The 40,645-nt window shown below is 44.8% G+C and carries 34 protein-coding genes and 1 pseudogene (1 of these 35 running past the window's edge); 16 read left to right on the top strand and 19 right to left on the bottom strand.

Going from position 1 to position 40,645, the window contains the following annotated elements; translation table 11 throughout:
* Nucleotides 1-624: Lcl domain-containing protein (locus tag MD535_RS01960; protein ID WP_265673233.1), on the top strand; the 624-nt coding region annotated here is incomplete at its 5' end.
* 530 nt (nt 625-1,154) lie between these two features.
* Here MD535_RS01960 and MD535_RS01955 read toward each other — a convergent pair.
* Nucleotides 1,155-1,485 (bottom strand): annotated as a pseudogene (locus MD535_RS01955) (tRNA-binding protein).
* Between the two features lie 265 nt (nt 1,486-1,750).
* On the opposite strand from MD535_RS01955, the gene ebgR reads away from it, so the two are divergent.
* The 5 genes from ebgR to ygjK all read left to right on the top strand — a co-directional run bounded on the left by ebgR (nt 1,751) and on the right by ygjK (nt 10,688).
* A complete protein-coding gene (gene ebgR / locus MD535_RS01950) occupies nt 1,751-2,734 on the top strand; it encodes a transcriptional regulator EbgR (protein WP_265673232.1) in 984 nt (327 codons plus the stop codon).
* A gap of 424 nt (nt 2,735-3,158) precedes the next feature.
* Complete coding sequence (gene ebgA / locus MD535_RS01945) at nt 3,159-6,245, top strand: beta-galactosidase subunit alpha (RefSeq protein WP_390902876.1); 3,087 nt, start codon at nt 3,159-3,161, stop codon at nt 6,243-6,245.
* A gap of 3 nt (nt 6,246-6,248) precedes the next feature.
* A complete protein-coding gene (locus tag MD535_RS01940; protein WP_265673230.1) occupies nt 6,249-6,701 on the top strand; it encodes a beta-galactosidase subunit beta in 453 nt (150 codons plus the stop codon).
* A 99-nt stretch (nt 6,702-6,800) separates the two neighbouring features.
* Nucleotides 6,801-8,231 (top strand): amino acid permease, encoded by a 1,431-nt coding sequence (locus tag MD535_RS01935; RefSeq protein ID WP_265673229.1) that lies wholly within the window; start codon nt 6,801-6,803, stop codon nt 8,229-8,231.
* Nucleotides 8,232-8,306: 75 nt separating this feature from the next.
* A complete protein-coding gene (gene ygjK, locus MD535_RS01930; RefSeq protein WP_265673228.1) occupies nt 8,307-10,688 on the top strand; it encodes an alpha-glucosidase in 2,382 nt (793 codons plus the stop codon).
* 100 nt (nt 10,689-10,788) lie between these two features.
* Here ygjK and MD535_RS01925 read toward each other — a convergent pair whose 3' ends face one another.
* The 5 genes from MD535_RS01925 to MD535_RS01905 all read right to left on the bottom strand — a co-directional run bounded on the left by MD535_RS01925 (nt 10,789) and on the right by MD535_RS01905 (nt 14,379).
* Nucleotides 10,789-11,361: a nucleoside triphosphate pyrophosphohydrolase family protein gene (locus MD535_RS01925; protein WP_265673227.1), complete on the bottom strand. Its 573-nt coding sequence runs from the start codon at nt 11,359-11,361 to the stop codon at nt 10,789-10,791.
* A gap of 434 nt (nt 11,362-11,795) precedes the next feature.
* A complete protein-coding gene (locus MD535_RS01920) occupies nt 11,796-12,059 on the bottom strand; it encodes a hypothetical protein (protein WP_265673226.1) in 264 nt (87 codons plus the stop codon).
* A gap of 173 nt (nt 12,060-12,232) precedes the next feature.
* Nucleotides 12,233-12,361 (bottom strand): hypothetical protein, encoded by a 129-nt coding sequence (locus MD535_RS01915; RefSeq protein WP_265673225.1) that lies wholly within the window; start codon nt 12,359-12,361, stop codon nt 12,233-12,235.
* A gap of 172 nt (nt 12,362-12,533) precedes the next feature.
* Entirely contained in the window at nt 12,534-13,097 is a 564-nt protein-coding gene (locus MD535_RS01910; RefSeq protein ID WP_265673224.1) for a DUF1415 domain-containing protein, read from the bottom strand.
* A 79-nt stretch (nt 13,098-13,176) separates the two neighbouring features.
* Nucleotides 13,177-14,379: an MFS transporter gene (locus tag MD535_RS01905; RefSeq protein WP_265673222.1), complete on the bottom strand. Its 1,203-nt coding sequence runs from the start codon at nt 14,377-14,379 to the stop codon at nt 13,177-13,179.
* 117 nt (nt 14,380-14,496) lie between these two features.
* Between MD535_RS01905 and MD535_RS01900 the strand changes: the two genes are divergently transcribed.
* A complete protein-coding gene (locus tag MD535_RS01900) occupies nt 14,497-15,366 on the top strand; it encodes a LysR family transcriptional regulator (RefSeq protein ID WP_265673221.1) in 870 nt (289 codons plus the stop codon).
* Between the two features lie 75 nt (nt 15,367-15,441).
* Here the strand turns inward: MD535_RS01900 and MD535_RS01895 are convergent, their stop codons facing one another.
* The 9 genes from MD535_RS01895 to MD535_RS01855 form a co-directional block, all read right to left on the bottom strand.
* Complete coding sequence (locus MD535_RS01895; protein ID WP_265673220.1) at nt 15,442-15,795, bottom strand: DMT family transporter; 354 nt, start codon at nt 15,793-15,795, stop codon at nt 15,442-15,444.
* A 246-nt stretch (nt 15,796-16,041) separates the two neighbouring features.
* Entirely contained in the window at nt 16,042-16,527 is a 486-nt protein-coding gene (locus MD535_RS01890) for a nitrous oxide reductase accessory protein NosL (RefSeq protein WP_265673219.1), read from the bottom strand.
* Nucleotides 16,528-16,631: 104 nt separating this feature from the next.
* A complete protein-coding gene (locus MD535_RS01885) occupies nt 16,632-17,450 on the bottom strand; it encodes an ABC transporter permease (RefSeq protein WP_265673218.1) in 819 nt (272 codons plus the stop codon).
* The gene (locus MD535_RS01880) at nt 17,447-18,385 is read right to left on the bottom strand and encodes an ABC transporter ATP-binding protein (protein WP_265673217.1); all 939 of its coding nucleotides are present in this window, start codon (nt 18,383-18,385) and stop codon (nt 17,447-17,449) included. The genes MD535_RS01885 and MD535_RS01880 overlap by 4 nt, the downstream gene beginning before the upstream one ends.
* Nucleotides 18,382-19,716 carry a nitrous oxide reductase family maturation protein NosD gene (locus MD535_RS01875; protein WP_265673216.1) on the bottom strand — a complete coding sequence of 445 codons (1,335 nt, stop codon included), beginning with the start codon at nt 19,714-19,716 and terminating at the stop codon, nt 18,382-18,384. Before MD535_RS01875 ends, MD535_RS01880 begins: the two co-directional genes overlap by 4 nt.
* A gap of 63 nt (nt 19,717-19,779) precedes the next feature.
* The gene (nosZ, locus tag MD535_RS01870; RefSeq protein WP_265673215.1) at nt 19,780-21,672 is read right to left on the bottom strand and encodes a TAT-dependent nitrous-oxide reductase; all 1,893 of its coding nucleotides are present in this window, start codon (nt 21,670-21,672) and stop codon (nt 19,780-19,782) included.
* Between the two features lie 74 nt (nt 21,673-21,746).
* Nucleotides 21,747-23,864, bottom strand: coding sequence for a transcriptional regulator NosR (nosR, locus tag MD535_RS01865; protein WP_265673214.1), 2,118 nt, complete (start codon nt 23,862-23,864; stop codon nt 21,747-21,749).
* A gap of 350 nt (nt 23,865-24,214) precedes the next feature.
* Nucleotides 24,215-24,445, bottom strand: a complete 231-nt coding sequence (locus tag MD535_RS01860) for a glutaredoxin family protein (protein WP_265673213.1) — start codon at nt 24,443-24,445, stop codon at nt 24,215-24,217.
* 158 nt (nt 24,446-24,603) lie between these two features.
* Nucleotides 24,604-25,536 carry a 2-dehydropantoate 2-reductase gene (locus MD535_RS01855; protein WP_265673212.1) on the bottom strand — a complete coding sequence of 311 codons (933 nt, stop codon included), beginning with the start codon at nt 25,534-25,536 and terminating at the stop codon, nt 24,604-24,606.
* A 258-nt stretch (nt 25,537-25,794) separates the two neighbouring features.
* Between MD535_RS01855 and MD535_RS01850 the strand changes: the two genes are divergently transcribed.
* A complete protein-coding gene (locus tag MD535_RS01850) occupies nt 25,795-26,139 on the top strand; it encodes a RidA family protein (RefSeq protein WP_265673211.1) in 345 nt (114 codons plus the stop codon).
* 95 nt (nt 26,140-26,234) lie between these two features.
* On the opposite strand, the gene MD535_RS01845 is transcribed toward MD535_RS01850, so the two are convergent.
* Entirely contained in the window at nt 26,235-27,719 is a 1,485-nt protein-coding gene (locus tag MD535_RS01845; protein WP_265673210.1) for a DUF3131 domain-containing protein, read from the bottom strand.
* A 232-nt stretch (nt 27,720-27,951) separates the two neighbouring features.
* Between MD535_RS01845 and MD535_RS01840 the strand changes: the two genes are divergently transcribed.
* From MD535_RS01840 to MD535_RS01820, 5 genes are all read left to right on the top strand, one after another.
* Complete coding sequence (locus MD535_RS01840) at nt 27,952-28,584, top strand: hypothetical protein (protein WP_265673209.1); 633 nt, start codon at nt 27,952-27,954, stop codon at nt 28,582-28,584.
* Nucleotides 28,585-28,704: 120 nt separating this feature from the next.
* Nucleotides 28,705-30,405 (top strand): type I secretion system permease/ATPase, encoded by a 1,701-nt coding sequence (locus MD535_RS01835; protein WP_265673208.1) that lies wholly within the window; start codon nt 28,705-28,707, stop codon nt 30,403-30,405.
* An 8-nt stretch (nt 30,406-30,413) separates the two neighbouring features.
* Nucleotides 30,414-31,718: an HlyD family type I secretion periplasmic adaptor subunit gene (locus MD535_RS01830; protein WP_265673207.1), complete on the top strand. Its 1,305-nt coding sequence runs from the start codon at nt 30,414-30,416 to the stop codon at nt 31,716-31,718.
* A gap of 3 nt (nt 31,719-31,721) precedes the next feature.
* Entirely contained in the window at nt 31,722-31,982 is a 261-nt protein-coding gene (locus tag MD535_RS01825) for a hypothetical protein (protein ID WP_265673206.1), read from the top strand.
* A gap of 203 nt (nt 31,983-32,185) precedes the next feature.
* Nucleotides 32,186-32,431, top strand: coding sequence for a YfgJ family double zinc ribbon protein (locus MD535_RS01820; RefSeq protein ID WP_265673205.1), 246 nt, complete (start codon nt 32,186-32,188; stop codon nt 32,429-32,431).
* A 163-nt stretch (nt 32,432-32,594) separates the two neighbouring features.
* Here the strand turns inward: MD535_RS01820 and MD535_RS01815 are convergent, their stop codons facing one another.
* From MD535_RS01815 to MD535_RS01805, 3 genes are all read right to left on the bottom strand, one after another.
* Nucleotides 32,595-37,034: a beta strand repeat-containing protein gene (locus MD535_RS01815; protein ID WP_265673204.1), complete on the bottom strand. Its 4,440-nt coding sequence runs from the start codon at nt 37,032-37,034 to the stop codon at nt 32,595-32,597.
* 294 nt (nt 37,035-37,328) lie between these two features.
* Entirely contained in the window at nt 37,329-37,640 is a 312-nt protein-coding gene (locus MD535_RS01810; protein ID WP_265673203.1) for a hypothetical protein, read from the bottom strand.
* A 433-nt stretch (nt 37,641-38,073) separates the two neighbouring features.
* A complete protein-coding gene (locus MD535_RS01805) occupies nt 38,074-38,367 on the bottom strand; it encodes a hypothetical protein (protein WP_265673202.1) in 294 nt (97 codons plus the stop codon).
* A 52-nt stretch (nt 38,368-38,419) separates the two neighbouring features.
* Between MD535_RS01805 and MD535_RS01800 the strand changes: the two genes are divergently transcribed.
* The 3 genes from MD535_RS01800 to MD535_RS01790 all read left to right on the top strand — a co-directional run.
* Nucleotides 38,420-39,643, top strand: a complete 1,224-nt coding sequence (locus tag MD535_RS01800; protein WP_265673201.1) for a SpoIIE family protein phosphatase — start codon at nt 38,420-38,422, stop codon at nt 39,641-39,643.
* A 12-nt stretch (nt 39,644-39,655) separates the two neighbouring features.
* Complete coding sequence (locus MD535_RS01795; protein ID WP_265673200.1) at nt 39,656-39,988, top strand: STAS domain-containing protein; 333 nt, start codon at nt 39,656-39,658, stop codon at nt 39,986-39,988.
* Between the two features lie 79 nt (nt 39,989-40,067).
* On the top strand, nt 40,068-40,645 hold the 5' portion of the coding sequence (locus MD535_RS01790; RefSeq protein WP_265673199.1) for an NDP-sugar synthase. 547 nt of this gene lie beyond the right edge of the window; 578 of the gene's 1,125 nt are visible here — the first part of the coding sequence; it begins with the start codon at nt 40,068-40,070; its stop codon lies beyond the right edge, outside the window.

Genomic DNA, 40,645 nt, shown 5'->3' with positions numbered 1-40,645 from the left:
ACGTACAGTGATAGCACATCCTCAGATGTCACGACGTCTGTCACTTGGACACCGGATGATACGGCTACAGCCACGGTGACTTCTGGTGGTTTATTGTCAGGGGTGGATGTGAGTAATACAACACTGACGGCAAGGAAGGACGGGATTACCAGTAATACCGTAAATGTGACAGTATGTATCGACTTATCCGGTCCTTGTATTGATATCTTCAATGTGGGAGGTGGTAAGCTGTTTACCAACTCACCATCAACCGCTTATCTAGACAGCGTTGGAGTAAGTGATGCAGATAATAACTATAGTGAAAACGGAACTTATGGGCCTTCCGGTAGTTTCTACCGATTTAACTGGTTCAATGCAAATACATTGTGCGATTTCTACAATGCTCAGAATCTCGGAGGGCGTACTAACTGGCGCTTAGCGACGCGAGATGAGCTAGAAGTGGAGTTATACGATACGTTTAGTAACATGTTTACCGCGCGCGCTTGGCCTACTAGTTCCTACTACTGGTCGGTGACGGCTAATGGTTCGGTTTATTATGGTGTGAACCTCAACGATGGTAGTGTCTTCGGTCTTAAACCAGGTTATACGCTCTACGCTTCTTGCGTTTCAACACCTAATCTTTAACTTTTTAATCTTAATCTTAATCTTAATCTTAATTATAAGTCAAATGCTGAATCTTAGAATATAATTACGTTTTAATAACTTTAAATTCATGAGTCTTCAGGCGGACGTTTCTTTTGAAATCGATGTATTATGGCTGTTTGAAAATAATCGACTAGGAATTGGGTGACCAAATGGTATATGTTATTCAAGCAGAAGATGAAGGCTCAGTGATTTCGGTTTTTTTGATCTGGAAAAATGAGGTCGATACTTTCACTTGATAGTTCATAAGGGTTAAATTTTTCAGAACCAAAGAGTTGTAGGTGTAGTAATGCGCCAATTGAGAATGCAGTACGTCACCTATTGAATAATAACAAAACTATTTCTCTGAAGTCGGGAATAGCGATATTTCCGTGTTATTAGTCATTCAGAATATGCTGCGTGCGCTGTTTGTAGCTTAAATTTTAAAATCAGTAGTACCAAATATAACTCTCAATGAACCATAACACCCAAGGCTTAGTTTTTTGTTAGTGATAACTTCCAATCAAGCTTATTTAAACTATCTGAACGCCATTTCCCATTAGTCGCTCTGGTGTTAATAGGACACTTTCTGATTCATCATCCGTTTCAGCGCAAAGTAGCATGCATTCAGAGACTTCACCGCGCATCTTCATTTTTTCTAGGTTATAGCACGACAACCGATTTCCCAGTTAACTCTTCTTCGTCGTAATAGGGCACAAGACTCGTTACCGTTTGTAGCGTTTTGCTGCCGACATCGACTTGGACGATGTACAATTTATCGGCGTTCGAGTGGCATTTTACGTCCATTATTGTCCCAGTTTTAATATCCAGTTTTGAGAAATCTGAGAATTTAATCGTGTTCATAGTTATTCCTATATATTTTAGTAAAGTTTTACTTGCGTTATCAGTTTGTCTAAATATTGCAAGTTGCACATGAGGGTGAGGTTTGTGGTCGGTCGCCGTTCAAATGGCTGGCGGATGAGATCTTCGAAGCAGTGGCTCGATAGCTTCATTACTGGTGAAATCAAATTTTACTAAAAATACGTACATTTCTTGTCGATTTGATTACAATAATGAAAGTCAAATAGTCGCCCACAAAATAGTGAGCCTTGCCAAAAGGTATTAAGGAATGGCAACGTTAAAAGAAATCGCTAATGAAGCGAATGTGTCTTTAGCTACCGTATCACGTGTTCTTAACGATGATCCCACGTTGAGTGTGAAAGAAGAGACCAAGCTTCGCATACTGGAAATCGCAGAAAAGTTAGAATACAAAACCAGTAGCTCAAAAAAATCGGTGTTAAGCAAAAAACAGCAGCATCATTTTTTAGCGGTCTACAATTACAAGCAAGAAGCAGAAGTGAATGATCCTTACTATCTCTCGATTCGTCATGGGATCGAGATGCAATGTAACAAGCTGGGGATAGAGCTAACAAACTGTTATAACAATAAATTACCGACTGAAAATATGAAGGTGACAGGTGTACTTGTTGTCGGTCGTAATAGTGCAGCATTGTTGGATAAGGTAACAAAGTATACCGACAATATTTGTTTTGTAGATTTTAGTGACTCGAGTGTTCCTTACGACTCTGTAGATATCGATCTGACGCGAATTAGTAAAGAAATTGCGGACTACTTCATTGAACAGGGTTACAAGCGAATTGGCTTTATTGGTGGGCAAGACCAACCAAATACCGCGGATATTCGTGAAAAGGCCTTTGCTGAATACGGCTGTTTAAAGGGAGTGGTTTCGCCGGATGACATCTATCGCGGCGATTTTTCTAGTGCTTCAGGGTATAAGCTTGCAAAGGATATGTTAGCCAAACCGTCTTGTCCGAGTGCGTTGTTTATTGCATCCGATTCTATTGCTATTGGGGTTTTAAGAGCAATACATGAACATGGTTTAACCATCCCAGATGACATCGCACTCATTAGTATTAATGATATTCCAACAGCAAGATTTACTTTTCCATCACTATCGACGGTGCGAATTCATTCAGAGATGATGGGGATTCAAGGGACTAACCTTTTGCTGGAGAGGGCCAGAGATGGTCGAACCCTTCCTTTACAAGTGTATGTGCCAAGTAAACTGAAGCTGCGTAATACCACGAAATAGTCGTATCTTCGTCTATGGCGAGTTATTTACGATATCTTTATAGCGAATCAATTTGCCAATAAAGATATCGTATCCCTGGTAGATAGTACTGTTAGTCTACCTCTACCTCTACCTCTACCTCTACCTCTACCTCTACCTCTGAACCTACATTCCTGTTTTTCTACCATTCCATGTTTTACTAAAATTCTGCCATCTAACTCACAGAATTGATGCAATCATCAACAAAAATGTGATCGGGTTAATGCTGGGTGGTTTTACTGGTTATGTTTTACTAAAACTTTTACTAATATCCGTGTCAGGTTACATGATTAAGTCAGAGCGCATCAAATCGGCTCTTTTTAGATTAATGAAAGCACGGTCGTTTTAGACCCGGAGGTTAGACGTGAATAACTGGGAGAATTTCCTTCACTTACATGAGAATCGTATGGCGCCGCGCGCATACTTCTTCTCTTATGATTCAGTTAATAAGGCGCAAACGTTCCAGCGTGAACTGAGCAGCCATTTCATGATGCTCAGCGGCCAGTGGCACTTTAACTACTTTACTAACCCGTTGCTTGTACCGGATGATTTTTACACCACGCCAATGTCTGCGTGGCCACACGTTACGGTTCCTAGCATGTGGCAAATGGAAGGCTATGGTGAACTGCAATATACCGATGAAGGGTTCCCATTCCCAATTGACGTGCCTTTTGTTCCTACTGATAACCCTACGGGGGCGTACCAACGTACTTTTACGCTGGGGAGCAACTGGCAAGATAAGCAAACCATCATCAAATTTGATGGTGTGGAAACCTATTTTGAAGTCTATATCAATGGGCAGTATGTGGGTTTTAACAAAGGCAGCCGTTTAACCGCAGAATTTGATGTTTCCAGCTATGTTCAGCAAGGCGAAAACTTATTGGCTGTGAGAGTCATGCAATGGGCGGACTCAACTTATATTGAAGATCAAGATATGTGGTGGACGGCGGGTATTTTCCGAGACGTCTACTTAGTGGGGAAATCGCCGGTTCATATCCAAGATGTTACGGTTCGTACGGATTTTTCTGACGATTATCAAAATGCGACGGTCACCTGTCATGTTGATATGGAAAACTTACCTTCTATTGATACAACAAACCCCTCCATCGACACGGCCAACTATTCACTGGATTATGCATTGTACGATGGCGACGACCTTGTATCTCAAGGGGCTTTAACGCATTTAAACATTGAGTCTTCGTTATGCTCTACAGTGTCTATCCCGTTGAGTTCTCCGATTCCATGGACAGCAGAAAATCCGCACCTTTATCAACTCATGCTGACGCTAAAAGATGGCGCAGGCAACATTGTCGAGGTTGTTCCTCAGCGTGTTGGTATTCGAGACATTAAAGTTCGCGATGGACTTTTCTATATCAACAACCGTTATGTCATGCTCCATGGCGTGAATCGTCATGATAATGACCATATTAAAGGCCGGGCAGTGGGGTTGGATCGTGTAGAGAAAGATCTGATTTTGATGAAGCAACATAACATCAACTCTGTTCGTACGGCGCATTACCCCAACGACCCTCGATTTTATGAACTATGTGATATTTATGGCTTGTTTGTGATGGCTGAAACCGATGTAGAAACTCATGGTTTTGCGAATGTCGGCGATCTAAGCCGTATTACTAATGACCCTGCATGGGAAGCGGTGTTTGTTGACCGTGCGGTTCGCCATGTTCACGCACAGAAGAATCACCCATCTATCATTATGTGGTCGCTAGGAAACGAATCTGGTTACGGGTGTAATATCCGCGCTATGTACGACGCTACGAAGTCCATTGATGATACGCGTTTAGTTCATTATGAAGAAGACCGAGATGCAGAAGTCGTTGATATCATTTCGACCATGTATTCGCGCGTTCAGCAGATGAATGCCTTTGGTGAATACCCTCATGAAAAGCCACGTATTATTTGTGAATACGCGCATGCAATGGGCAATGGCCCTGGTGGGCTCAGTGAATATCAAAATGTGTTTTATCAACATGACCACATTCAAGGACATTATGTGTGGGAGTGGTGTGATCACGGTATTTTGGCAAAAGACGAGAATGGCACGGAGTTTCTGAAGTACGGCGGTGACTATGGTGACTACCCAAACAACTATAATTTCTGCATGGATGGACTCCTCTACTCAGATCAAACACCGGGACCGGGCCTAAAAGAGTATAAACAGGTCATTGCGCCAATCAAAATCCGTGAAGTGGATACACAGAATGGCGTGTTTGTGGTGGAAAATAAACTGTGGTTCTCCGATATGGACGACTACACCATCACTGCCGATATTCGAGCAGAAGGCGACACGTTGGCAACATTACCAATTAAGGTGATGGAGCTTGCAGCGAATTCAGAAAGGCAGATTGAAATCGCGTTGCCGCCGTTAGATTCACGTGAAATCTTTATTACTTTCACCGTACGTAAAGATTCTCGAACGTCCTACAGTGAAGCGCATCATGTCATTGCTCACTATCAGTTTAAACTGAAAGACAGTACTGAAGAACTGCCAGCATTTACCAGTAACAATGCCACCGCACTTAATGTGGAACAGAGTCAATTAGCGTACCGAATTGTGGGGCAGAACTTTGCTCTGGTTTTCTCGAAGCTCAATGGCAAGTTAGCTTCTTGGGTGGTCGATGGGAAAGAGCTGATTGTCTCAGAGCCTAAGCTTAACTTCTTCAAGCCTATGATTGATAACCATAAGCAAGAGCACGACGGTCTGTGGGAACCTGCTCATTTAGCGATTATGCAAGAGCACTTTCGTTCACTCGACGTGGTAGAAGCGTCGGGAAGTGTTGCTATCACAACAACGAGTATTATTGCGCCACCGGTGTTTGATTTTGGTATGCGTTGTACTTATCGCTATCAAGTTGACGCCAATGGACAACTGAACATTGAACTTAGCGGCGAGCGATATGGTGATTACCCCCATGTTATTCCTACGATTGGTTTTGAACTTGGCATTGATAATAATTTTGAGCAAGTGAACTACTACGGTCGTGGCCCAGAAGAGAACTACCAAGATAGTCAGCAAGCCAACCTAATTGATGTTTATCGAACAACCGTTGAGGAGATGTTTGAAAACTATCCATTCCCACAAAATAACGGCAACCGTCAGCATGTTCGCTGGGCGGCGTTCACTGACCGAAGTGGCGCAGGTTTACTCATTAAGCCTCAAGATGAAGTAAATGTGAGTGCTTGGCATTACACCAATGAAAACATTCACCACGCGCAGCATACTAATGAGTTGGAAAAAAGCGGTCATATTACGCTTAACATCGACCATAAACTCATGGGGCTAGGGTCCAACTCCTGGGGAAGTGAGGTGCTCGATTCCTATCGTGTTTACATGGAAACATTCTGTTATGGCTTTACGTTGTTGCCAATCCACGCGGGCAACTGCGATGCACAAACGTTAGCAAAGCATCACTTCAGCCATGATTTTTTCAGCAATGATAGCGTCTTCACGACAAACCCAGAATTGGAGGCATAGAGCATGATCGTATTGGATAACTTGACGCAATTTAAAAGCGTTTATCGTGATGGCCGTAAATGGAATCGATGTGTAGAAGCGATTGAAAACATTGATTCGATTAAAGATGGCGTGATGCATTCCATTGGTGACTCTCTCGTCTACATGATTGTAGATGGTATCCCTAAAGCGCAAGCAGCGTTACAAGGGCATCGCCGCTATCTTGATGTGCACTACTATTTGCAAGGTACTGAAACGATAGAGTTTGCAAGTAAGTCGGCGTTAACGCCGCACCAGCCATATAGTGATGAAACGGATCGTGAATACTTGCTTGGACAAGGAGATAAACGTGACGTGCATGAAGGGCAGGTTGTGATATTTGATAACAATGAAGCGTATCGCTTCATTGGCAGCACACAGGTTCGAAAAGTCATCATTAGAGTGACGATTGAAGATGGTTATTTCTTAAATAAATAACTCATTAATTATTAAAGGTCAGGCAAAAGTATCTGGCCTTCACCCTACTCAATGCCAAATGAATTGGCCTATAACGACGTGATTTCCTTGGAGGATAAAATGTCTGAATCAGTACGTGGCACCATTGGCAAGTTTGCCTTGTTGTCTATGACATTAGCTGCGGTATTTAACGTTCGAAATATCGTTAACAATAACATTGAGCTTGGTTTAAGCTCTGCGCCTATCTTTTTACTTGCGACAATTGTCTATTTTATTCCATTCGTATTTATTATTGCCGAATTTGTATCAGCGAATAAGGATTCGGAGTCGGGAATGTATGATTGGTTGAAAAAACCATTAGGATCGAAATCCGCTTACCTTGGCTCATTCTTGTACTGGTTTGTGAATCTATTTTGGTTTGTATCCTTATTGCCGAACGTGATTGCGTATGCGTCATACGCCATGCTGGGGTATGAGTACAGCTTTTCTCCAATGGTCACCTCATTAATTTCTATTATTCTGTTTGCCGCCGCAACACACATTTCAACCAAAGGCGCTTCGTGGCTTGGGAAAATATCCGAGCTGGTGGCATATGGCGTATTTGCCCTATTTGGCATTTATGTTTTAGGTGCGTTGATGGCACTAAGCGGCGATCATGTTCCTGCTGAGCCAATTACCATGGAAGCGATGAGCCCAACGATTAACTGGGCGACGTTGGGTATCATGTGCTGGATTTTCCAAGCGGCAGGTGGTGCTGAAACAGCAGCGGCGTACTTAAAAGATGTGAAGGGCGGTCAGAAAACGTTTATTAAAGTCATCATTTGGGCGGGAGTGCTAATTGGTGCGATGTACGCCGTAGGCTCACTACTAGTGAATGTTTTTGTACCGCGTGAGTCGTTAACTTACGCTGGTGGTATGGTGGAAATTTTTACTGGTATGGCACAATATTTCGACATGTCAGAGTCTCTCGTCGGTCGCTTTGTCGGCATCGTATTGTTCATTGCCATGTTTGGTTCGATGATGATGTGGACGGCGGCACCAGTGAAAATCCACTTCTCTGAAATTCCTCAAGGTGTTTACGGTGAAAAAACCACAGAGCTAAATGAGCACGGTGTGCCTGTCCGTGCAGCATGGTGGCAGTTTGGTTTTGTTGTGGTCATGCTTATTGTTAATGGCTTTGGTTCTGAGTCTGTACAAGAAATGATGAATACTGCGATTAACTTAACGGCGGGTACGGCAATGTTACCGCCCATCTTTATCATGGTAGCTTACTTCGTTTTCCGCTGGAAATATGATGAAACGCCACGCGATTTTCGTATGGGGTCGCGTACATTTGGTATGAGTGTGGTGTCGGTATTAATCGCGATTTTCATCGTGAGTATGACGGCTTCCGCGTTCCCTACAGGTGTTGATTTAGTGAGAGCGTTCTTTATCAATGTGTTTATGACAGCCGTGTTCTCTGGTGTTGCTTATTGGTGGATTTCTCGCTTCGAGAAAAAGCAAAGAAATAAGAACAACAGTGCGCAAAGCGCGTCATCTGCCACGTTGTAATTCGATTGTGTAGAGGGCATCCAGTGTTGATGCCCTTTCTTTTGAGCAAATAATAGCTTTGGTAAAGGTTAAACAATGAATCTAAATAAATCAGCAATTGCCATTTCCATTTCTGCGCTTATCGCCATTTCAGGATGCACCCAAAACGAAGCATCGAATCAATCTGAATTGGTTGCGGAAAACTTTAAAAGTGTCATCGATCGTACTGGCTCTCCAGAGTATATGCGAGACTATGATTTTGATGATCATCAGCGATTTAATCCGTTTTTCGATGCCGGTGCGTGGCACGGACACCTTCTTCCTGATGATGCTGACAGTATGGGAGGGTTCCCTGGAACGGCGTTACTCACTGAAGAATATATAAACTTTATGGCCACCAATTTTGACCGTCTAACCGTGTATAAGGATGAGCAAAAGGTCGAGTTTACTATGCAAGCTTATAGCTTGCCCGGCGCGTTAATTCAAACACTGACTTCGGACGATGTTACGGTTGAACTGACACTTAGATTTGCGTCCAATCGCACCTCTTTACTAGAAACCAAAATTATCAGCGATGGTCCGTTGACGCTTCGTTGGGATGGCGAGTTGTTAACTCAGACTCATGCAAAAGAAAATGTGCCTCAGTCAGATCAAACCATTGATGAACAGTACCCAAATTACAAGCGTAAAATAGTCGCTACCGATGATGGACTAAAAGTGACGTTTGGAAAAGTTCGATCAACTTGGGATCTGCTGACTTCAGGGGAGTCGGAATATCAGGTTCATAAATCGATTCCAATGGAGACAACCGTTAAAGGAAAGACATTCTTATCTACAGCGTCGATCACTGGGTCAACCACACTTTATACTACCTATTCTCATGTATTGACGGCGCAGGAAAATCAGCAAGAGCAACCAATAATAACGTCTATTTTAGCTAATCCTTCTCAGTATTTAACTGCTTCTGAGCAACGATGGGAAGGCTATTTAGCGAATGGGCTCACGAACCCAACGGCGACAGCCTCGCAAGAACGCGTCGCTGTTAAGGCCATAGAAACATTAAACGGAAACTGGCGCGGTGTGGCAGGGGCAATGAAGTTCGATTCCGTCACTCCTTCTGTTACGGCGCGTTGGTTCTCTGGTAATCAAACTTGGCCTTGGGATACGTGGAAACAAGCTTATGCGATGGCCCATTTTAACCCGACCGTTGCACAAGATAATATTCGAGCGATGTTTGCTTACCAGATCCAAGCTGATGATGCAGTCAGGCCTTGGGATGAGGGCTTTATTCCAGATCTTCTCGCATACAATATCAGCCCGGATCGTGGTGGTGATGGTGGTAACTGGAATGAAAGAAATACTAAGCCTAGCTTAGCCGCGTGGGCGGTGTGGGAAGTGTATCGTACCACTGGCGATGTGGCTTGGATTGAGGAAATGTATCCAAAGCTGGTCGCTTACCATGACTGGTGGTTGAGAAATAGAGATCATAATGGCAATGGTGTGCCTGAATATGGTGCAGCACGAGATAAAGCTCATAATACCGTGGATGGCAAAATGTTGTTTACGGTAACAATAGGTGATGAGCAGAAAACCTATGCAGGGATAGACAAATATCAAGAAATCCTTTCACAAGGAAAGGCGGATCATATAGAGATCCCTGCGCAAACAGCGGCATCTTGGGAGTCTGGTCGTGATGATGCCGCAGTGTTTGGTTTTATTGATAAAGAGCAGCTTGATCAATACGTAAACAATGGCGGTAAGCGTAGCGACTGGGATGTGTCATTCGCGCAAAATAGAGCAGAAGATGGCACATTATTGGGTTACTCCTTAATGCAGGAGTCTGTTGATCAAGCCAGTTATATGTACAGCGATAATCGTTACCTTGCTCAGATGGCAACGTTATTGAATAAAACGCAAGAAGCGCAAGAGTTTGAAGAAAAAGCTCAGCAATTATCTGACTATATCAATACGTGCATGTTTGATGAAAGCTCAGGTTTCTTCTATGACATTCGTATTGACGATAAGCCACTGGCAAATGGTTGTGCCGGGAAACCGATTGTCGAGCGAGGCAAGGGGCCGGAAGGGTGGTCGCCACTCTTTAATGGCGCGGCAACTCAACAGCATGCCGATGCGGTTGTTATGGTCATGAAAGATCCGAAAGAGTTTAATAGCTATGTGCCGTTAGGCACGGCATCTTTGAGTAGCCCTGCTTTTGGTCCGGATATCTATTGGCGTGGACGAGTTTGGGTAGATCAATTCTATTTTGGTTTAAAAGGTATGGAGCGATATGGCTATCGTGATGATGCCGTTCAAATGGCCAATACCTTCTTTGAACATGCCGATGGTCTTGTTCAAGATGGTCCTATTAGAGAGAATTACAACCCGTTAAATGGCGCTCAACAAGGAGCTCCAAACTTCTCATGGAGTGCGGCGCACTTATATATGCTTTATAACGATTTCTTCACGTCCGAAAAGTAAATGATTTGTATGTTTATAGCCAAACTCTAAGCTACCCTCAAATAACATGAAGAAAAAGGGTCGTAAGACCCTTTTTTATAATACAGACTAGAAATTAGCGTTAAACAATAGGTGCTAAGTCAGCAGGGCGGTAGTAAACCGACTTGAGTACTTTGCCTTTACGAATCGTTTTCGCATCAGAGACGAAGTCTTCCGCACACTTAGCAATCACGTAAGCCCCTTTTTGAACGGCCATCAAAGTGATGCCTTGGGTCGCATAATGCGCTTCTGTTTCTGCGTACTCTTGTTCGTTACGACAAACTTTGCTCATGTTGCTGGAATGGATTTCATCCCAGCACTTGATGAAGTCGATGTTGCGATTCGCCGCCACGTGCAGTAGCAATTCAATCAAATAGCTAATGGCTACGTTTGCTTCGACTTTGTCGTCACCTAAGTGCACCAGTCGCCCCATCAATACGTAAACCGAGTCGATGATGGCATCAGCTTGTTCTACTTTTGAGTCGGCTTCTGCAAGCTCCGTCATCTCTTCAATAGCTAGCGAGCTGTGCAGCGTGTCGGCTGCGTCGTCTAGTGTCTCGGGTGCGTTAACCGGTAAGTCGAACGTGGCACGAAACTCAGTGATATCACGATAAAGGTGGGCAAAAATCTCTGGTGTCAGTTTTGTTAGTTTCATTGATAATTATTCGTTAGGCAACAGTGCTTGTGATCCTATCAAACGCGTTTCGTTATAGCTAGATTAAGTTAGCATCGTGAAGGAGAGGACACACTCTGTGACTAATTTTATCTTGTAAAATTAGTGGTCATTCTATAAGGTTCATATACAAAGTGATTGATATCTTACAAGGTTTTGCTTATGAGACTATCACGTCATATACTTTTATTGGATTAAAAATGATGGAGTGGCGATCGCTCGGTTGTTTATGGTTAATGTCTGACAGGCGGTGAATAGCTTTTGTTAGGCAGCCAGTTTCAAAAGGTACACGTACTTTTTGGAAACGACGTTTTGGAATTAGGGTCCCGATTCGTCACAAAAAGCCACCTCGAAAGAGGTGGCTTTTTACTTGATGATGTTTGCCTTCTAAAAACCTAATGTAAATACGTTGTGATTTAGCCACATTCCGATAGGTCTTGGTAAAAGCTGTCGAATTTTCCCCACAAATGAAGCAGCTGATTGAGCGCTGGGTCGTCAATAAATTTTGCGTTAATGTGCTCGTGCCCGCTCATTAGTACTAAAAAATGGCTTGTGATGTTTTTTGCTCGTGGAATCGCATGCCACTGCGCCAATAATTCGTTTTCGCTGACCTCATTGCTGCGCGCAAGCTCGATACCGCTGTCTTCATTACTCATAAAAATAGCAAGAGACATTTTCATGATTACTCCATTGACGCACACGACTTTTGAGCGCGATGGTAACAGTTATTACTTTACCTATCACCATATGGAATAGTGAAATTTGTGAGCGTTTGTAAAGCCTTTATGACGGGTGATTACACGCTAGCTTTGATAGGGTGTTGAGCATCTGCATTTATGCGCTAAGGCGAGGATTAATCGCTGGCAATCACTTGTTGAGATGGGGTATTTGCATCGTTGTGCTGCATTGAATCCATGACGTCGTAGGTGATGCAGTAGGTGATAAGTAATACGAGTGGAATAAATTTGATCCAAGCTTTCATAGCGATAGTCTCTAATAGGTGAATACTGAGAAATTATCACTCACTTGGTTACGATGAAATCGCTATTATCGCAATGTTACTTTGCTGTTCTCACTCATTCTTGTTATGCCAGCGTTGACAGTATTCATCTCTAAAGAAACGAATACTGTCAAGCTAACGGCTATCGGTCGAGTTAGCTGACAAATAGATATGGGAATAGTTTTTTACGCTCAACTTCACTAAGGCCACTGACACGGGCAATATTGTTATCGGGTATGGCGTCTGGATCCGGGTAGTGCTTAAGTACTTTTGCCATACTCGCTTCACGAATTAAATGGAAAATAGGATAAGGGGAACGGTTCGTCAGGTTCTCTGCGTCTTCAGGTTCGGCACCACCAAAACAGTAATTTGGATGGAAGGTAGCCACTTGATAGATGCCTTCCCAATCATTTTGTTTAATGAGCGCTTCCACCCAATCGATAAAGAAGTTGTAGTCCATGAAGTCATCAAGCATGTTAGGCACAACGACCAAAGTCGTTTCGAGGTCTTCGGGCTCAGTTTGCTCCAATAGCATGAGTTCTCCCAAAATATCCTCTAGCAGTCCTTCTTCTTTATTCGCTAAGCTGACAAAGGTCTTGATCTGCTTATTGCGCTCTGGTTTTGCAGCAAAAGGGCATAAATTTAGCCCGATTACGACCTCTTTTAACCATTGTTGGACTTGCCCTTCAATGTGGACAATTTCTTCTCGTAACGACATAACACTCTACCGATAAAATTCTTAAATCGGATTATATGATCGCTGAAGACGTTTCGCTAATAATCACTCAAAATAACCGTTAAGCGGGAGAGTTGACGGTTAGCACAGACTCACTGACGAGTTTTAGCTTCCAACAAAGTGCGAATAGCAGTAAGTATAATATTCCCCCTCCTTCTACGACCCCGAGCCATTGAGAGTGTTGCCAGCAATAAAGTAGAAAGAATCCCCCTAAACTGCCGCCTATGTAATAGTGCACCAAATATAATGCAGTTGCGGTCGCTTTGGCCTGTTGCGCTTTTTGGCTTACCCATGCATAGGCTAAGGTATGCGTAAAGAACGCGCCGCCACTAATGAATAGTAACCCAACAACCATTGCTGGAATGGTGTCGACAATGGCAATGAGCATCCCACATAGGCTAATGGTCGCACCGAGCGCCATTCCGGTGATAGGGGGAAAGTGACGACTCCAAATACCACTCCATTTGGAGCTTAGTGTACCAGCGAGGTAGCAAAGAAAAATCAGTGCCGCCATTGCGATGGGCAGGTTGTGAGGCTCACTGACTAGCCGAAACCCCATGACTGAATATAGGTTAACAAACAAGGCAAAATTTACCCCGCCAATAAGCATGGCAAGCCATATATTGCGATTGGAGAGATGCATCACTAAGGCTCGGTTGTGGTGGCGGAACATGCCTCTAGTGGGTTTAAAGTGTTTTTGTTGCGGAAGCAGCCATGCCACTATTAAGACGCATACAAAGGTAAAGCAAGCGATAACAATGACAGCGGTTTGCCAATCAAATATATCGGTTAATACGCCCCCTGCGATACGGCCGGCGATTCCCCCCAAAGAATTGGCTGCAATGTAACCGCCAATCGCATTGTTAAATGCTTCGCTAGAGAGCTCCTCAACCATATAGGCGACAGCAACAGAGGCAAATGCGGCTAAAGCAAACCCCATTAACGCGCGCAGCATAACAAGGGATAATAAGCTTGTCGTAAGTAGCATTAATGCGCCGATGACAGGCAGTAGAAATAGCCCCGTTAACATGACCGCGCGCCGTCCCAAGCTCTCTGAACTGATTGCCCATGGCACCAATGAAAGGGAGAGTGCTAAGGTTGCAGCGGCAAAGACCCAATTGATTTCGGTTTCAGAAACCGCAAAATGCTGTGAGAGTTGGGGCAGGATTGGTTGAAAGACATATAGATTACAAAATACCAGAAATGAGCCGAGTGAAAGTCCCCAAGTCACTTTACTATATTCTGCTGAATGTCGTTCAATCACAAATCACCTCATTTGGTTTCTAAATGCCGACTAAAATGCAGCAATGTGACGAAATTATCACCTGAATGATAATAAATAAAATATATTAAAAATATCATCATAATATATTTTGTTTATATGAATATTCGACAGCTCAAACATTTCCTCGCGGTGGCTCGAGAGCAAAACTTTACCCGAGCAGCAAAGAAGGTAAACATTGCTCAACCGGCGTTAAGTATCTCAATTAAAAAATTTGAACAACAGTTGGGTGTTCAGCTCTTTTCCCGGATCGACAAGCAGGTGGTGTTGACTCAGGAAGGGCGGGCGTTGAAACCTCACGCACAAAAAATATTACAACAAGTCGACGATGCAACGTTGGCAATCGATGAGCTGAAAGGTTTGCTGAAAGGGGAAGTGCGTTTAGGCACTCCGAGCATGATGGGGAGCTATTTTTTCCCAAAAATCATCATGGCGTTTAAATCACAGTACCCCAACTTAAAAATGACAGTGGTTGAAGCGGGCACGCAAGATATTCGTAAAATGCTACTGGCAGGGGAGATTGATTTAGGTGTTATTCGCAACACCGATGTACCGGATGACTTAGATGTCGACCCCATTTACCGTTCAGAGATGGTGGCGGTGATGAGCAAGAACCATCCTTTTGCGTCGCAAGACACATTAACCTTTGATGCGTTCTTTCAAGAAGAGCTGGTGATGTTCAAGCCGGGTTACTTTCACCGGGATTTTATTGATGAAGAGTGTCAAAGAAGAGGGGTAGAAGCGCAGTTTTCTTACGAAACGAACTTACTGCCGATGATTTTAAGCATAGTAAAGCAAGACTTTGCTATCACCGCTTTATTAGAATTGGTAACGGAGCACGAACCCAAAACGCGCGGTGTCTCGTTTGATCCACCTGTTTTTGTCGATCTTGCGTTAGCATGGCGTAAAGATGGCTATTTGTCTCGCGCTGATAGAGCGTTTATGGAATACATTAAAAATCACACGTAAGTGTGCAATGAGACAAGGCAGGCGCAGTCTATCCGGCCTTGTCTTCTTTTATGGTTGTTAAACGGCAATGTGTGTTTAGTGACCAACGGTTTTTGATAATAAGTTCACGATAAGAACTCCGGCAAGAATAAACCCAATGCCGACTAATGCTGGTAAATCGAGTTTTTGACCGTAAACAAAGTAGCTAACGGTGGCGACTAACACGATACCGGCACCACTCCAAATCGCGTACACTACGCCAACGGGCATGGTTTTGACCGTAACGGACAGTAAAAAGAAAGCGATACCGTAACCAATGAGCACAATAATACTGGGTGATAACTTGGTGAATTGTTGTGTTTTTGGAATGAATGAAGTGGCAATCACCTCAGCTACAATGGCAATAGAAAGTGCAATGGCTGGGGGCAACGAAACAAGTAGTTGGAACATATAGCAACACGCCGCATAGATGAACACGAAACAACTCGTATTCTGTGGCGCGAAGTATAATTAAAAAATATTGATTTGGAAGTACGGAAAGCGTAATTGATTATTACGGCATTGCAATAATCTAGCTACGTATTATCACTCGTCTGGAAGGAGTAGCGGTTCTCTTTCCAGACCGGACGGATTTGCCTTGATAGCGGCTAGATGAAATAGCCGAAAAGTTAACGTGAAGCTGATGCAGTGTGTCCGTTACAGGTTGTCGAGAGTGATATCGTCAAAGCGATAGACCTCGCCGCCAAATTCCGTTGAAAATGCCTTGGCGTCGGACTCTTTACTAAAACTTGCCAATGTCTTGCCCATTGCTCCGGTTTGATTTGAACCAATGACATACCACGCTGTTTTGCCATCAATAAAGTACTCATCTTCTGGCTTCTGCCATGGTGTTTTACTCATGTCATGGACAAAGATCTGCTCGATCTGGCGCTGGTTATCTGGCTGTAAAATATAGCTAAACATATCTTTGGTGGAGCAGAAGCGAACCGTTGTGTCGCTGCCTTTTTGATAGGCTTGCCCTTTTGGTCCGGGATAATTGGTGATGACCATGCCACAAAGGTGGCATTCGTCAGCGCTTTCGATAGCTTGTGCTTGTCGAATAACTTGCTGTTGTTCCGACTCTCCGCAGCCAAAAAGGAGCAAGGCAAAAATAGAGATAAACAGTGATTTGATGGTATTCATTAGTCGTCGTCCTTTGTCTTTTGGAGATTTGAGTCATTCAAGGTATATCGGTATTGTGATGATTATTGTCGTGATTATTATTGTGTTGCATGCGTCTGTTATTGCTATAAGTGCTTACGTCTAAAAATGAAAAGTGACACGCTTAAGGGCAATAAGATCCAAGCGAACAAGGCGAAAATTAGGCTCTGCGTTGATAGGCTGCTGTTTATTGCGACGGCGAGTACGCCATTCACATCGGTTTGATTAAGGGCGGAAAGATTGATGAGCCTGAAAAGATCGGCAGGGTTGAGTAGCATGATCTGCACGAGCGTCTGTTGGTCGAGTAATTCATATCCGCCAATAAGTACCCCAAGTAGCACAAGATCAAAAACCAGAACGAAAAACAGCCAAGTGAGTAATGCAGCCCCGGCCGCTTTGGATTTTTCAGACACAAGAAGGCTAATGAGATACGCCAGTGCAACGAAGCACAAGCCGAGTAAGCTAGAGGTGATAATAAATAGAGTAAACGCCCCCCAAATGGCTTGAATTGGTGTGGTAAGGCTTAACAAAACGCCTGCAGAACCAAAACCTAGTACCGTTGCGAGTGTAATGATTCCTCCCTGTCCGATAAATTTACCGAACAGCAATTGCGCATGACTCACAGGGTAGGTCATTAATAATAGTAAGGTGCCAGACTCTTGCTCGCCAACAAAGCTGTCATAGCAAAGTAGCAGCGCGATTAACGGAATAATGAACACGGATAGACTAGAGAGGCTCGCAATGGTGGAAGATAGCGATGGTGTTGCCAGTTGACCAGAGGCGACGCTTCCATAATAGCTAATACCAATCGATAACAAGGCAAAGACCAGAGTGATGGACACTAACCAGCGGTTTCGCAATCCGTCTTGAAACTCTTTAAGCGCGACGGCAAAAATAGGGTTCATAGTGTGTTCTCCTGCGGCTTAGCGAATTTGTCCTGATTGGTGCTTGGTGTTAACCCGAGAAAGTGCTGGTAAATCTGCTCTAGGTTAGCGGGCTCCATTTGAATATCACTCAACGATTCATGTGCGAGTAACGCTTTGAGCACTCGAATTTTTTCTTCTTTGGGAACAGAGAGCTGATCATTTGAAATCGCGAATTGCGCGAGTTGGCTATTGGTATAAATCGCACCATTCAACCCACGGGTTTTTATTTTTGTCGGTAGCTGTGCTTGTGACCTCAGCTCATCCAAAGTACCAATGGTGATTGAGCGACCTTGAGATAAGATCATCGCACGATCGATATGCTGCTCGACACCCGGCAGTACGTGAGAGCAAAGTATGATGCTTGCCCCTTCTTTTTTTAATGTGTCGACACTTTGATAAAATTCCTGAGTGGCAATCGGGTCGAGCCCAACGGTGGGCTCATCGAGAAGCAGTAGTTTCGGTTTACCAAGAAAAGCCTGTGCTAAACCGAGACGTTGTCGCATGCCTTTTGAGTAAGTTTTGACTTGTCGGTGTAGTGCGTGGGACAGACCCACTTGGTTGAGTAAATCGGTGATCTGTTGCTTGGGCGCCGATTTTAAACGAGCAAAATAGGTGAGGACTTCGAGCCCGGTTAGTTGCTCGTAAAAGCTGACATTTTCAGGCAAATAGCCCATTTGTTTGCGTCCTTGCCATGCTTGTTGACTGCTTGGATTCATGCCAAAGACGGATACGCTCCCTTGCGATGCTTGTGTGACGCCTAAAATGAGTTTCATGGTTGTAGTTTTGCCCGCGCCATTGTGACCAAATAACCCCAATACCTCGCCGGGCATAATAGAGAAACTCAGCGCATCAACCGCACAGACATTTTTGTATTGCTTGCTCACATTATCGAGTTGAACGATAGCCTGATTCATGAGTGACTCCCCTGTATTTGTGATGCTGTTGGAGCCAGTAGTTGCTCGCGTTTTTCTGAGTGATTGGGTGGTGACATGAGCGGGTAGGAATCCTTCACTCCCGATGGTTTTAATACTGGGAATTGTTTCTGAATCCAGCGCAGCATCAAAATAGCGGGGCTATCGAGCAGTACTTTAGATTCTGGGTATTTCCAAACTATTTTATCAATGCCATCGTTGGGCTCGAATGGGGTGTCGCCCGTCGAGCTGTTATTGAGATCCCATCCTAGATAGTTACTCCAATAGTTTCCTTTGCCGTTAATGCTCCATTCCTGCGCTTGATTTGAAACATACTTAACTTGAATCGGATTATTGATGAAGCTATTGCCGGTGACGTTGACATTTTCAGAGCCCGCTGTGAGGTGAATGCCAATTTCAGCGGTATCTATGATGTTGTGGCTAATTTCGTTGTATCCAGAGTTGTAGACAAAGAGCCCCTTGCCTTCGCGACCAACCACTTTATTCTCTGGTTTGGTCCAAATATTGTTTATCTGGTTATAACTAATGGTGGAGTGGGTTATGAAGTTCATTAGCATGCCGTAGTCTTCATTGTCACGGCTGGTGTTGCCAATCACCTGTAGCTGCTTTGAACTCATTAATGCGAAACCCGCACGCGTATTATAGGCAAGATTGCCAATGACGCGATTGCTGTGTGAGTACATATAATGGATGCCGTAGCGAAGCGTGTGCATGGTGTTATTGCGCAGTTCGCATTGCTGGCTTGAAATAATGTAAAGACCGTCACGTGTTTGAGAAATCGTATTGTCGCTGACGAGGGCATTTTTTACCGTAGACAGCTGGATGCCATTGCCTCTATCGGCGGATCGTAATGTTGGGTTACCCACTACGGTGTTGTTTTCAATGGTGATATGTTGCGCTCGTTGAATCCACATGCCAAAGCCATCGCCATTTAAGTGATTATTGAGGATGTATAAGCGCTCAGCTTCCGTATCGGAATAGATTCCTGCGTTCTGATCTGTGAGGTTTCTGCCCCAATTTACAATGGTTAAATTGGAGATTTCGATATCAGAACTCTTGAGAGTAATAGCATTGCCAATGCCTTGAGCATCGACCGTTGCCTCACCTTGACTGGTGAGGGTTAAGGGTCTGGGTATGACATAATTACCGTAAAATCGCCCCGATGTTAAGACAATCGTGTCGCCTTGCTGGGCGTGATTAAGCGCGTATTGTAAGTCATCATTGGGACTCACCATCGTGACGGCGGCGAAGGCAATACCATGATAGAAAAGAGTCACAATGAGTAGCCAAAAAGAGTGCTTCAATGAAATCATCCTAACGAGTCAAAATCCCAATACGCTCCCCTAAATATTGAGGGGAGCGTTATGACGTGAAGCTTACGCTTCTACTAGCATTCGGCCGCGCATTTCCATATGGAGAGCGTGACAGAACCAGTTGCAGTAATACCACTGGACACCAGGCTTATCGGCAACAAACGTGATAGATGAGGTTTGTTGAGGGCTGATCTCCATTTGTACACCGTGATTGGTCATACAGAAACCATGGCTAACATCTTCGATGGTATCTAGATTGGTAATGACGACGGTGACCGTGTCGCCGAGTTTGACTGTAAACTCATTCATGCCGAAAGTAGGGGCAATAGAGGTCATGTAAACGCGCACCTTATTGCCGTCTCGAATGACCTTGTTTTCCGTCATCACATTGACGCCGTCTTTTTTAGCCATTGCTATCGTTTCAGCAAAAATGGGGTCCTCTCGCGACCATATCTTGCTTGGTTTCACTTTGCTGCGGTGAATAATGGTACCGTCGTGCGGTTCTGCGAAAGTAGGACCGTCGTGGACCAGTTTCATTTCGTCGCCGGAGATATCAATTAACTGGTCATTTTCAGCGCGTAATGGCCCAACAGGTAAGAAGCGGTCTTTCGAGAACTTACATAGTGACACCAACCATTTACCATCCGCATCACGCGTTTCACCGCTAGACGTGCTGTTATGCCCCGGTTGATAATGCACGTCGATTTTCTGTTTGATGTAATTCACTTTTTCGCCGTTGTAGGCTCTGACGGCCTCTTCTACATCCCATTTTACAATCTGGCTGTCTAGGAAAAGCGTAGTATATGCAAAACCGCGGTTATCAAAGGCGGTGTGCAGTGGCCCTAAGCCCAGTTCCGGTTCGGCGACAATGGTGTCTCTTGGTTGAATTTTGTCGTTAAACAGGTCATCAAGTTTAGCGGTGGCGATAACTGACACCGTTGGAGAAAGTTTACCATTCGCAACGAAGTACTTGCCATTTGGAGAGGTATTCATGCCATGCGGTGATTTAGGAACAGGGATGTAACGAGTGAGTTCGGATCCTTTTCGACCATCGAGGACGGGCACATCATTGCCATTATAGGTTTTAAATTTCCCAGCCTGTAGGGCCGCTTCACAGCGTGCCAAACTAAAGACGACAACATGATCACGCTCGGCGGTGATCATTTCGCCCAGGTTCATGCCCATTTCTGAGTTATAGCAGGTAGAGGCGAAGTATTTGCCATCATAGTCAGCGTCAGTATTATCTAGGTTACCGTCCACCATAACTTGGAAGACCACTTCCATTTTTTCTGCATCAATGACGTTAAACAGTGAACGGTAAGTACTGACGTCTTCGAGTGTCGCCTTGCCATCATTGTTCATTGGAATTTCAAATTCACTGTTACAAATGACGTATTTGGTCTCAGGCACCTTTTGTACGCGAAGTCCATGAATGGCCTGCACGTTAGGGATGGTGATCATCTTGTCCACTTTCATGACATCGCAGCGGATACGGGCAACACGTGAGTTTGCTTTATCGTTGATAAATACATATTTCCCGTTATAGCGACCATCGGTCATACTCATATGAGGGTGATGAGAGTCGCCAGATAGTAAGTGCGCGCTATCACCTTTAATTCGCTTACTCTCATCGGTAAATCCCCAACCTGTCGCACTATCGGCATTAAATACGGGGATTCGCATTAACTCGCGCATTGAAGGGATACCTAAAATACGGACTTCACCGGAGTGGCCGCCGCTCCAAAAGCCATAGTATTCATCCATTTCTCCGGGCTCAACATAAGGGCTATTACCCGACTCAGCAGCCTGTGCTTTCGCCATAGAGGCAAACATGGCGGCTGACATAGGCGCAGCTGCGACACCTAATCCAATGGCGGCCGTTTTTCCAAAGAACTTTCTCCGGTCGGTATTGACGGGCATGTTGTCAGGGTCGAGGGTCTTTTTGTCATCGCTCATGTTGAGTCTCCATTCAAATTGGTAGGGCTGATACATGTCGCTGTTATGCAGTGATAATGCTGTTACCTCACCGCTTAGGGAATCTGTGTTACTGGGATATCAGCGTCGCTCTGTTTCCGTTTTTTGTATGCCTGTTTTTTTAATGGTGGGCATTTCCCATCGTTGGAATAAGTGATCTGACAATCTAGGCAGTAGTGGCATTCACGCATGTTGATCTCACCGTTAGGGTGAATCGCTTGAATCTCACACTCTTTTGCGCAGATTTTGCATGGTGAGCCACATTCTGGACGTCGTTTTAGCCAATCAAATAAACGAATGCTGTTTGACACCGATAAGGCTGCGCCTAATGGGCACAGGTATCGGCAAAAGGTTTTGCGGTTAAATAGGTTCAAAGTGAGTAAAAACACCGCCCACAGAATGAAAGGCCACTCACGGTCAAACTTGAGCAAGAATGTGGTTTTGAACGGCTCAATTTCTGCGAACTGTTCTGCGAGTGCTAGTGAGTCGAGAGAGAGAGCAAAGAGGCCGAGAAGAATAAGGTATTTGATTGCCCACAGTCGTTCATGCACCGCCCATGGCAATTCGAATTGTGGGATTTTAAACGCTCTAGCACTTTGATTGATCAACTCTTGCAGCGCGCCAAAAGGACATAACCATCCACAATACACGGCTCGGCCCCACATTAAAATGGTCACTGCCGCTGCGCACCACAGCATGAAAATTATGGGGTCGAGTAAGAAAAGATCCCACGAAAATTGTGTCATTAGGGCGTTGAGGAAAGTGAAAACATTGACGACGGAAAGCTGTCCGCCCCAGACCCAGCCGATGAAAATAACGGTAATAATTAAAAAACCGTGGCGTAGGCGGTGCATGAACGTTGGGTGGCGTACTAAGAAATCTTGGAAGAATAAAATAAGCAATAAGACAACAATGAGAATGGAAAGTAGCCCCACTTTTACTTGGTTTTCTTGCCACACTTGCTGTGCTAAAGAAAGCTCGGGTTTTATTATTATTGGAGCTGGTGTGTCGACGTATTGTGAAAGTGGGTGATAGTCCCCTTTAAAACTGGTGAAGACACTATCCACCGCGCCTAATTGACGGCGTACCAGTAGCTCGATTTGCCAGTCGGCACCGGGATCAAAGTCATGGTGTGCTTGCACTTTAAAGACAGACATTTCATGAAAGCGCGGTGCATCGGCTATAGACAAATCTAGGATTCGGTTATGGTCTAGATCGCGAAAAGAGATGTCATTGTTGTTTTGCTTGACTTGGATCCGGTCGAATATTCCCCCTCTCACATAACCAGAGCCTTTGTAAGAGTAGCCATTGCCAAAGATAGCAATAAGATGCTCATCTGCTTTGAGGTTGTTGATTAACCATTGGTACTCTTGCTCGCCAAATAGGTTTTTCCCAATAGTCGGGATGTCAGCTTGCGCATAGTAAATCTCAGCAAAAGGTTGCTCTCTATCGCGGGTTGCCACGCGCTCAATATTTTCGGCAGCTGTATCGGTAAAGGCGTCTTGAACCGCGCCTTTGCGAATGAGCAGTTTACGAATGGAACCATCCCCCGTTAATTCTAACCAACTTCTCTGCTCAAACTGCTCTTTTCTAATGGTGGATTTAGGTTGAATGACATTGCTGCTCGGTTTTACGATGCCAAGAGACTCAGCTACCTTGGTCGCCGCTTTCGTAATGGCGACATTCATGACCATGACGGTGACAGTGGCACCGGATAAACCGTCAATGGGTACGTAGTTTTCGTTTGCTTTACCACCCACTTTAATTCGATCTTTCACTGACAGGCCGACATACTGATCACTAAATGCCCATAATTTACTCTCTGGTATCCCAGCTAAAATTATCGGTTCATGATGTTCTAGGACTTTAGAGGCAAGGTAACGGCCTTTAGGGTCAATGATGACGAGCATGTTAACTGGCTCGCCAGAGTAAGCGGGTATGCTCGCGATATCGTTGGTTTCAAAGGCGTAGCCAAGAACGTCATCGTTATGGGTAATGGTTCTTACGAGCGGATCGCCGTGCTTGTCTGAAATGGAAGTTTGGCTAGGGAAGGTTTGTTCAATGAGCGGTATGGGATCTTTGGGAGGGCTGACAAATAATGCATAGCTGGGCACACTAATAAACAGCAGAGCAAACACCTGACACACTAGAATTTTCGTGACAATTCTTAGCATAAGCGCTCCCTTTATATCCGTATTACCTGACTGAATAAATCATAGAGATAAACACGATGAGACGGTCAGGTGTGAGGCGTTAGAGTAGGGTGTTGTTAATGGGGTGTTTTTGATTTGTATCAAGTTTAGATAAAACGAAAGCTATCAATAGTACAAAGGTTGCTCACCTTCACAGACTTGTAAGGAAATATTATCGCCATTGACTCGGTCATTTTGACCTATACGAGTAGGCTGGATTAGAGATTAGAGATTAGAGATTAGACGTTAGAGATCAAAGGAAGAGGTTAATCATTCGCAAGGATGAAGCAGGATGCAAAATCTGAGTCGCGATCGGAACCCCTTCCTAGCATTTAGTTTGAGTTGTACATACGGTCAAAGTTCTTTTGGTTCCAACCTACCATGACCTGATCGCCGATCTTTATCACTGGAATCGAACGCGCGCCCATCGCTTGAAGCTCTTTGCGTCCTCTTTGCATCTTGGCGTTAGTCAGACGGTATTTATAGCCTTTACTATCCAAATAGCGTTGGGCATCTTTACAGTGAGGGCATTTATCAGCGACATACAGGACTAAACGTTTCATTGATTTACTCTATAGCGGGTTTTGACCAGCGCAGTTTATCGATAATTGAGGACAATTACTACTTGTCTGCAACCAAGGCGCTGGCGAGTACTATGACTTACGCTAGGGTAATAGTCTTTGAATACCCGATATTGACCATTTACGCGGTATATAGTCAATTACTCATGGCTTGTTGCAGGGTCAATAAAGCACAATTGTTGATAGAGCGTCGCCGTTTTAGGCATAGTGACGCCATGAGCAAGCGCAAGGTCTAACACGTTCTTATACATGTATTGTCGCTCTAATGCCCTCTGATTCTTTAAATCCAGTAGCATGCTGGTGTGATAGGGTTTCATCGCCGCTGTGTTGCTGAGCATGGTGTCAATTAAGGGGGTAGGCAAGTCCGTTCCAAGCGCTTTTGCTGCCGCTTGAACTTCTTGCATGATCTCTTTTGCCAACGTGACGAGTTCGGGACACTGCATGATTTGCTTGGTATCGGCAGATAATACGGCAGAAAGCCCATTAAATGGCACATTCCACAGTAGTTTTTTCCAGCGTGCATCCACAATACTGCTTTCTACATCAACGTCTACGCCAGCGTTACGAAAATCCTGTGCCACTTGCTCCAATAGGGGCTGTCCTTCAGCGCCATACACGCCGAGTGTCAGTCTCCCGTAATCAATATGGTCAATATGCCCAGGACCTATCTTGTTAGAGCAGATAAAGCAAAGTCCACCACCGACAAAGGGTAAGTTAAGTTGTTCAGAGAGTTCTTGCTCTGCTCCAATGCCATTTTGTAGCAGTACGATAAGTGTATTAGGTTTGACTATTGGCGCAATGAGACTCGATAACAGCGGGTTACTTGTCGTTTTGATTGCAACCAAGATGACATCGGCTTTTGGCATCGCTTCACTTGATGAATAGGCTTGCAGAAAGCTCGGTGGAATTGAAAAGTCGCCATAGTGGGAGTCAACGGTTAAACCATGGTCGCGAACATGAGTAAAGTCAGAGTTGAAAAGAAAATGCACATCTTCCCCGCTTTGATGCAGTCTCGCCCCATAATATCCGCCAATAGCGCCTGTCCCGATTACTGCGAATACCTTCTTTGTCATAGCGACGTCCTTGTTATGCATTAATTGAAGTAATGTACATGAACTGACGAATTAGTGAACCTTTGAGGGCAATATTCGTGGCGAAATGTGAACCATCGGCAACGTCAAGTTTCTTATATAAATAATGATGATACTGATACTTAGCGCGTGTTCTCGGTTTTCAAAAGAATCCATTGCTGTAGCATGGTAGGCGCTTTATTATTTGCGGGTATTTATTCGGTTTAAGCCGCACATGTCGACGTAATAACAGGTAGTAAGATGATTGAAAGAAAAGAAACAAAACAACGTATGAGCCGCGCAGTGATTCATAACGGTACGGTTTATTTTTGTGGGCAAGTCGCTAAGGATTCAACTCAAGACATTACTCACCAGACGACAACCATGCTGGAAAAAGTAGATGAATTGCTTGAAAGTGTCGGTTCGAGTCGCGAAAAACTGCTATCTGCAACGATATACGTAAAAACAATGGCAGACTTTAAAGCCATGAATGAGGTGTGGGATGCGTGGGTACCAGAAGGCTACGCCCCAGCTCGCGCTTGTGTTGAAGCAAGCATGGCAAGAGAAGAGTTATTAGTAGAAATTTCAGTGGTCGCGGCGGTGTAAATTGACGCTGTGAGACAGAGACCGCCTTTATTCTATGAAAAAGGCGGTCTATTTCTAAGCCGTATCCCCCTTCTTCTTGAGCCCCCTCAGTCTGACTATCCATCGTCCATGTTTTTAATCTGCAATGCTTGATCTTCGGACACTTGATTTTCCCATGTTAAGTGTTGGCTCATTGAAGCTTCTAGGATCGGGATTTTTCCGAGCGCTTTGTACCACAAAGACACAAGCACTAATGAATTAGTGTTGATATTGAACGCGTTGTTTGTCCCATTGTCCGTATAGATGCCAGTGGGGATACTTCTGGCGTTTAAACTGGTTCGAAGGACTTCTTCTCTAAGTTTTGCGCTGAAAGCGTCGTCAAATAGTACGCTGAAACCAAAGCCCGCTTTATTACTGAATCGCTGTGGTGTTTCAATGGGTTTGCCACCAGGACTAACACTTAACCAACTGGTCCCGTAATAGTAGATATTATTGTAGGCGAACCAAGGGCTTTTACTCATCGCATCTTCTGCGTAAATATGGAGCTGGTTCGTTAATTCTGAGCGATGTTTTTGTAATTGGTAGAGCGCGTCTAATTGGTTCCACCATACTTGTGGACGGCCAATCTCTAATGCAAGTAATACATAGGGGTCGCTAGTGAAATAGGGCACATTACGTGTATCTACATACAAGTCCATCCCGTCCACGCTAATGGTTTCTGATGTGGTATTGTCGTAGCTAGCAGACAAGTCGAACCCATAGAGTGCGTAGCCTTGCGCAGCGTATTGCAAATAGCCTAATCGACCTTCTTGTCTAAAATATTCCTTACCTTTATACAACTTTGTTCCATAAAGGGTTTGTTCCTTGATTGCTGAGGATAAGCTCCAATGAGATGTGATGTCTTGGACGATGGGCGACAATTCCGGAAAACGTACCTCGGTAATTTTTAACCAAATGAGCAGACGGCCAATATCCAATGCGGACCAACCGTTACCGTTTGAGGCGCTGGTGCTATAACTGCCACTGGGTAACCCGGTTTTTGCGCTGTATTCTCGATTGGGCAGTGTTGTTTTGTAAAGCGGAAAGTCAGCGAGTGTGGTTAACGTGGTACGAAGTCGGTCACGGGTTATTTCGGTGGTTTCTAGCTTAAGAGCGTGTAGGGCCAATGTGGCGGCTAGCCCGCTGGCAATGTCCCACATTGTAGCGTGATGGTAGCCTTGAACCGAATCCCACATCCCCGTTGTTTCGTGGTGATTTTTTTGGAAATAATGTTGTGCTTTTTGTGCCATCAGCCAGTCATTACGAGATAGCTTTTGAACATCGACTAAAAACGATTCTTGGCTGTGTTCTGCTTCATCCATCATGGTCAAGGGAGAGGGCAAGGCGTGAGGGCTGTATTCGTCTAGGGGGGCTTCTGGACGAATTGGTGGAGCTAAAGCACGTCGCTGATAGTCGATGGTTTTCGCTTCTTTGGTTGTTTCACCTGGGGCCACAGCGCGACCACCATAAAAGCTTGGTAATTCGGGCATGCCAGTATCCGCGTACACAAACGCCGCTGGCATCAAGATGATGAAAAAAGACCGAATTAAGCGTGATACCAATAAAAAGTCCCCGGAAGGAAGGCAGAAGATAACCTAATGATAATACATAAGTTATTATTTTCGAGTTTCATTAGATCGAGAGTGTCTCAAAATCGAACGCTCAGTGTTAATAAAGATCGATTACTTTTTGTACTAAGCACTGTCATTTTTTTGTTGAAGTTGGTACTATCATGGCGTCAACGGACTGTATTGAGTCAACGGATAGGCAGGGCTAACCCAACGAGGTGCTGCTATGCGAAATTTTATCAATACTTTAACTCGCTCAGAACTTTCTCCCGTTCGCCATTCGGCGACAGTGTTACAACAATTCCTTGCGTCTTCACGCGACTATCAGCTTAGTCAAAAACAAAAACAAAGAGTGGAAACCTATTTAGGAGAAACCCAATTGTCGATTGATGATTATGGCAATCCATTAGAGGCTCATAGTGTCATCGCGTTTTCCTTTGGAGACAGTGATGATGTCAATCGTTGCCTTGGCCAACAAGTCGTCAGTTTAATGAAAGACTATCCGTTTTTAGATGCCCATTTACAGCAAGAGGTCGCGAAGCACGCCGTTCATAAAGTCGCTAACGCGCACGTGATATCGAGCGATGATTATCTCACCACTGCGGATATCGCGAAACAGGCGCTTGATTGTGCTATAGGCCGAAACGTAGTGGTGGTGGCCCAGTCTTGGCATGCCAAACGCTGTATTGAAACGTGTCAAGAAGTAGGCTTGAACGTCGTCGCAGTGAAAACCGTAGACCGATTTCCAGAGAACGATCCTCAACCTTGGGTAAGAAACCCCATCAATTGGATTCTGAAAGAGAGTCATCGAGCGGTGGCAAGTGGAATTGAAATTAGTCGTCGATTTAACTTAGCATAAGCCCCATTTAACTTTAACTGCTTGTTTCTGAGATGTTTATTGAACGCATAAAAAATACACATTGTTGTCGTAGTTACTATACTCCTTTTTAGTTGAATACTATTGAGGTTTGTGGCTTACATGGAACGAATTAAGTCCGCATTTACGCACACTAGAAAAGAGCTCTGGATAGTATGCTTTTTCAGTTGTGTCATTAATTTTTTAGTGTTATCGCTACCCATTTATGGCTTGCAATTGTTTGACCGAGTTCTGTCGAGTTCGAGTCTAGAGACGATGTTTGCGTTAATGGGCATTGTCCTCTTTTTGGTGACGGCACAATTTTTACTGGAGTATATTCGCACCGAGTTGCTGCAAAAGTCGGGGTTGAAATTAGATGCTCAATTAAGTGGCGTGTTATTAGCCAAAAGCATTTCTCAGTCTTCGGTGACCAATCGAATTGAGAAACAAAGCTTACAAGATTTATCCGAAATCCGTAATTTCCTCGTTACCCCTTCTACTTCTGCTATTTTTGACCTTCCTTGGGTGCCGTTTTTTCTGATTATCCTATTTATGCTGCATCCGTATATTGGTGCGGTCGCCTTAATCGGTAGCGCCGTATTTATGATGATGGCAGTGGTGGTTCTGTACCACAGTCGTCGGTCAAATGATGAGGCGAATCAATACTCTAATCGTACCAATATGGAACTTAATGACTACTTGCGCAATGCTCCTATGCTTAAAGCGATGGGAATGTCAGACAGTATCGGCAAAGTTTGGGAAGGTAAAAGCGAAAAGTTGCTTGCTTATCAATGGCAAGTTAACTCGCGAATGGGGCGATTGTTATCGTTGAGCCGATATTTTCGCACCTTACTGCAAATTGCGGTGCTCACTCTTGGTGTGTATTTAGTGCTTACTCAGCAGCTAGGTACCGGAGCGATTATTGCCAGCTCTATCATTATGGGGCGTGTGTTATCGCCATTTGAACAAGCGGTATCGGCTTGGAAATCATGGTATAGCGCAGCGGGGGCTTGGTATCGTCTAAATCGACTGGCTGAAAAAGAGCCGTCGATATCAAAAGTCACCCTTCCTGAACCTAAAGGTCAAATTCACTTTAAAAACGTTGCTCTTAAACTACCGACGATGCAAGAACCATTGCTGCAGAACATTAATTTCAAATTAGCGGGTGGACAGTCGTTGGCAATACTGGGAAATTCTGGTTCGGGTAAATCAACACTCGCTAAGCTCATTATGGGTATCTATCAGCCAAGTATTGGCATGATAGAGGTGGATGGGGCCACCATTGAACAGTGGTCTGAGACCCAGTTTGGTGAACATATTGGTTATTTACCGCAGCATGTCGGACTTTTATCGGGCACTGTTAGAGACAATATTAGTCGATTCAGTCATGCAAAAGACGAAGATGTCATCGCTGCCGCTAAATTGGCATGTATTCACGAGCTCATCATATCGCTCCCTGACGGTTACCAAACGTACTGTGGTGAGGGGGGCTTGCAACTTTCTGGTGGTCAAATGCAGCGAATAGGTCTGGCTCGGGCTATTTTTTCAAATCCGAAAGTGCTGGTATTAGACGAGCCTAATTCCAACCTTGACCCTGAGGGAGAGGTGGCACTTGCGATTGTACTTCAGCACTGTAAAGAAAATGAAATTACAGCGGTGATGATTAGTCATCGACCGGGTTTTTTAAGACAGATGGATTGGGTGATCTTATTAAAAGACGGCAAGGTAGAGAAAGCCGGGAAAAGTGAGCAATTTCTGGGGTTACATGCAGAAACGGGTGCTCCCGCCAGAATTGATGACCATCAGTCTAAAAGTACAGGGTAGGAGTGGCTATGGTATTTGATACTAAAAGCGTTATCAGAAAAGGGATTATTCTCAGTCTAGTCACGACAGTGGGTTTTGTTTGGTGGGCGGTGTCCGTTGATCTTAGCGCGGCTTCTATTGCAAGAGGGGTGCTGGTGGTAGAAAGTAAGCGTAAACAAGTTCAGCACCTTGAAGGGGGGTGGGTGAAGCAAGTTTACGTTAAAGAGGGACAAAGTGTTCAGGCGGGCGATGTCTTGCTTGAGTTATCAAATTCGCGAGCTGAAGCGGATTTTCAGCGGTTAATATTGAAATCTATTTCTTTGGATTATCAAAAACGCCGACTTCAAGCATTATTAGATGACAGCCGACAAGTTGATTGGAGGTTTGTGGATGACGGCATTGAGATAGATACGGCTGATAAAACTCAGGTTGTAGCCAATGTGATCAGCAGTGAACAATTGCAATATCAGCAAGCCATTCTCAAACTTGAGTTAACGGAAGGGCAGTATTTGCAGAAAAAAGCGCTGTTGGACGAACAAGTTCGCGGTGGTCAGTTTCAAAAAAGAGCGATCGAGCGTCAGTTGTCTCTTCTCAAAGAGGAGATTGATATGACACAAGGGTTGGTGAAAAAGGGCTACGTGTCAAAAACCCGAATGCTTGAGCTAAAACGGGCTGCAGCGCGAGTGGATGCAGAGTTAGCAGAAGTAAGTGCTGAAACCGAGGTCAACCATCGTCAATTGGCAACCTTAGAGCAAAATCATCAATCAACGTTGTTGGAATTAAAACAAACCTATTCTTCCCAACTTGCGCAAGTACAAAAGGAATCTCGTGACATTAGTGAAGCGCTAAAAGCGGCAACGGATGTTAAGTCGCGAGTCACCATTCGCAGCGAGCACAATGGCACCGTGGTCGGACTTAATGTGGCGAGTGTTGGTGGAATTGTGAACCCCGGTGATGTTCTCATGGAGATAGTACCAGAGACTGATGAGCTGATTATAGAAGCTCTGATCCCGGCGCAAGACATTGATGTTGTGCGCGTAGGGCTACAGGCTAAAGTTCGTTTAAGTGCTTATAACGTTAGAAAAACGCCACCAGTAGATGGCGAGGTGACTTATGTTGCAGCAGACCGCTTGAGCGATGATTCCAACGAACAGCAAACAGGATACCGGGTGAAAGTAAAGTTGGCGAAGGACGCACTGGTTGGATTAGATAATATTGAACTGTATCCCGGAATGCAGACGGAAGTCTTTATTGTTTTAGAGAAGAGAACGCTATGGGACTACTTAACCGCGCCGTTAACGGTTAGCTATTATCGCGCCATGAGAGAGGTATAGTGTATGGAACCTGAAATGTTATTTTGGCTGTCATTTTATGGCTTTTTTCTTGTGCTTTCTGTCGTTGTTGGTGCAAAAAAAGGGCGAGTAATTGCTGGTGCGTTGCTAGGGTACGTACTTGGGCCTGTGGGTTTAATTCTCATTTTGTGCAGCTCGGATAAACGAATGGTACCTTGTCCACATTGCGGGGAAAAAACACACCGCCACTCCTATCAGTGTCAACGCTGCCATGAAAAAGTCTATGGCTGTTTGCATTCGAACTAGTGTATAAGCTTCAACTTGTTGTATAGATATTATGGTTGACCTTCCTTTCCTTCCTTTCTGTATCATCGATACGGTATGTTACTTGTTCGTAGTGCTTTTTAGGCAAACAATCAGCAAACCTCCAGGTAGTAGGGGGACGTGTTGTGAACTCGCAGCTAAAAGCGGTTTGCTTCTAAATTGGATTTGGCGAAAGAGGAACAACTATGAATCAACCTATCTTACTGTGCCCGAAGTGTCAGGTAGACGTACTACTGAATACTAGCAATGTATGTTCAAAGTGTACGATAAAATACCGAAAAGTCCCTTTTTGTCCGGAGTGTCACGAGCCACTTGAAGCATTAAAAGCATGCGGCAATGTGAGCTATTACTGTAACGGTTGCAGAATGCAGAAGTCGCGTACCACCATCCGCTGGCAGTTGCAGGAAGTTGTTGCTGCAGTAAGTTGTTAGAGGGCATTGAATAACGGTTGCTGGTGCTCATAGCGAGTTGAACTAATAACAACGCAAAAAAAGCCCTCTACATTAAGAGGGCAAACAGTCGTGTTGCAAGGAAGTTTTGGAAAAGGGTGAATGACGATTCATTCACCCAACGAGGAATATAACGACGACAAGCCTAAGCTATATCTGATGGGAAATTAATGTCGTCTTGCTCTAAATCACTCCAAATAGTGACTTCTTTTCCATCCGAGCTTTCGAGTTTGTAACCATACAAATTAGACGTGTCAAGGTTTTGTGCTTCGTAGGCATCTTTAAGTCCTTGATCCATATCTGTAGTGGTACTTTTAAGCTCCCACCCCCAACCAGACAAGTCGATAGACTTTGCGCCAGTACAAACAAACTGACCGTTGGCGTCACCGGCGGTGTCATTGATCGTGACCTTATCGAGTGCAATTGAAATATCGGTATCGGTTGAAGTGACTTTTATGCCTTCAATCTCTTGGAAGGCGGTTTTTGACATGTCGATAGTTTGGTTGTCGCCATCGTTACCCACGACCAGCACATCAAAACCTTCCCCTCCGCTAAAGTAGACGGAGTTAGCCTCACCAGAGTTCAGTTCTTCACTATCGAATATAAGCGTGTCATCGCCGCTGCCTGCAAACAATTGATCAAGGCCGCTGCCACCGTCGAGCGAATCGTTGCCTTCCTGACCAAAGATCAAATCATCGCCCGATCCGCCACGAAGTGTATCATCACCAACGCCACCATCAATGTAATCACTGTTACCGCCACCGTCGAGTGTATCGTTACCTTCTTCACCGGATAGGTGGTCAGTACCAGAGCCGCCATACATTTTGTCATCACCGAGCTCGCCATACATGTGGTCGTCGCCAGATTGACCATATACAGTGTCATTGCCGTCTTGGCCATAGAGGATATCGTTACCGGAGCCACCTTCAAGGCGGTCATTACCTTCGCCACCGAACAATTGGTCGGTACCGCTGTCACCTTTTAATCGGTCGTTACCAGTGCCTCCTAAAAGCGTATCATCACCATCGCCGCCATAAAGTTTGTCGGCGCCAGTGCCCCCGTCTAGCGTATCGTTATCGCCATAGCCATAAAGCTTGTCATCACCTTCGCCGCCTTCGAGTAAATCGTTACCTGAGCCTGCGTTTAAAAGGTCGTTGCCCGCTCCGCCATACAGTTTATCGTCGCCGGCGCCAGCGTTTAGACTGTCATTACCTTGGTCGCCCCAAAGTTGGTCATGGCCTGCTCCAGAGGAGAGTGAGTCGCTGTCATCGCCGCCGTACAGCTTATTGTTGCCAGCGTTGGCTATGAGTGAATCAGCACCACTACCACCTCTTAATGTATCGTCGCCATCACTCGATGATAGGGTGTCATCTCCTTCGCCACCTTCAATGTGATCACTGCCATCGCCAGAGCTTATTGTATCGTTACCCTCGTTACCAAATAAGGTGTTATTGCCACTTTGAGCAATGATGTCATCATCGCCAATGCCACCAGTGACGGAATCATTACCCGCACCCGTTTTGATATAGTCATCGCCTTCGCCGCCAATAATGGTGTCATTGCCAGTGCCACCGAGGATAATGTCGTCACCTAGGCCGCCATTGAGTGTATTGTCACCGGATTCGCCATGTAGTTGGTCACTTCCTTCACCTCCTATGAGGTGATCATCACCTGAGCCTGCAAATAGGTAATCATCGCCAGAACCACCGTCTAAACGGTCGTTTCCAGCATTACCGAGCAGAACGTCGCTTTCTTCATTTCCGAATAGTTGGTCACTGCCAATGCCGCCATCAATAGTATCAGTGCCTTCGCCACCAGAGAGTGTATCGGCACCGCCCCCTCCATAAAGCGTGTCGTTGCCTTGATCCCCAGTAGCAGTGTCATTGTCTTCACCGCCGTAAAGGATATCGTCACCCTGACCAAGAGTGATGGTGTTCGTGCCTGCTTCGCCAAACACAGTGTCATCACCCAAGCCTGCATCTACGGTATCTTGTCCATCACCAGCAAATAAGTTGTCGTTACCGCCGCCTCCAGTAATGGTGTCATCATCATTACCGCCATAGAGGGAATCGGCGACATCACTACCGATCAACGTGTCGTTACCAGTACCACCAAAAATTTGATGAGAGCCAGTAGAAGCCGCGATAAGTGTGTCATCTCCCGCTTCACCAAGGAGGGTGTCCTGACCATCATCGGTCATGGTGTCGTTACCCGCGCCACCCGCTAGAAAGTCGTATCCGTCGCCACCGATGAGTTGGTCGTCGCCATCACCACCAAAGATGGCGTCATTTCCATCCTCGCCATATAGCACGTCATCGCCCGCGCCACCATCAAGGTGGTCATCTCGAGTGCCAGAATAGACGGTATCCGCACCGCCGCCAGCGTAAATGGTGTCACGGCCTTCTGCAGTGTTAATGTTGTCGGCTCCTGTTCCTCCGTACACTGAATCGTTTCCAGCACCGGTTTCTATGGTATTGGTACCGGCTTCGCCAAAGACAATATCATCGCCTTCACCGGTCACGACAGTATCTGTCCCGGTCCCGGCATATACGGTGTCGTTACCTTTACCCGATACCAATGTATCGTTATCAGCACCGCCTTTTAATACGTCGTCTTCATCTGAACCTGTGAGAGTGTCGTGACCTGAACCACCGTGGAGCTCGCTGGCGTTTAAACCCGCGGTTAGCGTGTCATTTCCGCCCTCGCCAAACAGGGTATTATTTCCTTGTTCACCAAGTACGACATCATCGCCAGCGCCTGCAAAGACTCGGTCGTTACCAGTGCCAGCTGAAATGGTATCGTTACCCGAGCCCGAGTAAACGGTATCGTGACCTGTTCCGGCGTGAATGGCGTCTGATCCAGAGCCGGAATAAAGGTGATCATCACCATCTTGCCCGAGGATTTGGTTATCACCATCGCCCGCGTATATCACGTCACTGCCTGCACCGGAATCAATGATGTCATTGCCACTATCGGCATAAACCGCATCTGCACCATCGCCTGTGTTTATTGTATTTTGACCGCCGCCAGCATAAATGGTGTCGTTGTCAGCACCAGATTCAATGATGTCGTCGCCGGACTCGGTATAAATTGTGTCGGCACCGTCACCAGAGTCGATAGTGTTGTGTCCGCTCTGACCAAAGATGACATCATCGCCAGCGCCCGTTTCTATTTGGTCATCCCCAGAACCTGCGTAAACTTGGTCATCTCCTTGACCTGATGAAATGATATCGTCACCTTCGTTGGCGTGGATGATATCGCTACCATCCCCCCCTAACAGGCTGTCTGTTCCAGTACCACCATAGAGTTCATCGTTGCCATCACCACCAACTAAGTAGTCGTCACCAGCGTCACCGATGAGAACATCATTCCCTTCGTTTCCTGATAGTTGATCGTCGCCAACTTCACCGACGATAACATCGTCGCCTAAGCCGCCGAGCAAGGTATCGTTACCGTCACCACCGAGGAGAAGGTCATTGTCTGACTGGCCGTGAATAATGTCGTCATCATCGCCACCCATAATGAAGTCAGCGCCTTCTCCACCATAAAGAGTGTCATTTCCCTCTTCACCCTGTATTTCATCATCGCCCGTACCACCGTCGATATAATCAGTGCCTTTGCCCCCGAGTAGTACGTCGTTTCCAGTTTCACCATAGATCTGGTCATCACCATCATCACCAATTGCGACATCGGCCCCTTCTCCGCCATAAATGATGTCGTCACCAAGTTCGCCAAGTAACATATCGTCGCCAGCGTCTCCTTGTAGTCGGTCATCGCCATCGCTGCCTAGAAGCGTATCATTCCCTTCTCCGCCGGATAGAACATCATCGCCATTCCCACCGACTAAAACATCATCGCCTTCACCGCCAAATAATTGGTCATCGTTAATGTCTCCGTCGAGAAAGTCATCTCCGCTTCCTCCAAAGATAGTATCGTTACCTTGTTGGCCCTTTAAGATATCGTCACCAGCACCACCGTCTATGGTGTCGTCGTAAAGACCATAGACGGCAATATCAACACTATTAACTTGTGAAAGAGGTTGTCCATCGGTCGTTTCCAATGAGAAATGAATGGGGGAGTCGTTTGAGGATTGCTCAGAGGTATAAGTAAAGCTTAGTGATACGTCACCATTTTCATCAACGGTTGCGGGCAGCGTTTGAATGACTTGCCCATTTTCATCGGTTATAACGACAACCACACTTTCGCTAGCTGTCGTGACATTAAAGTTGGCAGTGAGGCTGCTAGTTTGGTCGACTAAGTAATTACCGAGCCTAACGCTGTGTGTGATGGGGTCACTCCCCTCGGTTTGCTCCGCAGCAGAGAAAGAGTAGACCGATTGACTAGCACCCCATGAATCGTTGCTACTACTGTTTTCGGTCGTTGTTGTTTCTGTTGGCGTCTCATACTCCACATCACCTAATACGGTATCAGATCCGTCTCCCGCTTCAATGTGGTCAGAACCTTCACCTCCGGCGATAAAGTCATCCCCTTGGTGTGCGTGTACTTCATCGTTACCTGAACGGGCATTGATGTTATCTGCGTTCTTGGTTCCGGTAATAAGATCGTTATGTTTGGTTCCTTCCATGAGATATTTCTCTAAGCCTGACGTTTTTAATATGTATGGATTAGGATATTCGACAGCAAAATCAATTAAATCTCCCAACTGTCTAAATAGATCAGGATATGTGCCAGATTTTGATTATATGTGTTAGGGTTTGATTTTATAGGGTATTTATTTTTATAGGTTGTAGAGGGGCGTTATATAGACTGTATTTTATTTTGACGAGCAAAAAGAAACACAAATTGCAAACACGGAAGAGTGACAAAAGAGGGGGGGGGAGTTAGAACGAAAACGAATAGGCAATCATGATAGAACCATCTAAAAATCGGCCAGTACTTTCTGCGGCATCATTTGAGTTCCAACGATTGCCTGAATAATTATTATATTGAACCGTAATGGTTCCCGGTCGCCAGTCAAAGTAACCAAAACCATAGGTATAGTCAGGATTCCACGGTTGTTGTTGCGAACGGTCGAAATAGTAAAAGGCCGTTGCGTTAAGATACCAATTCCCTGTGATGGCGTATTTACAGCCAAGAGATAAGGTTTGATGATGCGCTTTGTAATCTGTTGATGCGAGATCAAAGTAGGTTGGCGTATAATTATAATCAGCCTGGCAACCAATGCTGCCATCCTCGCTAACTCTAGTCCACTCCAGTAGTTTTCCTGTTACGGGAGATTTCCACCCCAGTGACCACGTCCCTTCGTTAAAGTTGGTGCGGGAACCACCGGGTTCAGGGGCAAAGCGGTTACCGCCATAATTAGAGTAAAGCAGACTAAAGGTATATGGGCGCCAATCACTGTAACCGAAAACATAAGTGAAATCTGGATTCCATGCTTGTTGCTGATCTTTATCTAGGTAGTAATAAAGTGTCCCTGATACAAACCAATTTCCGAGTAGTACATATTTAAGAGATAAGTTGGCAGTATAATTTACATTGGAAGGCCCGTTGGTGGCCCCAGCAGGTAAATTAGCTTCTGTCGTTTGCTTTAATGGTAGATTTAGAGAGAAGTTACCACTAAGTCCTGATAATCCGTCACGATCTTTTAACTCACCTAAAGGTAGCTAAAAAGAGCTTTCAACTCCTCGCCAAATTAAGTCCACTTCGGTTTCTTCTGGTTCTTTATTAATAGTGTTGTCATCTTTGGTGATGTTTGGAGAAATAGGAGCCGGGGCATGTTGCCTAGAATGGGACAAATAGTCATCGGCCTTTACTGCTAATGGTATGAGGGCAACAATAATACAGATTTTCGTCTTTTTGCTCATATTTCCCTGTGCCGAAAGCAATAGTTCCTTCTGTTTATTCAAGCACAATCTCACGCTAACGTGAAGAAAACAAAAAAAATTTTGGTAATCCAAGTTTCTATTCCTATCCTGATTAATATGATTGGAAATCGCGGAATTCTGATGAATGGAAAACGTTGAACTCAGTAAGAACCAAATAGAGAGAGCGATTCTGTTAGTTGAGGACAATAAAACAACGCAGATCTTAATGAGTTCGCTGTTAAAGAAGCGAGGCTATGACGTGACAGTGGCAAGCCATGGCTATGAAGCATTGGAAGCACTAAACGAAAGTGAGCACATTCAGTTCGTACTAAGTGACTGGGTGATGCCAAAGATGGACGGTGTTCAATTATGTAAAGAGCTTAAGTCTACGAATTATAATCGTTACATATTCTTTGTTTTATTGTCGTCGCAAGATGATCAGGACTCAATAATCAGTGGTATCGATGCCGGAGCTGACGATTTTGTGGCGAAAAACACCGCCATCGATGAGCTTGATGCACGTATTCGAGCTGGCTTCAGAAATTTGGGTCTTCATAATGAATTACTCAAGAAAAATCATCAATTAGATTCGGCATACGCCACGATAAGGCAGGATTTAGATTCGGCTGGTGACTTTATACGTCAGTTACTTCCAACTCGCACTGAATTTAAACGGGTGTCGATGGCCTATACGTCCATTCCAAGTGCGCAGGTTGGCGGAGACATTCTGGGTTACTTTCCCCTAGATGAGGATCATGTTGGGTTTTATCTATTGGATGTGTCGGGGCATGGGGTAGCCTCTGCGTTGTTGTCTTTTTCTGTGCATCAAACATTGTCTGTTGTGAATGGCCCCAATTCAGTGGTGTTTAAGGGAACTGGGGATGAGAAACAGATCCGACCTGCTGATGAAGTGGTGACGAAGCTCAATGAAATATACAGCCAGGATTCATCTAATCACCTTTATTTTACAATGATTTATGCCGTGCTGAACAAGAAAACGGGTGAATTAAATTACTGCGCAGCTGGGCATCCTCCGATTATTTGGGTGCAACAAGAGGCGAGGACGACTCAATTCTTAGGCGATGACAACTTTGTCGTTGGCATGTTTGATTTTGCTGACTACAAACAAGAAACCATATGTTTGGGAGCGGAAGATGAGATTTGGCTCTATACCGATGGCATCACCGAAGCGAGAGTAGGGGAAGAGTTTTATACCGAAGAGCGATTAAAAAACTTGATCGCACTTCAGGATAGAAAGCCGCTTGACGAGAAGCCTGGGGAGATAGTATCTGCGGTACGCGAATGGCAAAAAAATGCAATGTTTGATGATGATATCAGCATTCTGGTTTGTAAATGGACACCACAATAGGTAGGGAATTATATGAAGTACGATATTTCTAGTAGCGAGTTGTTTACGGTCATTCAAGTTCAAGAAGCGCGTTTCGATGCCAAGCTTGCGACGTCTTTTCGTCAGACCATAGAAGAGGTCAAATCAGAGCTTAAACCGAATATCTTGCTCGACATTTCGCAGGTGACATTTATGGATAGCAGTGGCTTAGGCGCGGTGATGGCCGTTTACAAGTTATTGAGAGACAAGCAAATTGCTGTAGTAGGTGCCAAACAGCCAGTACGCGAGCTGTTCAAACTTACTCGTATGGACAGGTTGATTAAAACGTATGACACGGTGGAAGATGCTATGACGACGTCAGTTTAACTAGTTTTTGACCAGCGACTTACCAACAATGTATTTGCCAATATCTGGCAGCAATAACGAACAACGGCTAGGAAATAATATGAAAGGAATGATTCTGGCGGCAGGGAAAGGGACGCGTGTTCGGCCCATTACTCAGCAGATACCAAAACCGATGATCCCAATTTTGGGTAAGCCGGTAATGGAGTCAATGATTGAATTATTTGTTCAGCATAACATAAGTAAAATTGTCATTAACACCAGTCATTTAGCTGAAGTTATTGAGGGGTATTTTGGTGACGGTCACCATTTTGACGCTCAGCTTTCGTATTCATGTGAAGGCGCTTTAAAGGAAGGGGTCTTTGAAAGCAAGGCGTTAGGTTCGGCTGGTGGAATGAAGCGAATCCAAGAGTTTTCTGGTTTTTTCGACGAGACTTTTGTTGTGGTCTGTGGAGATGCATGGATTGACTTGGACCTTAAAGAGGCCGTTAAAAAGCATCGTAAAAATGGTGGGATTGCCACGATCATTACCAAACGAGTACACGCAGATGAAGTAGAAAAGTATGGCGTTGTTGTCACCAATGATAAAGGGCGAGTTGAAAGCTTCCAAGAAAAACCAACTAAGGAAGAGGCGTTGTCTGATCAGGTGAATACGGGGATTTACATCTTTGAACCTGCGAT

This window comes from Vibrio qingdaonensis (genome assembly GCF_026191675.1).
Classification (GTDB): domain Bacteria; phylum Pseudomonadota; class Gammaproteobacteria; order Enterobacterales; family Vibrionaceae; genus Vibrio; species Vibrio qingdaonensis.
Note: the sequence above shows the minus strand (reverse complement) of the source record. Positions and strands in the feature narration are given on the sequence as shown.

What these genes read in the sequence shown, in the direction of transcription:
- MD535_RS01830 (WP_265673207.1), top strand. Translation starts at nt 30,414, where the DNA reads ATGGTATTTGATACTAAAAGCGTTATCAGAAAAGGGATTATTCTCAGT.
- MD535_RS01820 (WP_265673205.1), top strand. Translation starts at nt 32,186, where the DNA reads ATGAATCAACCTATCTTACTGTGCCCGAAGTGTCAGGTAGACGTACTA.
- MD535_RS01810 (WP_265673203.1), bottom strand. Translation starts at nt 37,640, where the DNA reads ATGGCAGCATTGGTTGCCAGGCTGATTATAATTATACGCCAACCTACT.
- MD535_RS01935 (WP_265673229.1), top strand. Translation starts at nt 6,801, where the DNA reads ATGTCTGAATCAGTACGTGGCACCATTGGCAAGTTTGCCTTGTTGTCT.
- MD535_RS01815 (WP_265673204.1), bottom strand. Translation starts at nt 37,034, where the DNA reads ATGGAAGGAACCAAACATAACGATCTTATTACCGGAACCAAGAACGCA.
- nosZ (WP_265673215.1), bottom strand. Translation starts at nt 21,672, where the DNA reads ATGAGCGATGACAAAAAGACCCTCGACCCTGACAACATGCCCGTCAAT.
- nosR (WP_265673214.1), bottom strand. Translation starts at nt 23,864, where the DNA reads ATGCTAAGAATTGTCACGAAAATTCTAGTGTGTCAGGTGTTTGCTCTG.
- MD535_RS01925 (WP_265673227.1), bottom strand. Translation starts at nt 11,361, where the DNA reads ATGAAACTAACAAAACTGACACCAGAGATTTTTGCCCACCTTTATCGT.
- MD535_RS01855 (WP_265673212.1), bottom strand. Translation starts at nt 25,536, where the DNA reads ATGACAAAGAAGGTATTCGCAGTAATCGGGACAGGCGCTATTGGCGGA.
- ebgR (WP_265673232.1), top strand. Translation starts at nt 1,751, where the DNA reads ATGGCAACGTTAAAAGAAATCGCTAATGAAGCGAATGTGTCTTTAGCT.
- MD535_RS01895 (WP_265673220.1), bottom strand. Translation starts at nt 15,795, where the DNA reads ATGTTCCAACTACTTGTTTCGTTGCCCCCAGCCATTGCACTTTCTATT.
- MD535_RS01880 (WP_265673217.1), bottom strand. Translation starts at nt 18,385, where the DNA reads ATGAATCAGGCTATCGTTCAACTCGATAATGTGAGCAAGCAATACAAA.
- MD535_RS01860 (WP_265673213.1), bottom strand. Translation starts at nt 24,445, where the DNA reads ATGAAACGTTTAGTCCTGTATGTCGCTGATAAATGCCCTCACTGTAAA.
- MD535_RS01915 (WP_265673225.1), bottom strand. Translation starts at nt 12,361, where the DNA reads ATGAAAGCTTGGATCAAATTTATTCCACTCGTATTACTTATCACCTAC.
- MD535_RS01795 (WP_265673200.1), top strand. Translation starts at nt 39,656, where the DNA reads ATGAAGTACGATATTTCTAGTAGCGAGTTGTTTACGGTCATTCAAGTT.
- MD535_RS01875 (WP_265673216.1), bottom strand. Translation starts at nt 19,716, where the DNA reads ATGATTTCATTGAAGCACTCTTTTTGGCTACTCATTGTGACTCTTTTC.
- MD535_RS01850 (WP_265673211.1), top strand. Translation starts at nt 25,795, where the DNA reads ATGATTGAAAGAAAAGAAACAAAACAACGTATGAGCCGCGCAGTGATT.
- MD535_RS01840 (WP_265673209.1), top strand. Translation starts at nt 27,952, where the DNA reads ATGCGAAATTTTATCAATACTTTAACTCGCTCAGAACTTTCTCCCGTT.
- MD535_RS01940 (WP_265673230.1), top strand. Translation starts at nt 6,249, where the DNA reads ATGATCGTATTGGATAACTTGACGCAATTTAAAAGCGTTTATCGTGAT.
- MD535_RS01920 (WP_265673226.1), bottom strand. Translation starts at nt 12,059, where the DNA reads ATGAAAATGTCTCTTGCTATTTTTATGAGTAATGAAGACAGCGGTATC.
- ebgA (WP_390902876.1), top strand. Translation starts at nt 3,159, where the DNA reads ATGGCGCCGCGCGCATACTTCTTCTCTTATGATTCAGTTAATAAGGCG.
- MD535_RS01835 (WP_265673208.1), top strand. Translation starts at nt 28,705, where the DNA reads ATGGAACGAATTAAGTCCGCATTTACGCACACTAGAAAAGAGCTCTGG.
- MD535_RS01885 (WP_265673218.1), bottom strand. Translation starts at nt 17,450, where the DNA reads ATGAACCCTATTTTTGCCGTCGCGCTTAAAGAGTTTCAAGACGGATTG.
- ygjK (WP_265673228.1), top strand. Translation starts at nt 8,307, where the DNA reads ATGAATCTAAATAAATCAGCAATTGCCATTTCCATTTCTGCGCTTATC.
- MD535_RS01800 (WP_265673201.1), top strand. Translation starts at nt 38,420, where the DNA reads ATGGAAAACGTTGAACTCAGTAAGAACCAAATAGAGAGAGCGATTCTG.
- MD535_RS01825 (WP_265673206.1), top strand. Translation starts at nt 31,722, where the DNA reads ATGGAACCTGAAATGTTATTTTGGCTGTCATTTTATGGCTTTTTTCTT.
- MD535_RS01900 (WP_265673221.1), top strand. Translation starts at nt 14,497, where the DNA reads ATGAATATTCGACAGCTCAAACATTTCCTCGCGGTGGCTCGAGAGCAA.
- MD535_RS01890 (WP_265673219.1), bottom strand. Translation starts at nt 16,527, where the DNA reads ATGAATACCATCAAATCACTGTTTATCTCTATTTTTGCCTTGCTCCTT.
- MD535_RS01910 (WP_265673224.1), bottom strand. Translation starts at nt 13,097, where the DNA reads ATGTCGTTACGAGAAGAAATTGTCCACATTGAAGGGCAAGTCCAACAA.